56 protein-coding genes, 1 tRNA gene, 1 pseudogene and 1 riboswitch (2 of these 59 running past the window's edge) are annotated in these 54779 nt (G+C 70.8%); of the genes and pseudogenes, 29 read left to right on the forward strand and 29 right to left on the reverse strand.

All coding sequences use genetic code 11. The features are described 5' to 3' along the window. From ispD to AB0H86_RS34390, 5 genes are all read left to right on the forward strand, one after another. Nucleotides 1-790, forward strand: the 3' portion of a protein-coding gene (gene ispD, locus AB0H86_RS34370) for a 2-C-methyl-D-erythritol 4-phosphate cytidylyltransferase (protein ID WP_362447944.1). The gene continues 23 nt to the left of window position 1, outside the view; only the last 790 of its 813 coding nucleotides appear in the window; its start codon lies off the left edge, out of view; its stop codon occupies nucleotides 788-790. Further along, nucleotides 780-1283 (forward strand): 2-C-methyl-D-erythritol 2,4-cyclodiphosphate synthase, encoded by a 504-nt coding sequence (gene ispF, locus AB0H86_RS34375; RefSeq protein ID WP_362447947.1) that lies wholly within the window; start codon nucleotides 780-782, stop codon nucleotides 1281-1283. Before ispD ends, ispF begins: the two co-directional genes overlap by 11 nt. Nucleotides 1284-1473: 190 nt before the next feature. Next, nucleotides 1474-2886 (forward strand): cysteine--tRNA ligase, encoded by a 1413-nt coding sequence (gene cysS / locus AB0H86_RS34380; protein ID WP_362447950.1) that lies wholly within the window; start codon nucleotides 1474-1476, stop codon nucleotides 2884-2886. A gap of 110 nt (nucleotides 2887-2996) precedes the next feature. Next, nucleotides 2997-3938 (forward strand): 23S rRNA (guanosine(2251)-2'-O)-methyltransferase RlmB, encoded by a 942-nt coding sequence (gene rlmB, locus AB0H86_RS34385; RefSeq protein ID WP_362447953.1) that lies wholly within the window; start codon nucleotides 2997-2999, stop codon nucleotides 3936-3938. Between the two features lie 118 nt (nucleotides 3939-4056). Next, the gene (locus tag AB0H86_RS34390; RefSeq protein ID WP_362447956.1) at nucleotides 4057-5829 is read left to right on the forward strand and encodes a DoxX family membrane protein; all 1773 of its coding nucleotides are present in this window, start codon (nucleotides 4057-4059) and stop codon (nucleotides 5827-5829) included. 547 nt (nucleotides 5830-6376) lie between these two features. Here AB0H86_RS34390 and AB0H86_RS34395 read toward each other — a convergent pair. The 3 genes from AB0H86_RS34395 to ugpC all read right to left on the reverse strand — a co-directional run bounded on the left by AB0H86_RS34395 (nucleotide 6377) and on the right by ugpC (nucleotide 9023). Further along, nucleotides 6377-7108: a nucleotidyltransferase family protein gene (locus AB0H86_RS34395; protein ID WP_362447959.1), complete on the reverse strand. Its 732-nt coding sequence runs from the start codon at nucleotides 7106-7108 to the stop codon at nucleotides 6377-6379. A gap of 109 nt (nucleotides 7109-7217) precedes the next feature. Continuing rightward, on the reverse strand, nucleotides 7218-7670 hold the full coding sequence (locus AB0H86_RS34400) for a hypothetical protein (RefSeq protein WP_362447962.1): 453 nt from the start codon (nucleotides 7668-7670) through the stop codon (nucleotides 7218-7220). A 216-nt stretch (nucleotides 7671-7886) separates the two neighbouring features. Continuing rightward, nucleotides 7887-9023: a sn-glycerol-3-phosphate ABC transporter ATP-binding protein UgpC gene (gene ugpC / locus AB0H86_RS34405; RefSeq protein WP_362447964.1), complete on the reverse strand. Its 1137-nt coding sequence runs from the start codon at nucleotides 9021-9023 to the stop codon at nucleotides 7887-7889. A 241-nt stretch (nucleotides 9024-9264) separates the two neighbouring features. Here ugpC and AB0H86_RS34410 point away from each other — a divergent pair. Then, a tRNA-Thr gene (locus AB0H86_RS34410) sits at nucleotides 9265-9338 on the forward strand. A gap of 14 nt (nucleotides 9339-9352) precedes the next feature. On the opposite strand, the gene AB0H86_RS34415 is transcribed toward AB0H86_RS34410, so the two are convergent. The 3 genes from AB0H86_RS34415 to AB0H86_RS34425 are packed head-to-tail and all read right to left on the reverse strand — an operon-like array spanning nucleotide 9353 to nucleotide 11908. Continuing rightward, nucleotides 9353-10459 carry a DUF4037 domain-containing protein gene (locus AB0H86_RS34415; protein WP_362447967.1) on the reverse strand — a complete coding sequence of 369 codons (1107 nt, stop codon included), beginning with the start codon at nucleotides 10457-10459 and terminating at the stop codon, nucleotides 9353-9355. 49 nt (nucleotides 10460-10508) lie between these two features. Beyond that, nucleotides 10509-10994 carry a GNAT family N-acetyltransferase gene (locus AB0H86_RS34420; RefSeq protein ID WP_362447970.1) on the reverse strand — a complete coding sequence of 162 codons (486 nt, stop codon included), beginning with the start codon at nucleotides 10992-10994 and terminating at the stop codon, nucleotides 10509-10511. A gap of 23 nt (nucleotides 10995-11017) precedes the next feature. Continuing rightward, complete coding sequence (locus tag AB0H86_RS34425; protein WP_362447973.1) at nucleotides 11018-11908, reverse strand: aminoglycoside phosphotransferase family protein; 891 nt, start codon at nucleotides 11906-11908, stop codon at nucleotides 11018-11020. 34 nt (nucleotides 11909-11942) lie between these two features. On the opposite strand from AB0H86_RS34425, the gene AB0H86_RS34430 reads away from it, so the two are divergent. Beyond that, nucleotides 11943-12596 (forward strand): rhomboid-like protein, encoded by a 654-nt coding sequence (locus tag AB0H86_RS34430; RefSeq protein WP_362448156.1) that lies wholly within the window; start codon nucleotides 11943-11945, stop codon nucleotides 12594-12596. Between the two features lie 74 nt (nucleotides 12597-12670). Here the strand turns inward: AB0H86_RS34430 and AB0H86_RS34435 are convergent, their stop codons facing one another. The 3 genes from AB0H86_RS34435 to AB0H86_RS34445 form a co-directional block, all read right to left on the reverse strand. Continuing rightward, nucleotides 12671-14164: an MFS transporter gene (locus AB0H86_RS34435; protein ID WP_362447976.1), complete on the reverse strand. Its 1494-nt coding sequence runs from the start codon at nucleotides 14162-14164 to the stop codon at nucleotides 12671-12673. Nucleotides 14165-14208: 44 nt separating this feature from the next. Further along, nucleotides 14209-15225 (reverse strand): zinc-binding dehydrogenase, encoded by a 1017-nt coding sequence (locus AB0H86_RS34440; RefSeq protein ID WP_362447979.1) that lies wholly within the window; start codon nucleotides 15223-15225, stop codon nucleotides 14209-14211. 84 nt (nucleotides 15226-15309) lie between these two features. Continuing rightward, a complete protein-coding gene (locus tag AB0H86_RS34445; RefSeq protein ID WP_362447982.1) occupies nucleotides 15310-16470 on the reverse strand; it encodes an NAD(P)-binding protein in 1161 nt (386 codons plus the stop codon). 140 nt (nucleotides 16471-16610) lie between these two features. Between AB0H86_RS34445 and AB0H86_RS34450 the strand changes: the two genes are divergently transcribed. Further along, the gene (locus AB0H86_RS34450) at nucleotides 16611-17360 is read left to right on the forward strand and encodes a pentapeptide repeat-containing protein (RefSeq protein WP_362447985.1); all 750 of its coding nucleotides are present in this window, start codon (nucleotides 16611-16613) and stop codon (nucleotides 17358-17360) included. A 76-nt stretch (nucleotides 17361-17436) separates the two neighbouring features. On the opposite strand, the gene AB0H86_RS34455 is transcribed toward AB0H86_RS34450, so the two are convergent. Beyond that, nucleotides 17437-17937 (reverse strand): hypothetical protein, encoded by a 501-nt coding sequence (locus tag AB0H86_RS34455; protein ID WP_362447988.1) that lies wholly within the window; start codon nucleotides 17935-17937, stop codon nucleotides 17437-17439. A gap of 40 nt (nucleotides 17938-17977) precedes the next feature. On the opposite strand from AB0H86_RS34455, the gene AB0H86_RS34460 reads away from it, so the two are divergent. Further along, complete coding sequence (locus AB0H86_RS34460; protein ID WP_362447991.1) at nucleotides 17978-19375, forward strand: M1 family metallopeptidase; 1398 nt, start codon at nucleotides 17978-17980, stop codon at nucleotides 19373-19375. A 19-nt stretch (nucleotides 19376-19394) separates the two neighbouring features. On the opposite strand, the gene AB0H86_RS34465 is transcribed toward AB0H86_RS34460, so the two are convergent. Next, complete coding sequence (locus tag AB0H86_RS34465) at nucleotides 19395-19910, reverse strand: GNAT family N-acetyltransferase (protein WP_362447994.1); 516 nt, start codon at nucleotides 19908-19910, stop codon at nucleotides 19395-19397. A 77-nt stretch (nucleotides 19911-19987) separates the two neighbouring features. After that, the gene (locus tag AB0H86_RS34470) at nucleotides 19988-20563 is read right to left on the reverse strand and encodes a TerD family protein (protein ID WP_086762889.1); all 576 of its coding nucleotides are present in this window, start codon (nucleotides 20561-20563) and stop codon (nucleotides 19988-19990) included. Between the two features lie 178 nt (nucleotides 20564-20741). On the opposite strand from AB0H86_RS34470, the gene arfB reads away from it, so the two are divergent. Further along, nucleotides 20742-21179: an alternative ribosome rescue aminoacyl-tRNA hydrolase ArfB gene (gene arfB / locus AB0H86_RS34475; RefSeq protein WP_362447998.1), complete on the forward strand. Its 438-nt coding sequence runs from the start codon at nucleotides 20742-20744 to the stop codon at nucleotides 21177-21179. Between the two features lie 262 nt (nucleotides 21180-21441). Here arfB and AB0H86_RS34480 read toward each other — a convergent pair whose 3' ends face one another. Both AB0H86_RS34480 and AB0H86_RS34485 read right to left on the reverse strand, forming a co-directional pair. Further along, nucleotides 21442-21915, reverse strand: a complete 474-nt coding sequence (locus tag AB0H86_RS34480; RefSeq protein WP_362448001.1) for a GNAT family N-acetyltransferase — start codon at nucleotides 21913-21915, stop codon at nucleotides 21442-21444. A 48-nt stretch (nucleotides 21916-21963) separates the two neighbouring features. Next, the gene (locus AB0H86_RS34485) at nucleotides 21964-22548 is read right to left on the reverse strand and encodes a flavin reductase family protein (RefSeq protein ID WP_362448004.1); all 585 of its coding nucleotides are present in this window, start codon (nucleotides 22546-22548) and stop codon (nucleotides 21964-21966) included. Nucleotides 22549-22874: 326 nt separating this feature from the next. Here AB0H86_RS34485 and cdgB point away from each other — a divergent pair, with 326 nt between their 5' ends. After that, the gene (cdgB, locus tag AB0H86_RS34490) at nucleotides 22875-24527 is read left to right on the forward strand and encodes a diguanylate cyclase CdgB (RefSeq protein WP_362448007.1); all 1653 of its coding nucleotides are present in this window, start codon (nucleotides 22875-22877) and stop codon (nucleotides 24525-24527) included. A 119-nt stretch (nucleotides 24528-24646) separates the two neighbouring features. After that, the gene (locus tag AB0H86_RS34495; RefSeq protein WP_362448010.1) at nucleotides 24647-25612 is read left to right on the forward strand and encodes a CBM35 domain-containing protein; all 966 of its coding nucleotides are present in this window, start codon (nucleotides 24647-24649) and stop codon (nucleotides 25610-25612) included. A 12-nt stretch (nucleotides 25613-25624) separates the two neighbouring features. Here the strand turns inward: AB0H86_RS34495 and AB0H86_RS34500 are convergent, their stop codons facing one another. The 3 genes from AB0H86_RS34500 to AB0H86_RS34510 all read right to left on the reverse strand — a co-directional run bounded on the left by AB0H86_RS34500 (nucleotide 25625) and on the right by AB0H86_RS34510 (nucleotide 28817). Next, the gene (locus tag AB0H86_RS34500; RefSeq protein WP_362448013.1) at nucleotides 25625-26554 is read right to left on the reverse strand and encodes a 1-phosphofructokinase family hexose kinase; all 930 of its coding nucleotides are present in this window, start codon (nucleotides 26552-26554) and stop codon (nucleotides 25625-25627) included. Between the two features lie 107 nt (nucleotides 26555-26661). Beyond that, a complete protein-coding gene (gene nagA, locus AB0H86_RS34505; protein ID WP_362448016.1) occupies nucleotides 26662-27768 on the reverse strand; it encodes an N-acetylglucosamine-6-phosphate deacetylase in 1107 nt (368 codons plus the stop codon). Nucleotides 27769-27872: 104 nt separating this feature from the next. Next, nucleotides 27873-28817, reverse strand: coding sequence for an ROK family protein (locus AB0H86_RS34510; protein WP_362448019.1), 945 nt, complete (start codon nucleotides 28815-28817; stop codon nucleotides 27873-27875). Between the two features lie 105 nt (nucleotides 28818-28922). Here AB0H86_RS34510 and AB0H86_RS34515 point away from each other — a divergent pair, with 105 nt between their 5' ends. The 3 genes from AB0H86_RS34515 to AB0H86_RS34525 all read left to right on the forward strand — a co-directional run bounded on the left by AB0H86_RS34515 (nucleotide 28923) and on the right by AB0H86_RS34525 (nucleotide 31658). After that, nucleotides 28923-30209, forward strand: coding sequence for a sugar ABC transporter substrate-binding protein (locus AB0H86_RS34515; RefSeq protein WP_362448022.1), 1287 nt, complete (start codon nucleotides 28923-28925; stop codon nucleotides 30207-30209). Between the two features lie 57 nt (nucleotides 30210-30266). After that, entirely contained in the window at nucleotides 30267-30506 is a 240-nt protein-coding gene (locus AB0H86_RS34520; protein ID WP_362448025.1) for a DUF3263 domain-containing protein, read from the forward strand. A 306-nt stretch (nucleotides 30507-30812) separates the two neighbouring features. Then, complete coding sequence (locus AB0H86_RS34525) at nucleotides 30813-31658, forward strand: SDR family oxidoreductase (protein ID WP_362448028.1); 846 nt, start codon at nucleotides 30813-30815, stop codon at nucleotides 31656-31658. Between the two features lie 108 nt (nucleotides 31659-31766). Here the strand turns inward: AB0H86_RS34525 and AB0H86_RS34530 are convergent. Continuing rightward, nucleotides 31767-31940 (reverse strand): annotated as a pseudogene (locus AB0H86_RS34530) (sterol carrier protein domain-containing protein); the annotation flags it as partial. Nucleotides 31941-32059: 119 nt separating this feature from the next. Between AB0H86_RS34530 and otsB the strand changes: the two are divergent. Further along, a complete protein-coding gene (gene otsB, locus AB0H86_RS34535) occupies nucleotides 32060-32929 on the forward strand; it encodes a trehalose-phosphatase (protein ID WP_362448030.1) in 870 nt (289 codons plus the stop codon). On the opposite strand, the gene AB0H86_RS34540 is transcribed toward otsB, so the two are convergent. Further along, complete coding sequence (locus tag AB0H86_RS34540; protein ID WP_362448033.1) at nucleotides 32930-34318, reverse strand: trehalose-6-phosphate synthase; 1389 nt, start codon at nucleotides 34316-34318, stop codon at nucleotides 32930-32932. Nucleotides 34319-34413: 95 nt separating this feature from the next. Next, nucleotides 34414-35358 carry a glucosyl-3-phosphoglycerate synthase gene (locus AB0H86_RS34545; RefSeq protein ID WP_362448036.1) on the reverse strand — a complete coding sequence of 315 codons (945 nt, stop codon included), beginning with the start codon at nucleotides 35356-35358 and terminating at the stop codon, nucleotides 34414-34416. Between the two features lie 187 nt (nucleotides 35359-35545). Then, a riboswitch (SAM riboswitch) is annotated at nucleotides 35546-35686 on the forward strand. Nucleotides 35687-35703: 17 nt separating this feature from the next. Here AB0H86_RS34545 and thrC point away from each other — a divergent pair. From thrC to AB0H86_RS34575, 6 genes are all read left to right on the forward strand, one after another. Then, a complete protein-coding gene (thrC, locus tag AB0H86_RS34550) occupies nucleotides 35704-36987 on the forward strand; it encodes a threonine synthase (RefSeq protein WP_362448039.1) in 1284 nt (427 codons plus the stop codon). An 88-nt stretch (nucleotides 36988-37075) separates the two neighbouring features. Then, nucleotides 37076-37351 (forward strand): MoaD/ThiS family protein, encoded by a 276-nt coding sequence (locus tag AB0H86_RS34555; RefSeq protein WP_362448042.1) that lies wholly within the window; start codon nucleotides 37076-37078, stop codon nucleotides 37349-37351. A 430-nt stretch (nucleotides 37352-37781) separates the two neighbouring features. Continuing rightward, a complete protein-coding gene (locus AB0H86_RS34560; protein ID WP_007493268.1) occupies nucleotides 37782-37988 on the forward strand; it encodes a cold-shock protein in 207 nt (68 codons plus the stop codon). A gap of 397 nt (nucleotides 37989-38385) precedes the next feature. Continuing rightward, entirely contained in the window at nucleotides 38386-40011 is a 1626-nt protein-coding gene (gene groL / locus AB0H86_RS34565) for a chaperonin GroEL (RefSeq protein ID WP_362448046.1), read from the forward strand. A gap of 185 nt (nucleotides 40012-40196) precedes the next feature. Continuing rightward, a complete protein-coding gene (locus AB0H86_RS34570; RefSeq protein WP_362448049.1) occupies nucleotides 40197-41321 on the forward strand; it encodes an NADH:flavin oxidoreductase in 1125 nt (374 codons plus the stop codon). A gap of 106 nt (nucleotides 41322-41427) precedes the next feature. After that, nucleotides 41428-43023: a carboxylesterase family protein gene (locus AB0H86_RS34575; RefSeq protein ID WP_362448052.1), complete on the forward strand. Its 1596-nt coding sequence runs from the start codon at nucleotides 41428-41430 to the stop codon at nucleotides 43021-43023. Between the two features lie 7 nt (nucleotides 43024-43030). On the opposite strand, the gene AB0H86_RS34580 is transcribed toward AB0H86_RS34575, so the two are convergent. The 5 genes from AB0H86_RS34580 to AB0H86_RS34600 form a co-directional block, all read right to left on the reverse strand. Continuing rightward, nucleotides 43031-43597, reverse strand: coding sequence for a hypothetical protein (locus AB0H86_RS34580; protein ID WP_362448055.1), 567 nt, complete (start codon nucleotides 43595-43597; stop codon nucleotides 43031-43033). Continuing rightward, nucleotides 43597-44277, reverse strand: a complete 681-nt coding sequence (locus tag AB0H86_RS34585; RefSeq protein WP_362448058.1) for a Uma2 family endonuclease — start codon at nucleotides 44275-44277, stop codon at nucleotides 43597-43599. Before AB0H86_RS34585 ends, AB0H86_RS34580 begins: the two co-directional genes overlap by 1 nt. Before the next feature lie 59 nt (nucleotides 44278-44336). Beyond that, a complete protein-coding gene (locus tag AB0H86_RS34590) occupies nucleotides 44337-45215 on the reverse strand; it encodes a hypothetical protein (protein WP_362448061.1) in 879 nt (292 codons plus the stop codon). A 239-nt stretch (nucleotides 45216-45454) separates the two neighbouring features. Continuing rightward, nucleotides 45455-45709: a DUF397 domain-containing protein gene (locus tag AB0H86_RS34595; protein ID WP_362448063.1), complete on the reverse strand. Its 255-nt coding sequence runs from the start codon at nucleotides 45707-45709 to the stop codon at nucleotides 45455-45457. Beyond that, nucleotides 45693-46532: a helix-turn-helix transcriptional regulator gene (locus tag AB0H86_RS34600; RefSeq protein WP_362448066.1), complete on the reverse strand. Its 840-nt coding sequence runs from the start codon at nucleotides 46530-46532 to the stop codon at nucleotides 45693-45695. The genes AB0H86_RS34595 and AB0H86_RS34600 overlap by 17 nt, the downstream gene beginning before the upstream one ends. 118 nt (nucleotides 46533-46650) lie before the next feature. Between AB0H86_RS34600 and AB0H86_RS34605 the strand changes: the two genes are divergently transcribed. Beyond that, nucleotides 46651-47043 (forward strand): hypothetical protein, encoded by a 393-nt coding sequence (locus AB0H86_RS34605; protein ID WP_362448159.1) that lies wholly within the window; start codon nucleotides 46651-46653, stop codon nucleotides 47041-47043. 7 nt (nucleotides 47044-47050) lie between these two features. Here AB0H86_RS34605 and murQ read toward each other — a convergent pair whose 3' ends face one another. Next, nucleotides 47051-47986, reverse strand: a complete 936-nt coding sequence (gene murQ / locus AB0H86_RS34610) for an N-acetylmuramic acid 6-phosphate etherase (protein ID WP_362448069.1) — start codon at nucleotides 47984-47986, stop codon at nucleotides 47051-47053. Between the two features lie 120 nt (nucleotides 47987-48106). Continuing rightward, nucleotides 48107-49024, reverse strand: coding sequence for a MurR/RpiR family transcriptional regulator (locus tag AB0H86_RS34615; RefSeq protein WP_362448072.1), 918 nt, complete (start codon nucleotides 49022-49024; stop codon nucleotides 48107-48109). Between the two features lie 55 nt (nucleotides 49025-49079). Between AB0H86_RS34615 and AB0H86_RS34620 the strand changes: the two genes are divergently transcribed. Together AB0H86_RS34620 and AB0H86_RS34625 are read left to right on the forward strand one after the other, a co-directional pair. Continuing rightward, complete coding sequence (locus tag AB0H86_RS34620) at nucleotides 49080-49514, forward strand: hypothetical protein (RefSeq protein ID WP_362448075.1); 435 nt, start codon at nucleotides 49080-49082, stop codon at nucleotides 49512-49514. Next, nucleotides 49511-49789 (forward strand): DUF4031 domain-containing protein, encoded by a 279-nt coding sequence (locus AB0H86_RS34625; RefSeq protein WP_362448078.1) that lies wholly within the window; start codon nucleotides 49511-49513, stop codon nucleotides 49787-49789. The genes AB0H86_RS34620 and AB0H86_RS34625 overlap by 4 nt, the downstream gene beginning before the upstream one ends. A 39-nt stretch (nucleotides 49790-49828) precedes the next feature. Here the strand turns inward: AB0H86_RS34625 and AB0H86_RS34630 are convergent, their stop codons facing one another. Together AB0H86_RS34630 and AB0H86_RS34635 are read right to left on the reverse strand one after the other, a co-directional pair. Then, complete coding sequence (locus tag AB0H86_RS34630) at nucleotides 49829-50905, reverse strand: GNAT family N-acetyltransferase (RefSeq protein ID WP_362448081.1); 1077 nt, start codon at nucleotides 50903-50905, stop codon at nucleotides 49829-49831. Between the two features lie 27 nt (nucleotides 50906-50932). Beyond that, a complete protein-coding gene (locus tag AB0H86_RS34635; protein WP_362448084.1) occupies nucleotides 50933-51598 on the reverse strand; it encodes a hypothetical protein in 666 nt (221 codons plus the stop codon). A gap of 100 nt (nucleotides 51599-51698) precedes the next feature. Here AB0H86_RS34635 and AB0H86_RS34640 point away from each other — a divergent pair, with 100 nt between their 5' ends. From AB0H86_RS34640 to AB0H86_RS34655, 4 genes are all read left to right on the forward strand, one after another. Beyond that, nucleotides 51699-52400, forward strand: a complete 702-nt coding sequence (locus AB0H86_RS34640; RefSeq protein ID WP_362448087.1) for a copper homeostasis protein CutC — start codon at nucleotides 51699-51701, stop codon at nucleotides 52398-52400. A 475-nt stretch (nucleotides 52401-52875) separates the two neighbouring features. Continuing rightward, nucleotides 52876-53394 (forward strand): hypothetical protein, encoded by a 519-nt coding sequence (locus AB0H86_RS34645; RefSeq protein ID WP_362448090.1) that lies wholly within the window; start codon nucleotides 52876-52878, stop codon nucleotides 53392-53394. A gap of 94 nt (nucleotides 53395-53488) precedes the next feature. Then, entirely contained in the window at nucleotides 53489-54331 is an 843-nt protein-coding gene (locus AB0H86_RS34650; protein WP_362448093.1) for a DUF4097 family beta strand repeat-containing protein, read from the forward strand. A gap of 75 nt (nucleotides 54332-54406) precedes the next feature. Beyond that, nucleotides 54407-54779, forward strand: partial view of an ATP-binding cassette domain-containing protein gene (locus AB0H86_RS34655; RefSeq protein ID WP_362448162.1) — the 5' portion only. It continues 614 nt past the right edge of the window; only the first 373 of its 987 coding nucleotides appear in the window; its start codon is at nucleotides 54407-54409; the stop codon falls past the right edge of the window.

Here is a 54779-nt window from a genome sequence, read left to right on the forward strand (position 1 = left end):
GCCTGCCGGAGCCCAGCCGACTGCCCAGCCGACTGCCCAACCGGCGGCCCAGCCGACTGCCCGGACCACCGCCCGGACCGCCGCCGTGATCCCGGCCGCCGGCCGCGGTGTGCGCCTCGGCCCGGGGGCACCCAAGGCGCTTCGCGCGCTGAACGGCACGCCCATGCTCATCCACGCGGTCCGCGCGCTCGCCGCGTCCCGAGCGGTCTCCCTGGTCGTCGTCGTGGCACCGCCCGAGGGCGCGCCCGAGGTCAAGTCACTGCTCGACGCGCACGCGCTGCCCGAGCGGACCGACTTCCTGGTCGTCCCGGGCGGCGAGAGCCGGCAGGAGTCCGTGCAGCTCGGCCTGGACGCGCTGCCGCCCGAGTACGACATCGTCCTCGTCCACGACGCCGCCCGGCCCCTCGTCCCGGTCGACACGGTGGACGCGGTCATCGAGACCGTACGAGGGGGAGCCGTGGCCGTAGTCCCCGCGCTGCCCCTCACGGACACCGTCAAGGAAGTCGAACCCGCCGCGACCCCGGGCGAGCCGGAGCCCGTCGTCGCCACTCCGGAGCGAGCCCGCCTCCGTGCCGTCCAGACCCCGCAGGGCTTCGACCGCGTGACCCTGGTCCGCGCCCACGAGACGGTCACCGGCGACGTCACCGACGACGCGAGCATGGTCGAGCAGCTCGGCGAGACGGTCGTGACCGTGCCCGGCCACGAGGAGGCCTTCAAGGTGACGCGCCCGCTGGACCTGGTCCTCGCCGAGGCGGTCCTGGCCCGCAGGAGGCTCAACGATGGCTTCTGAGGTTCCCCCGTACGTGCTGCCCCAGGTCGGCATCGGCACCGACATCCACGCCTTCGAGGAGGGCCGCGAGCTGTGGTGCGCCGGCCTGAAGTGGGAGGGCGAGGGCACCGGCCTGGCCGGGCACTCCGACGCGGACGTCGTCGCGCACGCCGCCTGCAACGCGCTGTTCTCGGCGGCCGGCCTCGGTGACCTCGGCCTGCACTTCGGCACCGGGCGCCCCGAATGGTCGGGTGCCTCCGGCGTCACGCTGTTGGCGGAGGCCGCCCGGATCGTCCGCGAGGCGGGCTTCACCGTCGGCAACATCGCCGTACAGGTCGTCGGGCCGCGCCCGAAGATCGGCAAGCGGCGGGACGAGGCCCAGAAGATCCTGTCGGAGGCGGCCGGCGCCCCGGTCTCGGTCTCCGGCGCGACCACGGACGGCCTCGGCTTCCCCGGACGCGACGAGGGCCTGATGGCGGTGGCGACGGCCCTGGTGGTGCGGACCGGGGTCTGAGGCGACGGCCCTGGTGGTGCGGACCGGAGTCTGAGGCGACGGCCCTCGTGCCGCGGACCGGCGTCTGGAGGGGGCCACCGCACCCCTCCCGTGGCTCGAACCCGCCCCCGGCCGGGGCCGAACGTCACGAATACGCCCTGCTTGAGCCGAAGGTCACAAGGCACTCCCCGGCGCCTACTACCCTGGAGTCGTGACTATTCGCCTGTACGACACCAGTGCCCGGCAGATTCGTGACTTCGCCCCGCTCCAGCCGGGTTGTGTCTCGATCTACCTGTGTGGTGCCACCGTGCAGGCCGCACCGCATATCGGGCACATCCGTTCGGGCCTGAACTTCGACATCATGCGCCGCTGGTTCGACTACCGCGGCTACGAGGTCACGTTCATCCGCAACGTCACCGACATCGACGACAAGATCATCACCAAGTCGGCCGACCAGGGCCGCCCCTGGTGGTCGATCGGGTACGAGAACGAGCGCGCGTTCAACGACGGCTACACCGTCCTCGGTTGCCTGCCGCCGACGTACGAACCGCGCGCCACCGGCCATGTCACCGAGATGGTCGAGATGATGCGCGGCCTCATCGAGCGCGGCCACGCCTACGAGTCCGACGGCAACGTCTACTTCGACGTGAAGTCGTTCCCGGAGTACCTGCGGCTGTCCAACCAGGAGCTGGACAACCTGCTCCAGCCCTCCGGCGACGGCGAGACCGGCAAGCGGGACCCCCGCGACTTCGCCATGTGGAAGGCGGCCAAGCCCGGCGAGCCCAGCTGGGAGACCCCGTGGGGCCGCGGCCGCCCCGGCTGGCACCTGGAGTGCTCGGCGATGGCGCACAAATACCTCGGCACCGTCTTCGACATCCACGGCGGCGGCCTGGACCTGATCTTCCCGCACCACGAGAACGAGATCGCCCAGGCCAAGGCCTACGGCGACGAGTTCGCCCGGTACTGGGTGCACAACGCCTGGGTCACCATGAGCGGCGAGAAGATGTCGAAGTCGCTCGGCAACTCGGTGCTCGTCTCCGAGATGGTCAAGGCGTGGCGCCCCATCGTGCTGCGCTACTACCTCGGCACCCCGCACTACCGCTCGATGATCGAGTACAGCGAGGAGGCCCTGCGCGAGGCCGAGTCCGCGTTCGCGCGGATCGAGGGCTTCGTGCAGCGCGTGGTGGAGAAGGCCGGGGCCGTCGAGCCCGCCGCCGAGGTGCCGCCCGCCTTCGCCGAGGCGATGGACGACGACCTGGGCGTCCCGCAGGCCCTCGCCATCGTGCACACCACCGTCCGGCAGGGCAACTCCGCACTGGCCGCCGACGACAAGGAAGCCGCGGTGGCCCGCCTTGCCGAGGTCCGCGCCATGCTCGGCGTCCTCGGCCTGGACCCGCTCGACCCGCACTGGGTCGGCGAGGCCGACCGCGGCGACACTGTGCTCAATAAAAGCGTGCACGGGGTCGTCGACAGCCTCGTACGCCTGGTCCTCGACCAGCGCGAGGCGGCGCGTGTCCGCAAGGACTGGACCACCGCGGACGCCATACGCGACCAGCTCAACCAGTCCGGGCTCGTCATCGAGGACGGACCGCAGGGACCCCGCTGGAGCCTCGGCCCGCGCTGAGCTCTTTCTTGATCGATTGTGCCGCCCGGCCGTCCGGGCGGCACACTGCATATACGTACACACGCACGCTTCGCCTCGCCGAGGCTTTTCCGAGAACAGACAGGTAGGTCATGGCAGCCAACAACCGCCGCATGTCCGGCAAGAAGGGCGCGCAGGTCGGCAGTGGCGGCCAGCGGCGCAAGGGCCTGGAGGGCAAGGGACCGACCCCGCCCGCCGAGGCGCGCAAGGGACACAAGAAGAACCGCATCTCCAACGCCAAGGCGAAGCAGGCGGTGCGCCGTCCCACAGCGCGCGGCCGGGGCGGCAAGGGCACGTCCGAGATGGTCGTGGGCCGCAACCCCGTCGTCGAGGCGCTGCGCGAGGGCGTGCCCGCGGTGACGCTCTACGTCCAGCAGTTCATCGACAACGACGAGCGCGTGCGCGAGGCGCTCCAGCTCGTCGCCGAGCGCGGCGGCATCCACCTCATGGAGGCCCCCCGCCCCGAGCTCGACCGCATGACCAACGGGCTCAACCACCAGGGCCTCGTCCTCCAGGTGCCGCCGTACGAGTACGCGCACCCCGAGGACCTCGCGAACGCCGCCTACGACAACGGCGAGGACCCGCTCATCGTCGTCCTCGACGGCGTCACCGACCCGCGCAACCTCGGCGCCGTCGTCCGGTCCGCCTCCGCCTTCGGCGGCCATGGCGTCGTCGTGCCGGAGCGGCGCGCGGCCGGCATGACCGCCGGTGCCTGGAAGACGTCCGCCGGTGCGGCCGCCCGTACGCCCGTCGCCCGCGCCACCAACTTGACGCGCACGCTGGAGGCGTACAAGAAGGCCGGCATCGCGGTCGTCGGCCTGGCCGCCGACGGTGAGGCCGAAATCGGCGACCTGCCGGCACTGGACGGCCCGGTCGTCATCGTCATCGGCAGCGAGGGCAAGGGCCTGTCCCGACTCGTCGGGGAGACCTGCGACGTCCGGGTACGGATCCCGATGCCGGGCGGGGCCGAGTCGCTCAACGCCGGTGTCGCGGCGGGCATCGTGCTGTACGAGGCCGCACGCCGACGCGCCTGAGCGACTGTTCGACATAGTCACCCACACGAGGCATTCCTGGTGTCCAGGAATGCCTTGACGGGGTCCGGACACATCCGCCCGGTCAAAGCAGTGTCCTAAACACACGTCACTCGGTTAGATGAGTGTGGACACCAGAACACCCCGCACACCCTCGGGGGACGGCCCGTCGGGATACGACGACGCTCCCGCGCTGAGCATGGTGAAGGTGCCGAGCGATCCGGCGCAGATCATCGTCAACCATGCGAGCTTCCGCGTGCAGTTGGGCGCGTCCTCCCGGCGTACCCAATCGCCGCGGGTCGCACGGCACTTGAGCGCCACCGCGGACGCCGCGCGCATGCCCGCCGTCGGCGCGGTCGGCAGACCGGGCGCGAGCGCGGGCGCCCGCCGCCGCCCCGTCGTGTGGAGCGGCAAGTCCGCCCCCGACGACACCGGCGCCCACCGCCTGCTCCAGGCCGTGCGGGGCGGCAGCATCCGCTACGGCGAGGAACCGGCCCCGTCCGCCGACACCGGAGCCACCCAGGTCATCCCCCGCGTCGACATCAACGGCGGCTACGGCGGCCAGGGTTACGCCGACGGCCCCGGCGCCCTCGACCAGACCGTCGAGACCCCGGTCGTGGGCGCCCAGCGCACCCCCGCCTCCGAAGGCACCCGACTTCTGCCGAACATGCGGACCGTGGGCAGCGCCTACGACGAACCCGCCTTCCAAGCCCCCGCCTACGACGAACCCGACTACCACGAACCCGCCTACACGGACGAGGAGTTCGAGGAGTACGAGGACACCGGCGCGGACCGCGACCACCGCGCCAAGCGCCACAGCGACGACCCCGCCCGGCACGCCTACTACCCGGGCCGCCGCATGAACCTCGGCGTCGTCCTCCTCCCGCTGCGTGTCTTCCTCGGCTTCATCTCCGTCTACACCGGCATGGGCAAGCTCTGCGACCCCGTCTACTTCGACGGCGGCGAGCGCGGCTCCATGGTCAAGTGGCTCAACACCCTGCATCCCTGGGAAGCGGCCGAACCGCTCAGGCAGTTCGCCCTCCAGCACCCCGTCGGCGCCGGGCTCGTCATCGCCTTCCTCCAGGTCATCGTGGGCGTCCTCACGATCCTGGGCTGCTGGCAGCGGGTCGCCGCGGTGGTCGGCGCCGGCCTGTCCGCCGCACTCCTGGTCACCGTCAGCTGGAAAAGCACCCCCGCCTACGACACCCCCGACATCATCTTCCTCGCCGCCTGGTCCCCGCTGATCATCGCCGGCGCCCCCGTCTACTCCATCGACGGCCGCCTCGCCGGCAGCGCCTGGCGCCGCCTCGGACCCCGCGCCGACATCTGGGAACTGCGCCGCTACGTCCTGCGCCGCGGCGCCCTCATCTCCGCCATCGCCGCCGGGATCACCCTCCTCACCGGCTCGCTGCTCGGCGGTGCCGTCCGCGACGCCGACCGCGTGGTCGTCCCCGGACCCGGCGAGGCCCCGCGCAACGAACTCCCCGGCTCCCCGCTCCCGCAGGACCCCGCCAAGCGCCACAAGGCGACCCCGTCCGCCTCCGGCTCGCCCACCCAGGGCGCCACCGCCGGAGCGGCCAGCACCCCGACCGCCGACGCCACCACCCCGGGCGCCACCCGGGACGCCGGCACCGCGACCGGCGGAGCGCCCAGCCAGACCCAGGGCACCGTGGGCCAGGCCCCGCCTCAGCAGTCCGCCCCGGACCAGCAGGCCCCCAGCACCAGCTCCGGCCCCACCTCCGGCGGCAGCGCCACCGGCGGCGACAGCTCGACCGGCGGCGCGGGCAGCACCGGCGGGACCGGTGGCAGCGGCAGCACCGGTGGCACCGGCGGCTCAGGCGGATCAGGCTCATCCTCCGGCCAACAGGGCCTTGTGGGCGGCCTGTTGGGGTAACCCAGCCGGTGGGCGGAGTTCTGGGCACGCCCGCCGGCTGAACAACACCTCGCCCATACGCCGAAGGGGCCCCGCACGATGGACGCGCGGGGCCCCTTCGGCATGTACGTCATACGGAACCGAAACGCCCTCAGGGGCGCGGGCCGTATGGAGGTGCGGCTCCACCACGTGGGCACAACCAGCCACCACCGGGCCGCGGCCGGGACGGGTCCCGCGGCCGGGACAGGGCCCGTAGTGGGGACGCGGTACGCAGCCGGGACGCTGTCCGCGGCCGCGACAACGGCTCGCGGCCGGGACGGGTCCCGCGGCCGGGACAGGGCCCGTAGCGAGGACGTGGTAGGCAGCCGGGATGCTGTCCGCAGCCGGGACAGGGCCTGCGGCCGGGACAGGGGCCGTAGTGGGGACGCGGTACGCAGCCGGGATGCTGTCCGCAGCCGCGACAACGGCTCGCGGTCGGGACAGGGCCCTCAGCCGGGACAGAGCCCGTAGCGGGGACGCGGCTCGTGGCCGGGACAGGGCGGCCCTCAGCCGCCCAACGGCGGCGGCCTCAACGTCCCATCGCGGCCAGCTCCTTCGCGGCCTCCGTCAGGTCCTTCGCGGTGTCGATGGCGCGCCAGTACGCCCCCTGCGGAATCGGGAACCCGGCCAGCCGGCGCTCCCGCGCGAGGTGGGGGAAAGTCGTCCGCTCGTGGTCACCACGCTCGGGCAGCAGATCGACGAACTCCGGGGAGAGCACATAGACACCCGCGTTGATCTCGAACGTCGACGGCGGGGCCTCGATGAAGTCGGTGATGTGCCCGAAGCCATCCGTCTGCACCGCCCCCCACGGAATCCGCGGACGCGCCAGCGCGAGGGTCGCGACCGCGTCACGCTCGGTGTGGAAGTCCGCCATGTCGCGCAGCGAGAAACGGGTCCAGATGTCGCCGTTCGTGGCGTACCAGGGGCGATCCGGATGGGGGAGACGCGCGGCGGCGTACTTGAGGCCGCCGCCACGGCCCAGCGGCTCGGACTCGACGACCGTCTGCACGTTCAGCGGCAGATCCGCGGAGTCCAGCCACTGCCGCAGAACGTCCGCGAGATGACCGCAACTGACCACCACGTCCGTCACGCCCTCTTCCGCGAGCCAGACAAGCTGATGGCCGATGATCGGAGTCCCCGTGCCGGGGATCTCGACCATCGGCTTGGGCCGGTCGTCGGTGTAGGGACGCAGCCGGGAACCCTGGCCACCGGCCAGGATCACGGCTTGAACGGGGCGGGACGCGGCGTTCGGATCGGTCATGATCCGAACTGTACGTGGCGCCCCGCCCCCGGCCGGGCCCGGAAACCGTTCCTTGTTCAGCCGTTACCGCCCTCCCCCGGCCGGGCGGGCGGTAACGGACTCCGGGCGCTCAGCTGTGCGCCGCCGCGACGCCCGTGGCGAAGGACGTGTCGCAGACCGGGCGGGCGTACGACTGCGCGCGCGTGGGCCCGTACACACGGACCGCGGCACGGCCCAGGGCCCTGGCGATGGACACGCAGTGCTTCGCCAGCGACGGGCGGCCGTTGACGGCCTCCTGGAGGTGCGTGAGGGCGATGCCGGGGTCCTTCTCCTGGAGTTCGGTCAGGAGCCGGCCCCGCAGTACGTCCTGCGGGGCCCGGGGGGCGTGCGGCTTGGCGTCGGACAGGGTGGCGTCCGATGCCGTGAGCACCGAGTTCGAGGGGTTCCCCGACCAGTTGACTCGGGTGACCGCGAGGGTCCCGGAGAGCACCAGGACGACGGGCAGGACGAGGGCGAGGGAGCGGCCGATCCGGCGGGCGGGGCCCTGGCCGCGTCGCGTCGGTTGGTTAGTGGAGTGCTTCACGCGAGTGAGGGTAGCGCGGGGTGATGATTTGGCGACATTTAGTCACCGGTTCGGGGGATGAACTGGTGCCTTTTTCTGGGTAGGGGGTTGACGCACACTGCTCGAAATGACCGGTCTGCCGGGGTATTTGTCGACAACGAAGAGGGCCCCGCAGCAGGCTGCGGGGCCCTCTTCGTCAACAAGGGTGAATTACCCCGGTTGGTCGCTCTGTTCGCCTCAGTCGGTGAGGCGCTCGCCCGTGGAGGTCGAGAACACGTGGGTCTCGCCCGGACGCGGCACGACGTGCAGCGTGGCGCCCTTCTCCGGAACCGCGCGGCCGCTGACGCGGACGACCAGGTCCTTGAGCTCGTCGTCGACCTTGGCGCTGCCGTAGACGTAACCGTCGGCGCCGAGCTCCTCGACGACGTTCACGGAGACCGCGAGGCCCGCCGGGGCGTCCTCGGAGTCCTTCGTCAGGGCCGCGGCGGCGGCACCGTTGTGCTCGACGATGTCGAAGTGCTCGGGGCGGACGCCGACGGTGACCGTGGTGTCACCCTTGTCGGAGGCGGCCTTGAGGGCCTCGCGGTTGACCGGCACCACGGAGTTGCCGAACTTCACACCGCCGTCGGTGATCGGGACCTCGACGAGGTTCATCGCCGGGGAGCCGATGAAGCCGGCGACGAAGAGGTTGTTCGGGCGGTCGTACATGTTGCGCGGCGAGTCGACCTGCTGGAGCAGACCGTCCTTGAGGACGGCGACCCGGTCGCCCATCGTCATGGCCTCGACCTGGTCGTGGGTCACGTAGACGGTGGTGATGCCGAGACGGCGCTGCAGCGACGCGATCTGCGTACGCGTCGACACACGGAGCTTGGCGTCCAGGTTGGACAGCGGCTCGTCCATGAGGAACACCTGCGGCTCACGCACGATGGCGCGACCCATGGCGACACGCTGACGCTGACCACCGGAGAGCGCCTTCGGCTTGCGGTCCAGGTAGTCCGTGAGGTCGAGGATCTTCGCGGCCTCCTCGACCTTCTGCCTGATCTCCGCCTTGTTCACGCCGGCGATCTTGAGCGCGAAGCCCATGTTGTCGGCGACGCTCATGTGCGGGTACAGGGCGTAGTTCTGGAACACCATGGCGATGTCCCGGTCCTTCGGCGGCAGGTGCGTGACGTCACGGTCACCGATGCGGATGGCGCCGGCGTTCACGTCCTCGAGCCCCGCGAGCATGCGGAGCGAGGTGGACTTGCCGCAACCGGACGGACCGACCAGTACGAGGAACTCCCCGTCCTCGATGTCGATCTCAAGGGCGTCGACGGCGGGCTTGGTGGAACCCGGGTACACCCGGGTCGCCTTGTCGAACGAGACAGTGGCCATGGTTACAGGGCCCCCTTCTACCGGCAGGAACGTGCCGGACGATCCGTTGTAGGAAGGTGGTGAGCCGCCCCGGGCCATGCCCAGGGTGGTGTAGTCCACACAGTGAACTGGGTCAGGACGGTACCCGGCGTTTGCCCGGCTGTCAGTACCTCGGGGACGGTGAACTTCGGGGAAACTCTCGACAGGGCGGGTCCGCGGGGTGGGTACACTGCGTGGGCACGTAGGCGCGAGGCGCGTACGGGCCTCCTTAGCTCAGTTGGCCAGAGCAACGCACTTGTAATGCGTAGGTCGTCGGTTCGAATCCGACAGGGGGCTCTGAAAAGCCCAGGTCAGGGTCCCTCTGGCCTGGGCTTTCGCATGCTCTGGGCGGCATCTCGGGCCGTCTGCGCCTGGCTCAGTACCTCCGTGCTGTCGATGAACTGGTCGACGGCGCCGGTCAGGGGGAGGGCGCGGATGGCGGGGTCGGTGATGCGGGCGCGGAGGGCCTGGGTGAAGCGTTCCGCTCGTAGGACCTGGAAAGGGCGGGCGTGGTACGGGCGGGTGTGGGGGTCCACGCGGTCTGTGAGGCCGAGCTGGTTGTGGAGGCCCGCGACCGTCTCGTAGGCCGTCGCGAGGTGGGACTCGCGGGTGCGCCAGTGGGTGGCGGCGAGGGCCGCGGTGAGGGACGGGGTGAGGCGGTCGGCCGCGGAGGTGCGGGCGAAGGCGCTGCCGAGCCATTTGCTGTACGGCGGGTAGCGGCGGTCCATGAGGAGGCACAGCCGCATCAGGTCCCGGGCCAGGCGGGCGGTGACGACGGCGGAGCCGAGTTCGTCGCCGACCTCGCCGCAGCGGCCGACGAAGGCTTCTTCCTGGGAGATGCGCTGCCACTGGCAGGCCAGGATGTGGAGCCAGAGGTCGCGGGGGTACCAGCGCAGGGCGGCTCGGGCGGGGGCGAGGACATGGAGGCCGTCGTGGAAGACGGCGCCGGCGGTGACCTCGGCGAGGAGCTGGGTGGGGGTGGCGAGCCAGTCGGCCGGGGTGAGGGGGGAGGTCGGGTCGAGTCCGAGGGTGGCGGTGAACCAGGAGGAGACGTGGGTGACTTCGACGCGGTGGTGGACGGGGCCGTCGGTGGCCCGCATGACGCGGATGTCGCGGGTCTCGTCGGTGGCGGCGAAGTGGGTGGGGTAGCCGTGGAAGGTCTTCGGGAGGTGTTCGGCGAGCATGTGTCTGATGCGGCCGGAGTGCCGGGAGACGTCCCGGGGGCGGAGGAACAGCTGGAGGCGTGGGCCCCATTCGTGGTCCGCCGAGCGGGCGGTGTCGAAGCCGAGGACTTCGGAGCCGCCGCCGATGCGCGCGGCGGAGTGGGGGATGCCGGCGGCGGCCTCCTCCAGTAAGGGGCGTACGGCTTCTGTGTAGAACCGGCGAGAGAGTTCGAGGCCGGGTAAGAAGGCGGGCATGTTCGTGGGGCTCGTTCCAGTGATGCTCACGCCGGTGAGCCGTGCCCATTCAGTGCGGCGTCATGCGCGATACCTTCACAAGCGCCTGATCTGTGAGCCGGTACACACTCCACTCGTCCTGGCGGCGGGCGCCGAGGGCCTCGTAGAAGGCGATGGAGGGGGCGTTCCAGTTGAGGACGGCCCACTCCAGGCGGGCGTAGCCGCGGTCGACGCAGAGGCGGGCCAGTTCGGTGAGGAGGGCCTTGCCGTGGCCGGCGCCTCGGGCGGTGGGGCGGACGTAGAGGTCCTCCAGGTAGATGCCATGGACGCCGCGCCAGGTGGAGAAGTTGAGGAACCAGATGGCGTAGCCGATCGGTTCGCCTGTGGTGTCGTCGGTGGCGATGAGGGCGTGGGTCGTGGGGTGGTCGGTGAAGAGGGCGTCGTGGAGTTGCTGCTCGGTGGCCTTGACTTCTTCCAGGGCCTTCTCGTAGTCGGCGAGTTCGCGGATGAGGGTGTGCAGGGCGGGGACGTCGGCGGGGGTGGCGGGTCGGATCATGGGCGCAGGTTAGTGGGCGCAGGCTAGTGGGCGGGGCTTCTGAGGCGGCGGGCGATTTCCAGTTGTTCCGCCTGTAGGGGGCGGCCGTCCTCGATGTCCCACAGGCAGTTCTGCAGGACGCGTCCGAGGGACCAGGCGCGGGCGCGGGAGCGGTCCAGGCCGAGGACGTCGGTCATGGCGTCGAAGCGCCAGGGGATCTCGTCGGCGTCGAAGCGGTTCCAGAGGGCGGGGAGCAGTTCGAAGCCGGGGTCGCCGGCGAGGGGTTTGGGGTCGATGGCGAGCCAGGGGGCGCGGTCGGCGGCGAGGACGTTGTCGTAGTGGAGGTCCCAGTGCAGAAGCCGGTCGCCGGGGTCGGCGGCGACCTCGCGTACGGCGGCCGCGCAGTCGGCGACGAGGTGGCGGTCCTCGGGGTCCGGGATGTGTTCGAGGGCGGCGGGGGTGCTGTCGAGCATGGCCCGGGTGATGTCGCCGAGCCGGCGCATGCCGTGGGGTGCGGGGGTGGTGGTGAGGTGGGCCAGCAGGCGGGCGATGACGAGGGCCGCTTCGCGGGAGTCGGGCAGGTGCGACAGCATGCGGGCCGGGTCGAGGCGTTCCAGGAGCATGGTGCCGGTGGTGGGGTCGTGGTCGAGCAGTCGTACGGCTCCGTCGCCGTGCCAGGCCCGTAGGGCGACGGGTTCGCCTTCGCTCTCCGCGTCGAGGAGTTGGAGTTTCAGGACGGCCGGGGTGGTGTCGGTGCGGCGGACCACCGGGAGGATCAGGGCGGAGACGCCGTGCATGGGCGGGCCGTCGAGCCGTAGCTCCCAGCGGTCGAGGAAGTCCGCGGCCAGGTCCGGCAGTCGGGCGATGAAGGCGTGTCCCGCGGCGCCGTTGTACTTCCGCTGTGCGGTGGCCAGTCCCTCCGGAATGTCGATCACGGGTCCGACGATACTTGCGTGCGTGAATCGCCTCATGCGAATTGAGCGGCGCCCGGGCCGGGTGGTGGCTTACGTCCGTAGCGCGCCCGGTACGTGTGTCTGGTTGGTGTTGCTGTTCGCCAGTACCGTCGCCGTTCATCACATGTCCCCGGAGTTCGAGCGGGAGTTCCTGCTGGAGCGGTCGACGAACATCCAGCGGTTGTCGGAGAACCCGGTGCGGGTGTTGTTCGCGAGCGCGTTCCTGATCGACGGTGGGATCTGGCTGCCGTATGTGGCGCTGTACGGCTTCATCCACGCGCCCGCGGAACGTTGGCTGGGTACCGTGCGCTGGCTGGTGGTGTGTGTGACCGCGCATGTGCTGGCGACGTTGATCAGTGAGGGCGCGGTGCTGGTGGCGATGTGGGACGGGCGGGCGCCGTCGTCGACGGCGGACACGGTGGACATCGGGGTGAGTTACGCGCTGGCGGGGGTGGTCGGGGTGCTGGTGTACCGGATCGCGCGGCCGTGGCGGTTCGGGTATCTGGCGGTGGTGTCGCTGGTGTACGGGGTTCCGCTGCTGGTGGGGCGGACGTTCACCGATTTCGGGCATTTCGTTGCGTTGTTGATCGGGTTCGCCTGTCATCCGGTGACGCGGGGGCGGGGAGGGGTGTGGGATCCGCGGGGGGTGTTGGCTTCGTGGCGGGGGTGACGGCGAGGTGATGTCGCCGGGTGGTGTCCCGTCCCCAGGTCAACGGTTGAAGGCCACCGGCCGACGTCCCGTCCTCAGGCCACCGATTCCGGCACCGGCGTGCCCGTCGGGGCGCCTTGTTTCGGGGGTTTCGCGGTCACCATGAGGCCCGCGATCAGGCCGGCAAGCAGCATGATGCCGACGGCCCACCAGATGGCGACGGTGTAGCCGTGGACGACGCCCTCGTTCACCACCAGGGCCCGCTGGGCGGGGTCGGTGAGGTGGGCGGTGACGTAGGCGGTGCTGCTGGTGGTGGCGATCGTGTTGAGCAGGGCCGTGCCGATGGAACCGCCGACCTGTTGTGAGGTGTTGACGGTTGCCGAGGTGACGCCGGAGTCCTGGGGGGCGACGCCCGCGGTGGCGGTGGAGAACACCGGCATGAAGGTGAGGCCCATGCCGAGGCCCATGAGGAGGAGGGCGGGCAGGATCTCGGTGGTGTAGGCGGAGTGGATGGTCATCTGCGTGAGGATCGCCATGCCGCCGGCGGCGAGGACCATGCCGGGAACCATCAGCATGCGGGGGCCGACGTGGTTGAGGAGGCGGGCGGAGATCTGTGTGGAGCCGATGATGATCGCGGCGGTCAGGGGCAGGAATGCCAGGCCTGTCCGCACCGGTGAGTAGCCGAGGATGACCTGGAGGTAGTAGGTCATGAAGAGGAACAGGCCGAACATGCCGATGACGGCGAGGCCCATGGTGAGGAAGCAGCCGGCGCGGTTGCGGTCCTTGATGATGTGCAGCGGCAGCAGCGGCATGGGTGCCCTGGCCTGCCACCACACGAACGTCACGAGGAGTGCGACGCCGCCCGCGAACAGGGTCAGCACCAGGGGGTCGGTCCAGCCGCGGGGTTCGGCCTCGCTGAAGCCGTAGACGATCGCGACGAGGCCGCCGCAGCCCAGCAGTACGCCGGGTACGTCGAGGCGGGCGCCGGTGTGGGCGGGGTAGTCGCGCAGCAGGGCGAGCGCGCCGAAGACGGCGATGACCGCGATCGGTACGTTGACGTAGAGGCACCAGCGCCAGTTCAGGTACTCGGTGAGCAGGCCGCCGACGATGAAGCCGATCGCCGAGCCGCTGCCGGCGAGGGCGCCGTAGATACCGAAGGCTTTTCCACGTTCCTTGGGGTCGGTGAACGTCGTCGTCAGGAGGGACAGCGCGGACGGGGCGAGGACGGCGGCGAAGACGCCCTGGAGGGCGCGGGCGCCGAAGAGCATGCCCTCGGTGGTGGCCGCGCCGCCGAGGGCGGAGGCGGCGGCGAAGCCGATCAGGCCGATGACGAAGGTGCGTTTGCGGCCCACCAGGTCGGCGATGCGGCCTCCGAGCAGGAGGAGGCCGCCGAAGGCCAGGGTGTAGGCGGTGATGACCCACTGGCGGTTGCCGTCGGACATGCCCAGGTCGTGCTGTGCGGAGGGGAGTGCGATGTTCACGATCGTCGCGTCGAGGACGACCATGAGCTGCGCGAGCGCGATGATCACCAGGCCCCACCAGCGGCGGGGGTCGGTTCCCGCGGAGTCACCTGGGCGGGTGTCACTCACCCCGTCAGAAGACCACGGATCGGGTTGTGTCGCATCCTTGGAGGTCATGGCTCCAGTACCACCTTTCCGGTTGTGCGGCGGGTCTCCAGGGCGTGGTGCGCGGCGGCTGCCTCGGCGAGGGGGAGGCGCTGTACGGCGGGGGTGAGGCGGCCCGTGGCGGCCTCGGTGAGGGCGCGTAGTTCCAGGGTGCGGACGGGGCTGGGGCCGCCGGCCTTCCGCATCATCACGGGCCCGAGGACCTGCTGGGAGACGCCGTCGACGAGATACGGCTCGCCGTCGTGCAGGCCGGCTCCGGACCAGCCGAACACGAGGTGTCTGCCGCCGGGTCCGAGCAGGTCGACGGCCGCGCGGGCGATGTCGCCGCCCACGCCGTCGAAGACGACGGTGGCGGTGCGGGGGCTGTCGGTCGAGTCTGCCCGGGACGGGGTGAGGCCGTCCAGGTGTGCGCGTACTTTGTCGGGCCAGCCCGGGTCCGTGTAGTCGACGGCGAGATCGGCGCCGTTGGCGCGGACGCGGGCCGTCTTCTCCGGTCCGCCCGCGAGGCCGATGACGGTGGCGCCCGCGTTCTTGGCGTACTGCACGAGAAGGGTGCCGATTCCGCCGGCGGCGGCCGGGATCACGGCCACCGAGTCGGGGCCGAGTTCGGCGAACTGCAGGATGCCCATCGTCGTACGGCCCGTTCCGATCATGGCGACGGCCTGCGCGGCGTCGAGGTTGTGCGGGATCTCGTGGACGCGGTCGACGTCGGTGACGGCGAGTTCGGCGTAGCCGCCCGGGGCGAAGCCGAGGTGGGCGACCACGCGTCGGCCGAGCCACAGGTCGGCGACGCCCTCGCCGAGGGACTCGACGGTGCCGGCGACCTCCCGGCCGGGGATCGTGGGCAGGGCCGGCGGCTCGGGCAGGGGGCCCTGGATGCCCTCGCGCAGGGCGGTGTCCAGCAGGTGGACACCGGCTGCCGCTACGGCGATTCGGACCTGGCCGGGGCCGGGTACGGGGTCGGCGACCTGTTCGAGTGTGAGGTTGTCGGCCGGGCCGAAGGTGTGCAGGCGGATGGCGTGCATGGGGTCCCCCATCGGTGGGCGGTGTCCATCGGTGAGGGGTGTTCTCGCACCGCGGTCCCGCTTGTGATGGCCCACTCTTCGACCTCAAGCATGCTTGAGGTCAAGGGTCTGGTGGCCGAGGGTGAGCGAGACGGCGGTGAGGGCGCTGTTGAAGGACACCTCGGACAGCACGCCCGGGGCTGCGACCTGGTCGCCGGCGAGGAAGACGCCGTCGCCGCGGTCGATCGCCGGTCGGTCGCGCCAGCTGGTGCCGGGCAGGTCGACGGCCCCGGTGCGGCCGTTCGCGACGGCCTCGCGTCGCCAGGTGACGCGCTCGCGCCAGCCCTCGAAGGCGAGGTCGAGCAGCTGCTCCGCGCGCGCGACGCCGTCGGCCTTCGTCTCGTGCGGGGCGAGGGGGATCTGCCCCTGGAGGAGCTGCTCGCTGGCGGGGGCGAGGGACCGGTCCTGGGCTGTGAACCGTTCGATCCAGCCGGGGGAGTCGAGGTCGGACACGGCGAACGCGTCCCCGCGCCGGGTGCGCACCGCGAGGTCGAGGAGAGTCGTACGGCCGCTCGTCCAGGTCAGCGATTCGTCGCCGAGGAGGTGCCTGGCGGCGTCGAGGGAGGTGGCGACGATGACGGGTGTGTCGGTGGGGAGGGTGTCGACGCGGGAGAGCGTCTCCATGCGTACTCCCAGGTTCCAGGCCCGCGCGGCCATCCGGTCGATGAGACCGCCCCAGCCGCCGCGCGGATAGTGGGCCTCCGGCGGGAGCTTGGTCGCGCGGCGCAGGCGTTCCTGTACGAACGCGGCGGACAGGGCGCCCGGGTCGTGGTGGAAGAGGGCGACGGCGGAGTAGTTGGCGGCGGCCCGCGCGCCCTCCTCGCCGGCCTGTTCGGTCGCCCAGGTCAGGAAGTCGACATCGACGGGCGCCTGCCGGGCACCGGGGCGCAGCAGTTTGAGCATGGCGAAGGGCGGGGTGCGGCGCAGTGCGCCCTTGTGGCGCAGCCGCAGTCGGGCCGCTTCCAGCGGGGGTATGGGGGCGAGCGGCCCGATCAGGTCGCGCTGCCTGAGCCAGGCCCAGTGCGGGCCGCCGCTGTAGAGGGCGTGTGGCCCTTCGTTCGTCCGGTACGGCCCCTCGGCGGTCCGGGCCCGTCCGCCGAGGGTGTGATGGGCCTCGTGGACGGTGACCTTGGCGCCCGCCTCGGCTGCGGTGATGGCCGCGGTCAGTCCGGCGAAGCCGCCGCCGATGACGGTGATGCGGTGCATGTCTGTGGTCTCCCTCGGGTTGGGGTCGCCTTTCTGACGTCTGTTCTGTGGATAGGACCGATCTGAGGCCGGGAATGTGACATGGGCGGTGTCTTCGCAGGTCAGGGCGGGTTGTCAGTGCTGGGGTGCAGGATGGGGGCATGGCGAGGAGAGCGGCGGGTGGGCGTGGTGGAAGCGGCGGGGGCGGTGGGTCGGGTGGTGTCGGCGGTTCCGGTGGTGCCGTTGGTGTCGGTGGCTCCGGGGTGAAGGCGGCGCGGCGGCCGGAGGTGCGGCTGCCGCCGCTGGATCCGTTCGACGGCGGGGAGTTGGAGCCGGACGGGGACTATGACGGGCTGGAGTTCCGGGAGGCGGACTTCGCCGGGCAGGACGGCGGGGGCGCCCGCTTCATGGACTGCGCGCTGACGGGGTGCGCGCTGGACGAGACCCGCCTGACCCGGGCCCGGATCCTGGACTCGGTTCTCACCGGCCCGCGGGGCGTGGGCACCGACCTCGCGGAGGCGACCCTGCGGGACGTGGAGGTGGTCGACGCCCGCATGGGCGGGGTCCAGTTGCACGGAGCGGTCCTGGAGCGTGTCGTGATCCGCGGCGGCAAGATCGACTATCTGAACCTGCGTACCGCCCGGCTCAGAGACGTCGTCTTCGAGAGCTGCGTCCTGGTCGAGCCGGACTTCGGGAGTGCCCGGCTGGAGCGGGTGGAGTTCGTGGACTGCGCGCTGAAGGGAGCGGACCTCACCGGGGCGACCCTCACGGACGTCGACCTGCGCGGGGCCGCGTCACTGGAGATCGCGCGAGGGGTGGACCGGCTGGCGGGGGCGGTCATCAGTCCGGCTCAACTGCTGGATCTGGCACCGGTGTTGGCGGGGGCGCTGGGGATCCGTGTGGAGGGGTGACGGGGCGACGGGGGTCGCGGGGCCCTTCGGTACGGGCCCCCGGTGCGTCCTTCGAACTCACCGCACTCCGGCGAACTCACCGCACTCTGGGAAACCGGGCCTGCAGTGTCCAGATCGCCGGGTTCTCGCCCAGGTCGTCGTGGAGGTCGACCAGGTCGGCGATCAGGTCGTGCAGGAAGTCGCGGGCCTCGCGGCGGAGCGCGGTGTGGGAGAAGTTCAGCGGGGGCTCCTCCGCCTGCATCCAGTCCGCCTCGACGTCCACCCAGCCGAAGCGGCGCTCGAAGAGCATCCGGTCGGTCGACTCGGTGAAGTCCAGTTCCGCGCGCTGGGGGCGGGCGGCGCGGGAGCCCGCCGGGTCGCGGTCGATCTGTTCCACGATGTCGCACAGCGCCCACGCGAAGTCGAGCACCGGCACCCATCCCCAGGCTGTGGACAGTTCCCGGTCCGCCTTGGTGTCGGCGAGGTAGACGTCACCGCAGAACAGGTCGTGCCGCAGGGCCCGGACGTCCGCGCGGCGGTAGTCGGTCTGCGGGGGGTCGGGGAAACGGTTGGAGAGGGCGTAGCCGATGTCGAGCACGTACGTGATGGTGCCACGCGGTCCTCATAGGATCACTGGCGTGCCCCGATCCGTACCGGTTGCCCCGACCTGTGCCGCCGCCCTCCTCGCCGTGGCGCTGACCGCGTGCGGGGCGGGCGTCCAGGGCACGACCGGCGGCTCCGGTGTGCGCGACCCGTACTTCCCGAAGGCGGGCAACGGCGGCTACGACGTCACGCACTACGGCCTGACCCTTGCCTACGACCCGGACACGGATCGTCTCTCCGGTACGGCGGCGGTCACCGCACGCGCCACCCAGGACCTCTCCGCGTTCGACCTGGACCTCAAGGGCCTGGACGTCGAGAGCGTCACCGTCGGGGACCGGAGCGCCCGCTGGAACCGCGCCGGGCAGGAGCTGACCGTCCGGCCGTCCGACGACCTCGACGACGGCGAGAGGTTCCGGGTGACCGTCCGCTACTCCGGCGTCCCGGAGACGATCACCGACCCGGACGGCTCGCGGGAGGGCTGGCTGCGCACGGAGGACGGGGCGCTGGCCCTCGGTGAGCCCACCGGCTCCATGGCGTGGTTCCCCGGCAACCACCACCCCTCCGACAAGGCGTCGTACGACCTCGCCGTGACCGTCCCCGAGGGCCTGAAGGCCGTCTCCAACGGGGAGTTGACGGGCGAGCGGACCAAGGGGGGCCGTACGACATACACCTGGCACACCGCGGAGCCCATGGCGAGCTACGTCGCCACGCTCGCCGTCGGCCACTACGACATCACCCGCTCCACCACCCCCTCCGGCCTGCCCGTGTACGTCGCCGTGGACCCGGCCAAGGCCGAGAAGAGCCGGAAGGTGCTCGCCGGGATTCCCGACATCATGGAGTGGGCCGAGTACAACTTCGGCCCCTACCCCTTCTCCTCCACGGGAGCGATCGTCGACCGCGACGCCGACGCCGGTTACGCCCTGGAGACCCAGAACCGGCCGGTCTTCCCCGGCGTGCCCGACACCGGGACCCTCGTCCACGAACTCGCCCACCAGTGGTACGGCAACTCCGTCACCCCGAGGACCTGGCGGGACATGTGGCTCAACGAGGGATTCGCGACGTACGCGGAATGGCTGTGGGACGAGGACCACGGCGGCGACAGCGCCCAGAAGACCTTCGACGCCCTCTACGACCACGGCGAGGAGATCCACGAGGACCTCTGGGCCTTTCCGCCCGCACGGCCGACGAGCGCCGCGCACATCTCCGACAGCCCGGTCTACCAGCGCGGCGCGATGGTCCTGCACCGGATCCGGCAGACGGTCGGCGACGACACCTTCTACGAAATCGTCCAGGGCTGGGCCGCCGCCCACCGCCACGGGAACGCGGACACCGCCGACTTCACCGCGTACGTCGAGAAGAAGGCACCCGGTGAGGACTTCAGCGGGATCTGGGAGGAGTGGCTCTACGGGGACGGGAAGCCGGCGAAGGACTGAGGGAGTCCAGGGAGTCGAGCTAGCGCAGCGGCTTGCGCAGGACCGTGCAGGGGCGGGCCTTCTGACGGTCCGCGCGGTGGGCGATCGGCTCGTAACCGAGGGACGTCCAGAAGGCGAGGGCCTTCGGGTTGGCGTCGAGGACGGCCAGGCGGACGGCGGTGCGGCCCGCTTCGCGGAAGCGGTCCTCGACGAGGGTCGCCAGCCGGCGGCCGTAGCCCTGGCGGTGGACGTCCGCGGCCACCATCAGCAGGCCGATCCACGGGTCCGGGTCGGCCGGGTCGGGATGGTGGGCGAGGGTGATCGCGATGCCGACCAGTCGGCCCGAGCCGCGTGCGAGCAGTACCTCCACGTCCGGCTGGGCCAGTTCCTCCGCCAGGGCCGCCGCGACCTGCTCCGGGCGGATGTCGTCCGGGTCCGGGAAGTCACCGCTGAGCGCCTGGAACTCGCGGTTGGCGGCGTAGAGCGCGGCGAGTTCGGTCAGGAGCGGGGCCGGGATGTCGTGGTCGAGGGAGAGTGTGAGCGGGGTCAGGATCACGGGGGCAACCTAGCCAGGGCCGCAGAAATGCGGGAGCCCCCGGCCGAAGCCAGGGGTCCCGCACAGCGAGGCGCTCGTCAGACGCTGACGCCGAAGTCCTGGGCGATGCCGACCAGGCCCGAGGCGTAGCCCTGGCCGACCGCGCGGAACTTCCACTCGGCGCCGTTGCGGTAGAGCTCGCCGAAGACCATCGCCGTCTCCGTCGCCGCGTCCTCAGACAGGTCGTAGCGGGCGATCTCGGCGCCGCCGGCCTGGTTGACGATGCGGATGTAGGCGTTGCGGACCTGGCCGAAGTTCTGCGAGCGGTTCTCCGCGTCGTAGATCGAGACCGGGAAGACGATCTTGTCGACGTCGGCCGGGAGACCGGCGAGGTTGACGTTGATCGCCTCGTCGTCGCCCGCGCCCTCGCCGGTGCGGTTGTCACCGGTGTGGACGATGGTCTGGTCCGGCGTCTGCTTGTTGTTGAAGAAGACGAAGTGGCCGTCCGAGTAGACCTTGCCCTGCGGGTTGACCGCGATCGCGGAGGCGTCGAGGTCGAAGTCCGTGCCGGTGGTGGTGCGGACGTCCCAGCCGAGGCCCACGGTGACGGCGGTCAGGCCCGGAGCCTCCTTGGTGAGCGAGACGTTGCCACCCTTGGACAGGCTTACAGCCATTGTTGGGAGTCCCTTCCCTCGTTATCTAACGGGCACGAAGCTACAGCTACCCCTATGAACGCCGCGCGGGGTGTCCAAGGTTCCCCGTGTCTTTACTTTCTTTACCCGCCGCACTTTTCCACCCTTCCGGCCCCTCCGGTCGTTATTGGGGTGACGTGGACCGGTCAGACGGGGGAACATGTACGTCATGTCCGGGCCCTATCTCATCCGCGGCTCCGTCTCACTCCCCGAGGCCGAGCTCATGTGGCGTTTCTCGCGGTCGTCGGGGCCGGGCGGGCAGCACGTCAACACCAGCGACACACAGGTCGAGCTCCGTTTCGACCTGGCCCGCACCGAGGCCCTGCCCGAGGTGTGGAAGCAGCGGGCCGTGGCCAAGCTGGCCGGGCGGCTCGTGGACGGCGTGGTGACCGTCCGCGCCTCCGAGCACCGCTCCCAGTGGCGCAACCGCGAGACCGCCGCCGTACGTCTGGCAACCCTTCTCGCCGAGGCGACGGCCCCGCCGCCCAAGCCGCGCCGGGCCACCCGCATCCCTCGGGGGATCAACGAACGCCGTCTGCGGGAGAAGAAGCAGCGCTCGGACACCAAACGGGGGCGCACCGGCCGCGACTGGGGGTGAGCTTCCCCGTCACACCTCTGGCGGTGAGCGCCCCCGTCCGCTTCCCGGCTGCCGTACGTCCTTAGGGGTCCTTGCACTATGCCCGCCCGGGTCGCGCGCCCTGGCACCGCACCTCGCCGCGTTGCCGAAAAGCCCTAGTAGCTCCTCCCCCACGCTCGACTTCGCTCGCGCGGGGGGACCCCCATCGAGGGCTCTCCGGCGCCTTGCGATGCACGGCACCAGACCACGCGACCTGATCGGGCGCTCATAGTGCAAGGACCCCTTAGACCAGCTCCAGCACCCCGACCGTCTGGTCTCCGCTCGTCTCGCCCGTCTTCCGGAATCCCAGCCCCAGGTAGAAGTCCCTGGGGCCGGTCGGGCCGGGGTGCCAGGTGACGTACATCTCCTTGCCGCCCCGGTGGCGGATCTCGGCCGCGACGGACTCCACGGCGAACCGGCCGTAGCCCCGGCCCTGTTCCCCGGCCGCGATGTTCAGGCGCCACAGGCCGGAGCGGAAGAGGGTGCCGTCCTCCTTCCAGTCGATCTCGAAGAAGGCCATGAGGAAACCGACGGGACGTTCGCCGTCGACGATCAGGCGGGGCCACGCGACGTCTGCGGGGTGGACGTACGCCTCGGCGAGGGACTTCATCACCGGGGCGACCGCGAATTCCTGATCCGGGCGGACCTTAATGCCGGTCGCGGCCTCGAAGTTACGGGGTGTGATCTCTTCGAGACGGGGCGTGGAAGTCGTCGTCATGCGGGCACCCTATGGAGGCGGATCGCACAAGGGCGAGTGAATTCCCGGTCAGCCCAACTGCCGGTAACGGCCCCGGAAATACGTCAGCGGGCCGCCGTCCGCGTTCGGTACGGCCGCCGCAAGGACCCGCCCGACGACCAGGGTGTGGTCGCCGGCCGTCATGCGCTGTTCCGTTCGGCACTCCAGGGTGGCCAGGGCGTCGCCCACCAGGGGAGCGCCGCTGATCTCGCCGCGGACGTAGGGGATGTCCTCGAAGAGCAGGCGGTCGCTGATGCGGCCCTTCATGGCGAAACGGCCGGCGATGTGCCGCTGGCTCTCGGACAGCACCGACACCGCCCACAGGGGCTGCTCGTCGAACAGGTCGTCCATGCGGGAGCCCTCGCGCACGCTGACCAGCACCAGGGGCGGGTCGAGGGAGACCGACATGAACGCCGTCGCCGTCATGCCGACGTCCTCGCCGGCCGGCGCCCCGGGATCGTCCGGGTCGAGTGACGCCTCCTGCGCGGTCACCAGGACCACTCCGGCGGCCAGCCGGGACATGGCGGCGCGGAACTCGTCGTTACTCACCCCCACAGCATGCCCGGAGGCGGGCGAGGGGACGGTGGCGGAGGGGGCGAGAGGAGTGTTCGGCACACCCGAAACGCTAGTCTCCGCCCCACGCGGACCGCATCGGGCCCAGGGCGGAGCGCGGTCCTAGGACTCAGGGCCGAGTTTCCGTGGGCAGGGACGCCGAGTTACACAGTTTGCGTTCAGTAAACGCACAGGGAAAGCGCAGAAACTCTACTCAATTGTTCATCTTCAGCTGTGACTTGAGTCACAAGAGGGACTAATTGTTGACCCTGTGTACCGAGTGGGCAGCGCGCTGTGATTCAGTGGCTGGGAAGATGCGAGACCACGACTGATAAGAAGCGCCGAAGAGAACCCTTGATTCACTGCGAGGTCTCGGGGGGAGGGCGAACATGGAGACCGAGTCGGAACCCTACGTCCGTCTTGCGTCCCTGCGACAGCTGCACCAGGTCATGGGCGACATGAACACGGCCCGCAGCCTCGCGGACACCTTGCAGACCGTGGCCGACGGAGTGGTCCAGGCCCTCGGGTACGAACTGGCGTGCGTCAACCTCGTACGCCCCGACGGCGACCTCGTCGTCGCCGCCTTCGCGGGCAACCCCGCCGCCGAGGCGCTGATCACCGGCCGGGTCGGCTCCCGCGAGTCCTGGGAGCGCCGCCTGGGCATGGGCGAGCACTGGGGTGACCTGGTGTTCATCCCGCACACCGAGGGCTGGGTCCTCGACGACGACGACGTACCGCAGTGGTACACCGACGGCCCCGCGCCCCGCTTCGAGGACGAGTGGCACCCCTCCGACCGGCTCTTCGCCCCGATGTACACGCCCGCCTCGCCGGGCGGCGGCGGCTCGTGTGGCGAGCTGATCGGCGTGCTGTCCGTGGACCGGCCGCGCAACGGTCGCCATCCGGGCGCATGGGGTCGCGAAGCGCTCCAGATGTATGCGTTCCAGGCCGCCATCGCGATCAGCAACGCGCGTCTACGTGCCAATATGCAGCGCGCACTGGTCAGGCTCGAAAGGGAGCAGCAGGCCCTGCGCGCCAGTGAGGAAAGCTTCCGGCAGGCCTTCGAGTACGCCCCCTCCGGCATGGCCATCGCCGAGATGGGCGGCGACCAGCACGGCCGGATCCTGCGCACCAACGACGCCCTGTGCCGGCTGCTGGGCCGCCCCGCGTCCGCGATGCGCCGCTACTCGTTCTCCGACCTCGTCCACCCCGAGGACATCAGCACCCTCCTGAGGACCTCCGCCGAGGGCGGTCGCGCGGAACTCCGGCTCGGCCGCCGCGACGGCACCTACCTGTGGGTGTCCCTGCGCAACTCCGTCGTCGCCGACGCCGCCGACGGGCCCCGCTTCCTCCTCACCCACGTCGAGGACATAGAGGAGCGCAAGCGCCGCGAGCTGCAGCTCGCCCACCGCGCCTCCCACGACTCCCTCACCGGCCTGCCGAACTCCGCCGAGCTGCGCGCCCGGCTCTCCTCGCGGCTGTGTCAGCGCCCCACGGGCGAGCTGGAGTCCGTCGGCACGGGCTTCGGCCACCCCGCCTTCGACGCGAGCGGCGACGGTTTCGACTTCCGGCCGGTCCCGCAGACGTTCGACGGCTACGACCACCATGTGCACACCGTCACTCCCGAGAGTGAGCCTGACGACGGGACCAAGGGTCTCGCGGTCCTCTTCTGCGACCTCGACGGCTTCAAGTCGATCAACGACCGGTTCGGGCACAACGCGGGTGACGAGGTCCTCATCGAGGTCGCCCGACGACTGTCCCGGGCCGTCCGCGACGGCGACACCGTGGCCCGGCTCGGCGGCGACGAGTTCGTCGTGCTGGCCGACGGGCTCGGCCGGGCCGACGCCCAGGACCTGGCCGTACGCCTGCGCAACGAGATCATCCAGCCCATCCGGGTCGACGGACGGGCCATGCGGGTCGGCGGCAGTTTCGGCATCGGCTGGGCCCACTGCGGAATGACGGCGGACGAGGTGTTGAAATCCGCTGACGAGCGGATGTACGTCGAGAAACGATCTCGTCCCAAACAACACAGACGCGCCGGCTGACCCCAGGCAGGCGAGCTGATGCGATCCGAGTCACCCGTTTGGGCCATCAGGAGCGGGTAGGCTCGCCCTTCTCACCACACGAATCGCATCCGCACCGCACCTGCTGAGGAGACCAAGGGATGACGGCCGGCAACAACGGCGCGAGCACGCCCGAGGACGAGGACCCGTTCGGCTATCTGTACGAGGACGGGCAGGCCAACGGAGCCCAGCCCCCGTCCAGTGTCGGCTACGGCTACCCGAACTCCGTCAACCGGACGCGGGCGGTCGGACAGCGACAGTACGGCCAGCAGCAGGCCCCGGCCGCCGCGACCGCACCCTACGGACAGGTCCCGCAGCAGGGCCAGGCCCCCTACGGCCAGTCGAACAGCGCCTACGCGGCCCCCGAGACCCACCCGGGCGGTGCCCCGACCACCCAGTCGTCGTACGGCGGCGGCGGTGGTGGTGGTGGCCGTCGCGGTCCCAACACCAAGGGCCTGCTGATCGGTGCGATCGCGGTGGTCGCCGCGGTCGTCATCGGCATCGGCGTGGCCATGATGAATGGCGACAGCGACGGCGACGGCGAAAAGACGGCCGGCAACGAGGCGTCCACGACGCCGACCACGTCGCAGAGCTCCGCGCCGACCCCGTCGAACAGCAACAGCGCGGCGAGCAAGGACGACCTGCCGACGACCGACGCGAAGGCACTCAGGCTCTCGCCCGGCATGACGACCGCCACGGACGTCAAGGGAGCCAAGGCCGACGGTGGCGCCTACGTCACCGGGTTCAACCAGGTCGGCGCCTCGGTCACCTGGTCGGCCAACAGCATCCCCAAGGACGGCAAGTACACCCTGTACGTCGGCTACAGCGTCCCGGGCAAGGACGCAAACGCCACCCTCTCGGTCAACGGCACGACCTCCAGCGCGCCGGTCAAATTGAAGAACTACGCGAATGCCCCCGAGGGCGACTACGCGAAGGGCTGGACGCAGACCTACAACTACGTCCAGCTCAACAAGGGCACCAACACCTTCAAGGTGTCCTGCGAACAGGGCGACCAGTGCGATGCCCTCGTGGACCAGCTGTGGCTCGTGAAGGGCTGGGTCGAATAGCCCCGGAGCCGCTCACGCCGCGCTGACCTCCGCCGTCACCGCGACCCGCCCCACCAGCTCCTCGTACGCCGCCCGGTCGAACTCGCCCGCCACCGGTGCCAGGACCGTCGCCGCCGACAGCGCGACCGCTCGGGCCAGCCGGTCCGGCCAGGGCAGTCCCTCCACGAGTCCCGACAGCAGGCCCGCGACCGCCGAGTCGCCGGCGCCCGTGGGGTTGCCGTGGACGCGGGCGGGCGGGGTGGCGCGCCAATGGCCCTCGGGCGTCACCGCGAGCAGGCCCTCCGCGCCGAGAGACGCGACCACGGCCCGGGCGCCGCGTCGCCGCGCGTTCTGGGCGGCGCGCAACGGCTCGTGGGATCCGGTGAGTTCGGCCAGTTCGCCGGCGTTCGGCTTCACCAGGTCGGGACGGGCGGCCACTCCCCGGCGCAGTGCCTCGCCGCTGGTGTCGAGGAGGACGGGAACAGCGGCCGCCTTCGCGGTCCGTACGAGTCCCGCGTACGCCCCCACCGGCACGCCCGGCGGCAGACTGCCGCACAGGGCCACCGCGTGCACGGACGGGACGAGGACCTCGTACGCCTCCTGGAAGGCCTGCCATTGAGTGGGCGTGACCGTGGGGCCGGGCTCGTTGAGCTGGGTGGTGTCGCCGCTCAGCTCGTCCACGACGGCGATCGTGCGCCGGGTCGGGTCGCCGACCGGGACCAGGGCGTCCACCAGCCCCGGCACGACGGCGAGCTTCTCCTGTACGGAACGCCCGGTGGCGCCGCCGACGAAGCCGGTGACCGTCACCTCGTGTCCGAGGGCGGCGAGCACCCGGGCCACGTTCACACCCTTGCCGCCCGGCCGTTCGGTCACCTCGGTGACCCGGTGGGAGGTGTGCGGGCGCAGGGAACGTACGCGATAGGTGATGTCGAGAGCCGTGTTCAGCGTGACTGTGAGGATCACTGGACCGACCTCCCTCCCGTCTGGCTGTGCGGAGAGTCGATCATGCCAAACGGACGACGGTCGTCCCAGTTTCGCAGGACCACCGTCGTCCTCAACAGCGGGACACATCACCCCAGTTGGGGATCGACCACCCATTCACCCCGGCGCATGACGCCCTTGAGACCGAAGTCGGCGTCGAGCAGGACCAGGTCGGCGTCCTTGCCCGGTTCCAGGGAGCCGATGCGGTCGTCCATGCCGAGCAGCCGGGCCGGGTTGGCGGAGAGGGCCGCGACCACGGCCTCCACCGGCAGCCGGTCGACCGTCACCGCCCGCTGGAAGGCGCGGTCCTGGGTGAGGGTGGAGCCCGCGATCGAGCCGCCCTCCACCAGTCGGGCCACACCGTCGGCGACCTCGACCTCCAGGGGGCCGAGCCGGTAGCGGCCGTCGCCGAAGCCGGCCGCGTCCATCGCGTCCGTGATGAACGCGACCCGGTCCGCGCCCGCGCGGTGGAACGCCAGTTCAAGGGCGGCGGGGTGGAGATGCGTGCCGTCGTTGATCAGCTCGACGGTGACGCGCTCGTCCTCCAGCAGGGCCGCGACGGGGCCGGGGTCGCGGTGGCCGAGCGTCGGCATCGCGTTGAAGAGGTGGGTCGCCACCGTCGCGCCCGCGTCGATCGCCGCCAGCGTCTGCTCGTACGTCGCGTCCGTGTGCCCGATCGCCGCGATCACGCCGTGCTCCGCGAGCAGCCGTACGGAGTCGATGCCGCCGGGCAGTTCGGTGGCGAGGGTGACCATCTTCGCCCGGCCCCGCGCCGCGTCGACCAGCTTGCGCACCGCCGCCGGGTCCGGGTCCCGCAGCAGCGCCTCGGAGTGCGCGCCCTTGCGGCACGGGGAGATGAACGGTCCCTCGAAGTGGATCCCGGCGATCTCGCCCTGCTCGGCCAGCTCGGACAGCAGGCCGGCCCGCTGGGCCAGGAAGTCCATGTCGACGGTGACCGTCGAGGCGACGAGGGTGGTGGTGCCGTGCAGCCGGTGGGTGTGGATGCCCTTGAGGACCTCGTCGACGGTCCCGGAGGTGAACGAGGCTCCGCCGCCGCCGTGGTTGTGGATGTCCACGAAGCCGGGCACCAGCCAGTGGGTGCTTACGTCGATGACGTGGGCGTTTTTTGGGGTGTTGCTGGTGATGCGGGCGCCCGCGACGACCAGTCGACCGTTTTCGACGGTTCCGGACGGCATGACCACGTTGGCGCCGACGAGGATCGTGGGTGCTTCGGCCGTTGCGGGCTGCGGGTGCGTTGTGGCTGGTCGCGCAGTTCCCCGCGCCCCTAGGGGGGTGGCCGTCACGTGGGCTCCTCCGGCGTCGTAGGTGTGGTGTCGAGCAGGTCCCAGGCCAGTAGGCCCGCGCCGAGGCAGCCGGCGCTGTCTCCCAGGGCCGCCGGGACGATCGTCGGCAGTTTCTGGAAGGTGACCCGCCGCCGGACGGCGTCGCGTAGTGGTGTGAACAAGGTTTCCCCCGCCTCGGCCAGCCCGCCACCGATGATCAGGGTGCGTGGGTCCAGCAGGGTGAGGGCGGTGACCAGGCCGTCGGCGAGCGCGTCGACGGCGTCCTGCCAGACTCGTACGGCGTTCGGGTCACCGGACACGACGGACTTCGCGCAGTCGGCCGCGTCCGCCTCCGGGTCTCCCGAGGCCGCCGCCCACGCCTCGCTGACGGCCGCCGCGGACGCGTACCGCTCCAGACAGCCGCGCTGCCCGCACGGACAGGCCGTCCCGCCGGGCCGTACGACGATGTGGCCGATCTCGCCCGCGAAGCCGTGCGCGCCCGCCTCGACCCGGCCGCCGATGCCGATGGCACCCGCGATGCCGGTGCCCAGCGGCACGAACAGGAAGCGATCGGCGCCCCGGCCCGCACCGATCCGGCCCTCCGCCAGGCCGCCGGTGCGCACGTCGTGGCCGAGGGCGACCGGGACACCCAGCCGGCGGGCGAGCAGCTCGCGCAGCGGTACGTCCCGCCAGCCCAGGTTGGCCGAGTAGGCGGCCAGGCCCCGCTCCTCGTCGACGATCCCGGGGACGGCGACGCCGGCCGCGGCCGCGGGCTCGCCGAGGTGCCGGGCGCCGTGCGCGCGCAGCTCGGCGGCGAAGTCGAGGATCCCCTCGACGACCGCGTCCGGCCCGCGCTCGCGCCCGGTGGTACGGCGGGCGCGGTGCAGCAGCTCGCCCGCCGGCCCGACCAGGGCGGCCTTCATTCCGGTGCCGCCCACGTCGAGGGCGATGGCATGTCTCACGGGGACCAGTGTGGCCCGCGGACCCGCGAGAGGTCTAGTCCACTTACGTGGTGTAGACCTATCCAGTTAATATGTAGGACCTTTCGAAAGTTTCGATCAGTGATCATGGGGCGGTTGGCAGTGCAGCGGCGGCGGGGTAGGACGGGAACGATCGCGGTGGTGTCCGCGCTGGGTATGACGGCGGTCCTGGGTGGCTGCGGCCTCACCGGGGGCTCCGACGAGGTGACCCTGAAGCTGGTGGCGGCCGACTACGGCGACGCCTCGGCGAACAGCTCCCAGAAGTACTGGGACGCGCTCGTCAAGGAGTACGAAGCGAAGCACGAGGGCGTGAAGGTCGACGTCACCGTGTACTCCTGGAACGACATCGACAGCAAGGTCAAGAAGATGGTCGCCGCCGGTGACCCGCCGGACATGGCGCAGATCGGCTCGTACGCCGACTACGCGGCCAGGAACCTCCTCTACTCGGCCGACGACCTGCTCTCCATCTCCACCCAGGCCGACTTCGTCTCCCAGCTCGGCCGGGCCGGCCAGGTCAACGGCGTGCAGTACGGCATCCCGTTCGCCGCCTCCACCCGCGTGCTCTTCTACAACAAGACCCTCTTCTCCAAGGCGGGCCTCAGCGCGCCCACCACCTGGGACGAGCTCGCCGCCGACGCCGAGGCACTGAAGGCGCGGGGCGTGAAGTACCCGTACGCGCTGCCCCTCGGCCCGGAGGAGGCGCAGGCCGAGACCATGCAGTGGCTGCTCAGCGGCGGGGGCGGGTACACCGCCGAGAGCGGCGGCTACGCCCTCGACTCCCGGGAGAACGTCAAGACCTTCACCTGGCTCAAGAACGACCTCGTCGACAAGGGCCTGACCGGGCCGGTCGCCCCCGCCGAGCTCAACCGCGCCGCCGCGTTCACCGCGTTCACCAACGGCAAGGTCGGCATGCTCAACGGACATCCCTCGCTGATGAAGATGGCCGACAAAAAGGGCGTGAAGTTCGGCATGGTGCCCATGCCCGGCGCGGACGGGCCCAGCGAGGTGTCGATGGGCGTCTCCGACTGGATGACCGCGTTCAAGAAGAACGGCCACGCCGAGCAGATCGGCGACTTCCTCGACTTCGTGTACGACGAGAAGAACGTCCTCGACTTCTCGCGGGAGTACGACCTGCTGCCCGTGACCTCGTCCGCGTCCCAGGTCATGAGCGGGGCGAAGCAGGACGCCGCCCTCAAGCCCTTCCTGGACGAGCTGCCCGTCTCCGAGCTGTACCCCGCCGGTCAGACCTCCTGGGCACAGGTCAGCGCGGACATCAAGCGGCGGATCGGCCGGGCCGTCGCCCCGAACGGCAACCCGTCGACGGTCCTGAACCAGCTCCAGGCGGCGGCGACCACCGCACAGAGCGCGGAATAGCCGACCGGACACGGTGCACGCTGGTCGCTGTCGGTGGCGGCGGCTAGCGTGCCGGGCATGGACCAGGAGCAGCAGCGGCTCGACCGCCGGGAGCGGGACATCCTCGCGCTGGAACGGCGGGGCTTCAGCGGGCCCGGAGCGAAGGAGCGGGCGATACGGGAGGAGCTGGGGCTGGCGCCCGTGCGGTACTTCCAGTTGCTCAACGCCCTGCTGGACGACGAGCGGGCGCTGGCGTACGACCCGGTGACGGTGAACCGGCTGCGGAGGGTACGGGACGCTCGGCGCGCTGAGCGGTGAGCGGTGGGCCGGCGAAGGTCGGTCTCATGGAGGACCAACTCGGGGCCCTCGACCTGGCCCTCAATGCCGCAAAGCCGCAAAGCCGCAATGCCGCAATGCCGTAATGCCGCAATGCCTGTACCGCGCGGTACATCGACGCCGCCGTCGACCAGCTCCGCGCCGAGGGCCTCGAGATCCGCGACGAGGACGTCGCCCCGCGCTCCCCGCAACCACAGCCTGGTAGGAGGGCCCGCGTCGGGTACGCGTAGGCCAAAGGCATCCGTGGTCCGGGAAGGCCGGACACCAGCAGGGGAAAGGTGCGACGACATGGCGGGACCGATTCTCATCACCGGTGCGGGCAGCGGCTTCGGCAAGGAGGTCGCGCTGCGGCTCGCCGCAGCCGGGCACGAGGTGATCGCGGGCGTGGAGATCATCGCCCAGCTCAGCGTCCTGCGCGCCGAAGCCCGCGAGCGAGGCGTCGAACTGCGGGTCGAGAAGCTGGACGTGACCGACCCCGGCGACCGGGAGAACGCCTGGACGTGGGACGTCGAGGTCCTCCTCAACAACGCCGGCGTCTCCGAAGGCGGCGCCACCGCCGACATCCCCGAGGAGCGGCTGCGCCGCCAGTTCGAGGTGAACGTCTTCGGCCCCGTCCTGCTCACCCAGGGCATCGCCCGGCAGATGGCGGCCCGCCGCAGCGGGCGCATCGTGTTCATGTCCTCGGTCGCCGGCCTCACCGTCGACCCGTTCACCGGCGCCTACGCGGGCTCCAAGCACGCGGTGGAGGCGTTCGCCGACGCTCTGGACCAAGAACTCGCGGAGTTCGGTGTCACGGTGGCCACGATCAACCCGGGCCCCTTCCTCACCGGGTTCAACGACACGATGTTCGAGACGTGGAAGGAATGGCGTGACAACCCCGCCGACCGCCTCTACGACTACACGGAACTCGCCTTCCCGCACGAGCAGTACGACCCCGAACCGGTCTACCGGCAGACCGTCAAGGTCCTGCTGGGCGAGGACCGCCGCTACCGGCACCTGCTCCCTGCCGAGCTGGAGCCGCAGGCCCGCGAACAGGTCGACGCTCAGTGGGACCGGCAGCTCAACGACGGACACCGTCCCGACCTGCTGCAGAAGGCGTACGACATGACCCCCGGCACCCCGGTCGAGTCCTGACCTCCCTCACCACCGCACGGTGACGAGGTCCGACGCGGCCTTCCCCACCAGCCCGGGCCGCCGTCGCCGCACGCCGCTCGTCCAGGGCTGCACCCTGCGCGAACGAGGTCAGAACCAGTGCAGGCAGTGCGGGGAGCGCTCGGCACGGAAGAGTGCGTCAGCGAGGGCGGCCGCGCCTGGGCGGTGGGCCCGGATGTGTCCGGCACGCACGAGCGTGCTCGGGGTGGTGCCGCCGAGGTAGACGGAGCCCAGGTCGCTGATGTCCAGGGACGTCTGGGGGCGCCCCGCCCCCAGCCCCCCGGCCCGTGCCCCCACCGCCCGACCCGGTGGGTCGAGATTCTGGACGAAAAAGCCTGAGGTGTGCCGAGAGTGCGCGCGCCGTTCGCGGATAAGGTCGGTTCATGGGCAGCCACACGGAATCCACGGACCCGCACGCCACTGACCCTCTGCCGACGCCGGCGACTCCCGCCGGCCGCGACGGGCTCGACGCCATTCTCGCGCGCCCCGCCCGCGCGGTGATCGCGCTCGACTTCGACGGGACACTCGCACCGATCGTGGCGGACCCCGAGCAGGCCCGGGCGCACCCCGACGCGGTGCCCGCGCTCGCCGCCCTCGCGCCGAAGGTCGCCGCCGTCGCCGTGGTCACCGGCCGCCCGGCCGGCGTCGCGGTGCGCCACGGCGGCTTCGCGGGCGTCCCCGGTCTGGAACACCTCGTCGTCCTCGGCCACTACGGCGCCGAACGCTGGGACGCCGTCACCGGCACCGTCAACGCCCCCGCCGCGCACCCCGGCGTCGCCGCCGCCCGCGCCGAACTGCCCGGCTTCCTCGACCGGATCGACGCCTGGCAGGGCACCTGGATAGAGGAGAAGGGCCGCGCGCTCGCCGTCCACACCCGCCGGGCCCTTGACCCCCAGGCCGCCTTCGAGGCCCTGCGCGCGCCGCTCACCGAGCTGGCCACCCGGCACGGACTGATCGTCGAACCCGGCCGGATGGTCCTGGAACTCCGCCCGCCCGGCATGGACAAGGGCGTCGCCCTCCTCGAATACGCCCGCGAGATCTCCGCCGAGTCCGTCCTCTACGCCGGCGACGACCTGGGCGACCTCCCCGCCTTCGCCGCGGTCGACAAACTCCGCTCCGACGGCACCCCCGGCCTGCTGGTGTGCAGCGGCAGCGACGAGGTGACCGAGCTGAGGGAGCGGGCGGACCTGGTGGTGGACGGGCCGGCGGGTGTCGTGCGGCTGCTGAAGGGGCTGGCGGCTCAGCTGGACTAGCTAGGCTTCGAGCGCGTGCAACTGGTCCAGGAACCACTGGGCCGGGGGCAGCGCGGTGGCCGCCGCGGCGAGCCGCTTCGTGCGCTCGGCCCGTTCGCCGGGCGACACGGTGAGCGCCTCGTGCAGGGCCCGCGCCGTCGCCACCACGTCGTACGGGTTCACCGCGATCGCGTCGTCCCCCAACTCCTCGTACGCCCCCGCCTCCCGCGACAGCACCAGCACGCAGCCCTCGTCGGAGACGACCGGAATCTCCTTGGCGACGAGGTTCATGCCGTCCCGGATGGGGTTCACCAGGGCCACGTCGGCCAGCCGGTAGGCCGCGAGCGAGCGGGCGAAGTCGTCCTTGACGTGCAGCACGACAGGGGTCCAACCCGGCGTCCCGTATCGGGAGTTGATCTCATCGGCCAGACGCTGCACGGCGGCCGTGTAGTCCCGGTACACCGCGAGGTCCTGCCGCGAGGGGTACGCGAACGCCACGTGCGCCACCCGCTCGCGCCACTCCGGGTGGTCGTCAAGCAGCTGCCGGTACGCCAGCAGCCCCCGCACGATGTTCTTCGACAGCTCGGTGCGGTCGACCCGGACGATGGTCCTGCGGCCCTCGCCGATCTCGGCCCGCAGCGCCGTCATCCGTTCGTCGACGTCCGCCTCGTGCGCCCGCTTCCGCAGGAAGTCCGCGTCCGCGCCGAGACCGTGCACACCGATTCGCGTACTCCCGAGCCCCCCGGCGAACTCCTCGGCGCACGCGGTGAACGCGTCCGCCCAGCGGTGGGTCAAGAAGCCCAGCCGGTCGGCGCCCAGCATGCCCCGCAGGACCTGCTGCCCGATGTCGTCCGGCAGCATCCGGAAGTACTCCGGCGGCGCCCACGGCGTGTGCGAGAAGTGGCCGATCCGAAGATCCGGGCGCAGTTCCCGGAGCAGCCCCGGGACCAGGGTCAGGTGGTAGTCCTGGACCACGACCGACGCCCCCTGCGCCGCCTCCTCGGCCAGCGCCTCGGCGAAGGCCCGGTTGTACGTCTCGTACGACGCCCACTGCCGCCGGAACTCCGCGTCGAAGACCGGCTCCAGCGGGGTCTGGTACAGCATGTGGTGGACGAACCACAGCACCGAGTTGGCGATGCCGTTGTACGCGTCGGCGTGCACGTCCGCCGGGATGTCCAGCATCCGCACGCCGTCCTCGCCGACCCCGCGCCGCACGGCCTCCCGGTCGCCGTCACCCAGCGCCGAGCACACCCACAGGGACCCCGCGTCCGACCCGATCGCGGACAGCCCCGAGACCAGCCCGCCGCCACCCCGTTTGGCGTGCAGCGAGCCGTCCTCGCGCACCTCGTACGAAACCGGGCCGCGGTTGGACGCGACCAGGACCTGAGCAGCACCGTGGGTGGAGGACATACGCCTCAACCTAGCCCGCCCCGGAAACGCTCAAACGTACGGATGACGTTCGCCACGGACCCGCGTCACACGACATACACCGGCGTACACCCGCATCAGGCGACCTTCCGTGCCGCGTACTCCGCGATCTCCGCCATCGGCGGACGCTCCTCCGTGTCCACCGAGTAGGTGCGTGGCTCGAAGCCGTTCCCGCTCCGTTCGAACTGGGTGAGGGCGGGCCGGATGAGGTGGCCGCGGGCCAGCCGGAGCTGGGCCGTGCGGTAGATCGCGGCGGACATCCGGCCCAGCGCCTGTCCGTCCTGGTGACGGTGCAGGCGCACGCCGACGTCGACCTGGGCGAGGGCGTCGAGGCCCACCAGGTGCAGGGCGTCGACCAGCATCCCCAGCTCGACGCCGTACCCGACGGGGAACGGCAGCTGTTCGAGGAGGGAGCGCCGGGCCGCGTACTCGCCGCCCAGCGGCTGTACGAATCCGGCCAGCTGCGGCCAGTGCATGTTCAGCAGCGGGCGGGCCATCAGTTCGGTGACCCGGCCACCCTGGCCGGCCGCGCCGCCCAGCGGACGGTCGTACATGCCCTTGACCAGGTCGACCCCGGGGTCGGTGAGCAGCGGGCCCACGATCCCGGAGACGAAGTCGGAGGAGAACTCCTTCAGGTCCGCGTCGATGAAGCACACGATGTCGCCGCCGGTGACCAGGAGCGAGCGCCACAGCACCTCGCCCTTGCCGGGGACGGTCGGGACGCGGGGCAGTATGTCGTCGCGGTGGACGACCCTCGCCCCGGCCGCGGCGGCCACCTCGGACGTGCGGTCGGTCGATCCCGAGTCCACGACGACGATCTCGTCGACGAGCGGGACCTGCCGCATGAGGTCATGACGGATCACGGCGACGATGTCACCGACCGTCTCCTCCTCGTTCAGTGCCGGCAGCACCACGCTCACCGACTGGCCCGTGGCGCGTTTCGCTGCCATGATCTTGTGGAGCGGGCGATCGGTCTTCGACCAGGAGCGGGTGCTCAGCCAGCGCTCGACTTCGTTCAGCACAGTGCGCGGCTCCTCTGCGTTCTCTCGGCGAGCTGCGATCCATAATCCCGTACGGGACAAGGGATCCGTCTCGCGGTTCGGACGGCTGTCTCAACTGTCCTGGCCTTCGGTTACAGTCTTGGACAAGGCTGATGACCATCGCATGTCGCGGGTCGTCGACTCGTTTCACCGATCAACAACTTCATACCGCTCATCCAGAGGGGCAGAGGGATACGGCCCGTTGAAGCCCCGGCAACCCTCCAGTCGGTTCTCGTCACCAGCGAGGCTCCCGACTAGGGAAGGTGCCAAATCCGTCTCACGGCGAAGTGCGTCGTGGGGAAGATGAGGAGAAAGGGCCTCGCCTCCATGGCTGTGCAGACTGCTGCAAGCACCACGAACACCGTAGACCTCGGCCCCGCCGCCGCGCTGAGCTGCCGCGAATGCGGTCACCGCGTGCCCCTCGGCCCGGTCTTCGCGTGCGAGGAGTGTTTCGGCCCGCTCGAGATCGCTTACGACTTCTCCGCCTACGACGCCGAGGAGCTCCGCAAGCAGATCGAGGCGGGACCCGCGAACATCTGGCGTTACGCCCCGCTGCTGCCCGTCCCGGCGGACGTGGCGGACAAGCCCAACATCAACCCCGGCTGGACCAAGCTCGTCAAGGCCGACAATCTGGCCCGTGAGCTGGGCGTCGACGCCGGCAAGCTCTTCGTCAAGGACGACTCCGGCAACCCGACACACTCCTTCAAGGACCGGGTCGTCGCCCAGGCCATCGAGGCCGCCCGCGTCTTCGGCTTCACCACCCTCTCCTGCTCCTCCACCGGCAACCTCGCCGGTGCGGTGGGCGCCGCCGCGGCCCGGGCCGGCTTCCGTTCCTGCGTGTTCATCCCGCACGACCTGGAGCAGGGCAAGGTCGTCATGGCCGCGGTCTACGGCGGTGAGCTCGTCGGCATCGAGGGCAACTACGACGACGTGAATCGTTTCTGCTCCGAGCTGATCGGCGACCCTGCCGGCGAGGGCTGGGGCTTCGTCAACGTCAACCTGCGGCCGTACTACGCCGAGGGCTCCAAGACGCTGGCGTACGAGATCTGCGAGCAGCTCGGCTGGCAGCTCCCGGACCAGCTGGTCGTACCGATCGCCTCCGGCTCGCAGCTCACGAAGATCGACAAGGGTCTGCAGGAGCTGATCAAGCTCGGGCTCGTCGAGGACAAGCCGTACAAGATCTTCGGTGCGCAGGCCGAGGGCTGCTCGCCGGTGTCCGTCGCCTACAAGGCCGGGCAGGACGTGGTCCGGCCGCAGAAGCCGAACACCATCGCCAAGTCGCTGGCGATCGGCAACCCGGCCGACGGCCCCTACGTGCTCGACATCGCCCGTCGCACCGGCGGCGCGGTGGAGGACGTGGACGACGAGCAGATCGTCGACGCGATCAAGCTGCTGGCGCGGACCGAGGGGATCTTCGCGGAGACCGCCGGTGGGGTGACCGTTGGGGTGGCGAAGAAGCTGATCGAGAACGGTCTTCTCGACCCGACGAAGACCACGGTGGTTCTGAACACTGGTGATGGTCTCAAGACGTTGGATGCGGTGGCCGGCACGGGGCTGACTGCGACGATTCGTCCCAACCTTGAGTCGTTCCGTGAGGCTGGACTCGTCTAATTCGTTTCGTCTGCGGGCCCGTGGGGGCTGGTCGCGCAGTTCCCCGCGCCCCTGTCGGGGGCGCCGAACCTGACCGGAGGTCATCAGCATGAGCGTCAACGTCCGCATCCCCACCATCCTGCGCACCTACACCGGCGGCAAGGCCGAGGTCGCCGCCGAGGGGGGCACCCTCGGCGAGGTCATCGCCGACCTGGAGAAGAACCACACCGGCATCGCCGCGCGCGTTCTCGACGACCAGGGCAAGCTGCGCCGGTTCGTCAACGTGTACGTGAACGACGACGACGTCCGCTTCGAGCAGGGTCTGGAGACGGCGACCCCGGACGGCGCCGGTGTCTCCATCATTCCGGCCGTCGCCGGCGGCTGATCATTACCTTCGGTAACATCAGTTACCGAGCGTTCATCGAATTGCCCCCTCCGTGAGAGAAGCGGAGGGGGCAATTCAATGTGGTTGAGCGCGGTACAGTTGGGGAACGCGCTGCCCCATCACAGGTCGGCAGCCCTTGTTTCTGCCTTACGCCCGACAAGATGTAGCCAAAGTGTGCGCCTCTTTCGTGGCTTTTGTGCTCTTTGTGTGGCCCGACTTGCCCTGAATTCGGGCGAATTCTCACCACATTCCGGATCGCGTGCGTCCTGAATTCTCGTCCGATTGACCTGTTGCAGACGGCAGTTGGGCAGATACATTCGGCCGCGGTCGACGCGTTCCGGCGCACGCCCCCAATCATGTGGGGGGTGAGGTCTGACCCGGATCCATGAAGTGTGGGTCTGTGCAAGGGCCAGTAATAGGGGAGTTAGGCATGGCTCAGGGCACCGTCAAGTGGTTCAACGCGGAGAAGGGGTACGGCTTCATCGCGGTCGACGGTGGTGCGGATGTTTTCGTCCACTACAGCGCCATCCAGATGGACGGGTACCGCACCCTGGAAGAGGGGCAGCGGGTCGATTTCGAGATCTCGCAGGGTCAGAAGGGGCCGCAGGCGGACATGGTTCGTCTGGCGACCGGCTGAATCGCGCCGGGTAAAGCAGCGACGTTCTTCTGTTCTTCTTCGAAGGGCTCGCACCTCTCACGGGGTGTGGGCCCTTCGGTGTGTCCGGGGTGCGAGGGGTGCGAGCGATGTGTCCGGGGCACGTGCCCCCGAGGTGTCCCGGGGGCACGGCGGCCGTGCCAGGGGCGCGGCGACGGGACGCTGTTCACCTGCGGATCCCTCCGAGGCGCTTGCACTCGGCATGGGCGAGTGCTAATCATTGGCGTTAGCACTCTGAAGGTGAGAGTGACAAGAAGGACCGAGTCGGTGAGGCCCGCAGGCCAGGTGGGGCAAGGAACCACGAGGCATGCGAGCCGTCCGTCGCGGGCGCGGGCGCGGTCCGAAGGAATCACCCCCAGTCCTGGAGGGACCACTTCACATGGCCAAGATCATCGCGTTCGACGAGGAGGCACGGCGCGGCCTCGAGCGCGGCATGAACCAGCTCGCGGACGCCGTCAAGGTGACGCTCGGCCCCAAGGGTCGCAACGTCGTCCTCGAGAAGAAGTGGGGCGCCCCCACGATCACCAACGATGGTGTTTCCATCGCCAAGGAGATCGAGCTCGAGGACCCGTACGAGAAGATCGGCGCCGAGCTGGTCAAGGAAGTCGCCAAGAAGACGGACGACGTCGCTGGTGACGGTACGACCACGGCGACCGTTCTCGCCCAGGCCCTCGTCAAGGAAGGCCTGCGCAACGTAGCCGCCGGCGCCAACCCGATGGCCCTCAAGCGCGGTATCGAGAAGGCCGTCGAGGCCGTCTCCGGTGCCCTGCTCGAGCAGGCCAAGGATGTCGAGACCAAGGAGCAGATCGCCTCCACGGCCTCCATCTCCGCCGCCGACACCCAGATCGGCGAGCTCATCGCCGAGGCCATGGACAAGGTCGGCAAGGAAGGCGTCATCACCGTCGAGGAGTCCCAGACCTTCGGTCTGGAGCTCGAGCTCACCGAGGGTATGCGCTTCGACAAGGGCTACATCTCGGCGTACTTCGCCACCGACATGGAGCGTATGGAGGCGTCGCTCGACGACCCGTACATCCTGATCGCCAACTCCAAGATCGGCTCGGTCAAGGACCTGCTGCCGCTCCTGGAGAAGGTCATGCAGTCGGGCAAGCCGCTGCTGATCATCGCCGAGGACGTCGAGGGCGAGGCCCTGTCGACCCTGGTCGTCAACAAGATCCGTGGCACCTTCAAGTCCGTCGCCGTCAAGGCCCCGGGCTTCGGCGACCGCCGCAAGGCGATGCTGAACGACATCGCCATCCTCACCGGCGGCGAGGTCATCTCCGAGGAGGTCGGTCTCAAGCTCGAGAACACCTCCATCGACCTCCTGGGCAAGGCCCGCAAGGTCGTCATCACCAAGGACGAGACCACCATCGTCGACGGTGCCGGCTCCTCCGACCAGGTCCAGGGCCGGGTCAACCAGATCCGCGCCGAGATCGAGAACAGCGACTCGGACTACGACCGCGAGAAGCTGCAGGAGCGCCTGGCGAAGCTCGCCGGCGGTGTCGCGGTCATCAAGGCCGGCGCCGCCACCGAGGTGGAGCTCAAGGAGCGCAAGCACCGCATCGAGGACGCCGTTCGCAACGCGAAGGCGGCCGTCGAAGAGGGCATCGTCGCCGGTGGTGGCGTGGCCCTGCTGCAGGCCTCCTCGGTCTTCGAGAAGCTGGACCTTGAGGGTGACGAGCTGACCGGCGCCAACGCCGTGAAGCTGGCCCTGGAGGCCCCGCTCAAGCAGATCGCCGTCAACGGTGGTCTCGAGGGTGGCGTCATCGTCGAGAAGGTGCGCAACCTGCCCGTCGGTCACGGCCTGAACGCCGCGACCGGTGAGTACGTCGACATGATCGCCGAAGGCATCATCGACCCGGCGAAGGTGACCCGTTCCGCGCTGCAGAACGCCGCCTCCATCGCCGCGCTCTTCCTCACCACCGAGGCCGTCATCGCCGACAAGCCGGAGAAGGCGGGCGCTGCCCCGGCCGGCGGCGGCATGCCGGGCGGTGACATGGACTTCTGATCGACCTGAGGGTTGATCAACCGTCCTTGACCGAGGGCGGCACTCCCTGGAGACAGGGGGTGCCGCCCTCGGGCGTGTTCGGGGTCACAACGCGGGCGGAATGCCGGGGCGGGTGTGGTGGTTGACGCCTACGCGCTGTATATGCGCATGCACATACCACCCGGTCCACCCCGAGGAGCCCCCACGTGACCGTCGCCGCCTCCGCCTCTCGCGCGGCCGAAGTCCTGTCCCGGCCTGTTTCCCTCAACGGCCTGACCGTCCCCAACCGCATCGCGATGGCTCCGATGACCCGGGCATTCTCCCCGGGCGGCATCCCGGGCGCGGACGTGGCGTCGTACTACGCGCGCCGGGCCGCCGCGGGCGTCGGCCTGATCGTCACCGAGGGCACGTACGTCGGTCACGCGTCGGCCGGATCGAGCGACAGCATCCCGCGCTTCCACGGCGAGGAGCAGCTCGCGGGCTGGGCGAAGGTCGCCGAGGCGGTGCACGCGGCGGGCGGCACGATCGTCCCGCAGCTGTGGCACATCGGCATGGTGCGCGAGCAGGGCCAGCCGCCCTACGCGGACGCCCCCGCCGTCGGCCCCTCCGGACTGCGCCTCGGCGCCGACGACGTCACCGGCAAGGCGATGACGCAGCGGGACCTCGACGATGTCATCGGCGCGTTCGCCGAGGCCGCGGCCGCCGCCGAGCGGATCGGCTTCGACGGCGTGGAACTGCACGGCGCCCACGGCTACCTCATCGACCAGTTCCTGTGGGCGGGCACCAACCGCCGTACGGACGCCTACGGCGGTGACCCGCTGGCCCGGGCGAAGTTCGCCGAGGAGATCGTGGCGGCGGTCCGCGAGACCGTCTCGCCCGAGTTCCCGATCATCTTCCGCTACTCCCAGTGGAAGCAGGACGTGTACCGGGCGCGCCTCGCCGAGACCCCCGAGGCGCTGGAGGCCATCCTCGCCCCGCTCGCCGCGGCCGGCGTCGACGCCTTCCACGCCTCCACCCGCCGCTACTGGCTCCCCGAGTTCGACGGCTCGGACCTCAACCTGGCCGGCTGGACCAAGAAGCTCACCGGCAAGCCCGCCATCACCGTCGGCTCGGTCGGCCTCGACGGCGACTTCCACAAGGGCTTCCAGGGCGAGGGCGCTCCGCTGAGGGGCATCGACGACCTCCTCGACCGCCTGGAGTCCGACGAGTTCGACCTGATCGCCGTGGGCCGCGCCCTGCTCCAGGACCCCGAGTGGGCCGCGAAGGTCCTCGCCGACCGCTTCGACGAGCTGAAGCCCTACGACGCGGCGGCGCTGGCGACGCTCAGCTGAGCCACCCCGACTCCGGCGCGGAGCCTGGGGCCTGGGTGACAAAGTCATGGGCGACGGCAATGATTCCGGTGAGCAACCATCGACCTGACGGCGAGGAGCGCCCACCGTGACGACAACCGAGGCCCGAAACCCAGAGGTCCGCACCGCGGGGGGTGCGGTGCGCGGGCGCCCGGAGGACGGGCTGACCGTCTTCCGCGGCATCCCGTTCGCCGCCCCGCCGGTCGGCGAGGCACGGTTCCAGGCGCCGCGCCCGGCCGAGGCGTGGGACGGCACCCGGGACGCGTACGCCTTCGGCCCGCCGCCCCCGCAGGACGCCGGGGGCCTCGGCGAAGGCGTCGGGCCGAAGGTGCCCCTGGGCGACGACTGGCTCACGGTCAACGTCTGGACGCCCGACCCGGATCCGGCCGCCCACCGCCCGGTCATGGTGTGGATCTACGGCGGCGCCTACAAGCTCGGCCACACCGGCAGCCCCGGCTACGACGCCCACCGCATCGCGCGGGACGGCGATGTCGTGGTCGTCACCCTCAACTACCGCGTCGGCATCGAGGGCTTCGCCCGCATCGAGGGGGCGCCCGCCAACCGAGGTCTGCTCGACCAGGTCGCCGCGCTGGAGTGGGTACGGGACAACATCACGGCGTTCGGCGGCGACCCCGGCCAGGTGACCGTCTTCGGCGAGTCGGCCGGTGCCGGATCGGTGGCGGCGCTGCTCGCGATGCCGGCCGCGTCCGGACTGTTCCGGCGGGCCATCGCCCAGAGCGTGCCGGGCACCTACTTCTCCGAGGAGCTGGCCCGTGACATCGCGACGGCGATCGCCGCCGAGGCGGGCCTGCGTCCGACGGCCGCCGACCTGTCCGCGGTCGACCCGCGCCGGCTGACCTCGGCGGGCGCGGCACTGGCCGAGAAGATGCTCCAGTACGTGGACAGGTGGGGCCAGGCCGCCCCCACGGTGACCCCGTTCTCCCCGGTGGTCGACGGCGAGGTCCTGCCGGTCACGCCCTGGGCGGCGCTGAAGGCCGGGGCGGCCCGGGACGTGGAACTGGTCGTCGGCCACAACAGGGACGAGTTCCGGCTGTTCCTGGCGATGGGCAGGCAGCTGGGGAAGATCACGGAGGAGCAGGAGCGGGGGGCGTTGCGGATGTTCGCGCCGGGCGCGGCAGGCTCGGCGGGTGCGGCGGGTGCGGCGGGTGCGGCGGGTGCGGCGGGTGCGGCAGGCTCGGCGGGTGAGTCGGGCGAGGACCGGTACCGTGCCGCGTTCCCCGACGCCTCGCCGGGTGAGCTCTACGAACGCGTCCTGACCGACTGGCTGTTCGGCATGCCGAGTCTCCATCTGGCCGAGGCGCAGGTCGCGGGCGGCGGCCGGGCCCATGTCTACGAACTGACCTGGTCGGCACCTGCCATCGGAGGCGCCATGGGTGCCTGCCACGGCCTCGACATCCCGTTGCTCTTCGGCACGTTCGGCGCCGATCTCGGCCTGCTGCTGTTCGCCGGGGAGGTCACGGCGGAGGCGGAGGCGCTGTCGGCCCGTTTCCGGCAGTCCTGGACGGCGTTCGCGAGGACCGGCGACCCGGGCTGGCCCGCGTACGACACCGAGGCGCGGCTGGTGCAGGTGCTGGACGCACAGCCGCAGGTCAGGGCGTACCCGGAGGAGTCGCGGCGGCTGTGGGAGGGGTACGAGTTCGCGGCGCTGCCGTTGGTGGGGTGAGCGTGACTCAGAGGTTGCCGAGCGGCTCGATGTCGACGCGTACCGGGGTGCCCCAGACGCGCAGTACCTCGTAGTCGGTGAACTCGTGCACCAGTCGGTAGGCCATGGCGGCGCGGGGTGCGCGTCGCTGGGCGGTGATGTACAGCTCGGCCTCGTGCCGGTCCCGGCGCGGGGTTCCGCACAGCTGCCACACCTGTCCGTTCCACAGCTCCGGCAGCCACCGCTGCTGGGGCTGCGGCCGGTCCTCCCGTACGCCGTAGCGGGAGGGCGTGGCATCGGGGGTCTGCGCGGGTGCGGGCCCGTTGATCTCGGAACGCCGAGCCGCCCGCCGCCGGGTCTCGCACAGCAGACACAGGTCGGGCGCGTTCTCGTCGACCGGCCCGTTGGGGTGCTCCAGGCACCGGGTGGAGGGCGCGGTGCCGCTGACGCTGTCGACCAGCAGATCCAGGGCGCGCTTGATGTCGGCCTTGACCTCGTGGAGCTTGGTGTCGGGGGTGTCGCCGGTCAGGGCGTCCCCGTGTTCTCCGAGGACCCTCAGGGCGCGGCCTAGGGCGGTGAGCTGGGCGTGGTTCATCAGTCGGCGTAGTCCTTGAGCTTCTCGGTGTGCAGGGTGATGCCTACGGGGTGCGGGATCGCCACGGTAGTCCCCCAGGGGGAGGACTGGGATTGCTGGTACCGGCCGTCCTTCGGCTCGCTGAACACGGTGACGGTGTTGTTGTCGCGGTCGACCAGGAGGTATACGGGGATGTCAGCCTCTGCATAGCCGATGGGCTTGTCGATGCGGTCGCGTTGGTCGGTGTCGCGGTCGTGCGAGGTGATCTCTACGGCCATGAGGGCGCCGTCCGTTTCGGACCACTCGCCGTCACCGCTGAAGTGGTCCACGGGTGCCAGGAAGCCGTCCGTGCGAGCGCGGCCCCTGCGGTAGGCCTCGGCCTTGACGCCGCGCTCCGGTGCGAGGTCAAGGTCAGGGCGTTGCTGCATGCACTGGCGGAGCAGCCACATGAAGATCGACGTGTGGTTGCCGTCCGGCATCGCCTTGACCTCTACTTTTCCGTTGATGTACTCCAGCCGCACGGTTTCGGGAGCCACGGCGGCAAGCTCCTCGAACTCGTCGACGTCGAGCGGGCCGTGCCGGACGCACAGCCTTCCGCCGAGGAACTCCAGCCTGTTCCGCAACTCCGTCGGAGCCCTACGGACGAGTTCGTCGAATTCCTCGACAGACATCTGGGGGCGTTGAGTGGTGTCAGGGGTCATGGCGTTGCCTCCTTTCCACAATGGTGCCCCGGAGGGATCTCGTCGGACCGTGGGAGCCGTCATACGGGCGTCCTTTCTTGTCGTCGCTGGGAGATCGCGGCGCGGATCCCGGCTGCGTGGGAGTGGACAGCAGGGGCGGGAAGGGGGGCGTGAGGGCGGGCGGTCTGCCCCCGGCATGAGCCGCATCTGCCACCCGGCAACGCCTCGGGGCGACCTGGCACGCCACATTCAGCGCACTCCAGGACGCGGAGCGGTGGGCGTGGTGGCGGGGCGGGCTCGGGTGGGAGTTTCGTGGTCAGGCGCGTGCGGATGAGGGCGGCCGGGTGGTGGACCGGGGTGGGCAGGCCGGAGGTCAGGGCGTGCACGACGGCGTCGTCCGTGACGCCCCGCGCGAACCACTCCGTCAGCAGCGGGGCGAGGGTCGCGCAGTCGGACTCGGAGAGGGAGAGCGCGGGGTTCGTACGGCCGAGGGCGGCGAGGAGGATGTGGGCGCGGGAGCGGGTGGCTCGGCGGGGTGAGTCGGGTGGCTGCTCCTGCGGTACGTCACCCCGCGTGAAGCCCGCCCACCAGTCGTCATCGCGTGCGGTACGGGACCACCACGATCGGGTGATCCAACGGGAGCCGCCCTCGGGCACGGCCAGGTGTTCCCGTCCTCGACGCAAGTGCCCTGCCCCTTGCAGACGGTTGAGGGCCGTGCGTAGCGCGCACTGTCCGTACGGGAGGTGCTTGGCCAGCGTCTTTACGGAGATGTCAGCGCCGTCGGAGAGGCGGTCGATGTACGCGGCGATGGCGGCTTCGCGGGGCGGAAGGTGCGCGAAGTCGTGCGCGGTGCGGGGGCGTTGGTCCGGGGCGGAGCGTTTGCCGTACCCCGGATTGGCCGAGGGATGGGAGAGGGCGTGCGCGGGCAGGAAGGCAGCACTAAGCTTGGCGTCAGCCATGGGATCGAACTTTTCCTTCGATCTTGTAGGTCAAGCCCCCGCAGGTGTTTGCCGCACCTGGCGGGGGCTGTTCTGTCTCGTTATCCGGGCACGCTAGACGATCGTGACTCTGCGTGGCAAGTCGAATGCGTCAAGTCAACACGCCGGGTGGGTGGGTGGGTTGAGGCCCTCCACCCATTCCTTGAAAAGAGGGCTCGGGGCTGGGGACTTGAGCTTCGGGGCGGTTCGACCAGCGCTTTTCAGAGGGCCGCGACGAACGCCGCCCAGGCCTCCGGCCGGAACGCGAGCTTCGGGCCGGAGGGGTTCTTGGAGTCGCGGACCGGGATGAGGGTGGGGAGGTGGTCGTGGGTGACTTCCAGGCAGTCGCCGCCTTGTCCGCCGCTGTACGTCGACTTGTGCCAGCGGGTGACTTCCAGGCAGTCACTGCCGCCTTGGCTGTAGCTCGACTTGTGCCAGGTGGCCGCGCTCAGGTCGTGGTCAGGGATGTTCCTCATGGGCGTAATCCTGCGCCAACGCCTCGATCAGGGCCAGGGACTTCTCCCGTGAGAGCGCGGAGGCGACGAGGAGGTCGAACCTGAACCTCTGTTGGACGACTGTGGCCGGGTCGTCCTCCAGTCTTCCGGTGCCGACTCCCTCGTAGTAGACCAGCGGAGGTGCGTCCTCGAACTCCATCAGCTTCAGGGCGCCCTGCATCGCCGGGTGCGCTCCCGCGCTGAGCGGCAGTACCTGCACGATGGCCCGGTTCCGGCGGGCCAGACCGGCGATGTGGTGCAGTGCCTCCGCCATGACCGCCCGGCCTCCGGTCTCGCGGCGCAGCGCTGCCTCGTCAAGTACCACCCACAACACCGGTTTTGTTGGATTGTCGAGCAGTCGGATCCGCTCCATCCGGCCGTCCGTCCACTCCTCGACAGTCTCCTCCGGCGCCGTCGGGTCGTACGCCCGGTTTACGGCCCGTGCGTACGCGGGGGTCTGGAGCAGTCCGGGGATCAGGAGCGGCGCGTACTGTCTGATCGCCGTGGCCTGCGCCTCGGCCTCCGCCGCCTCCGTGAAGTGGTTCTCATAGTTCGACTTGGCCGCCGCCCCGCAGTTCCGCAGGAAGAATCCCTCCGTCCCCAGCGCCTCATCCAACAACCGCGCGTACTCCGGCTGCATCCGCCGCGTCCCCGCCTCCAGTTGCCCGATGAACGAGCCGCTGCTGAACAGCCGTTGACCCAGGTCCTCCTGGCTCCACCCGGCCTTCTCGCGTGCGTGGCGCAACTCGGCCCCCAGTAAGGCGCGGGGAGACGATGACGGGTCCAGATCCTTCGGTCCGGGCATGGGCGGCTCCCTGTCCGACAGACGAGGTTGTTGGGTCGTCGTATCTGGCCAGGTTAGAGGCGTACCGGACACGCTGTGTCGTGAATCACCAACTCAGCGTGGAGGTAGGTAGATGGCCGTGCGGCCGACCGAAGAAGTCGTGGAAACCCTGCGGGAGGCCCTCGTGGGCGTCGGGCTCGTACTGCCGTCCCTGTGCGTCGATCCGGTGACCGGCGCGAGCGACGAGCCGTTCGCGCTGGTGGAGCTCGGGCGGTGCAACGTCCGTACCGCCGAGCGGCTGGCCTCCGTGTTGCGTGGGGAGCGGCCCGCGATCGGTACGCATGTCGTGGACGTACGCGACGGGCGGCTCGGGGAGGTGCGGGGGCACGTCGGTGGGCGGGTGCAGTTGCGGCCCGTGGCGGGCGGCCGGGAGTGGGACTGTCCGCCGGAGTCGACGGGGCCCGCGCCGCAGGCGGAGGTACTGCGGGCCCGGGTGCGGAGGATCAACGAGGACGGTCGGCTTCCCTCCTGATCCGTGGTCAGCGGCCCGCCGCCGCCAGCGCCGCGCGCAGATGGCCGCCGGAGTCCTCCAGGAGTCGGGTGGCCGTCGGGCCGTCGACGTCGGCGAGGATCGTCAGGATGGCGGGCTTCACCTCGCCGTCGGTGGCGGCGAGGGCCCGCTCGATCTCGTCGTCCGCCGCGCCCGTGGCGAGCGCGACGATACGGCGGGAGCGGGCGCGCAGCTTGTCGTTGGAGGCGCGGACGTCGACCATCAGGTTCCCGTACGTCTTGCCCAGCCGGATCATCGTGATCGTCGACAGCATGTTGAGGACCAGCTTCTGTGCCGTGCCGGCCTTCAGGCGGGTGGAGCCGGTGAGCAGCTCGGGCCCGACGACGATCTCGATGCCGTGCTCGGCCGCCGCCGCGAGCGCGCTGTCCGTGTTGCAGGCCAGCCCGATGGTCAACGCGCCCTGTGCGCGGGCGTGTTCCACCGCGCCGATGGCGTACGGGGTACGGCCGGAGGCGGAGACGCCGACCACCGTGTCGTCCGGCGTGAGCGCGAGCGCGTCGAGGTCGGCGCGGGCCAGCTCGGGCGAGTCCTCGGCGCCCTCGACCGAGGTGACCATGGCTTCCGGGCCGCCCGCGATCAGCCCGACGACCTGCGAGGGGTCCGTGTTGAAGGTGGGCGGGCACTCGGAGGCGTCCAGGACGCCCAGCCGCCCGGCGGTACCGGCGCCCGCGTAGACCAGCCGCCCGCCGCGCGCCATCCGCTCGGCGACGGCGTCGATCGCGGCGGCGATGGCTGGGAGCCGCTGCGCGACCGCGGTCGGTACGGCGACATCCTCGGAGTTCATCAGCCGGGCGATGTCGAGCGTGGCCAACTGGTCGATGTCCGCGAGCTCGGGGCGGAACGCCTCGGTGGTGAGGGCTTCCAACTGGGCCTGTAGATCACGGGGATCGGAGGTGGAGGTCATGGTGAGGGTCGGCTCTTTCCCATGTGCGGTGTGATGTCGTACGTGAAGGGGCGCGGGGAACTGCGCGACCAGGCACAGCGGCCCCGCAGATCAACACGAACGGTCGGACTTCCGGTCTGCCTACCGCCGATGCCGGTGCGCCAACGCCTCGTAGGACGCCGACAGGGCGGGCGCCGCCGTCTCGTAGGTCCGCTGCGCCACCCCGACGAACAAACAGTCCACCACCAGCAGCTGACTGGTCCGCGACGACATCGCCGCCGGGCGCAGTTCACTCTCGCGCGCGGTGGAGGTCGTCAGTACGTGATCGGCGTACTGCGTCACCGCACCGTCCGGACGTCCGGTGATCGCCACCGTCGTCGCCCCGTGCTCGAAGGCGACCCGGAGCGGTTCGATGACGTCGCCGGTCGAGCCGGAGTGCGTGATCGCGATGGCGACATCCCCCGCGCGCAGCTGCACCGCGTTGGTCACCGCCAGGTGGGGGTCGCTGTGGGCGTGGGCTATCAGCCCTATCCGCAGCAGCTTCTGGGTGAGGTCCTGGGCCACAAGACCGCTCGCCCCGACCCCGTACACATCGGTCCGCCGCGCGCCGACCAGCGCGGTCACGGCCGCCCCGAGCTGCACGGTGTCCAGTCCGGCGGCCGTGTCCGCGAGGGTCTGCTGCTCGTCGTAGGCGAGTTTCGCGACGACGTCGGCGATCGGGTCGTCGACCGCGATGTCCGTGGTGATCGCGGGCGCTCGGCCGGACTGCTGCTGGGCGGCGAGGCCGGCCAGCGCGAGGCGCAGGTCGCGGTAGCCGGGGTAGCCCAGCAGACGGGCCGTGCGGACGACCGTCGCCTCGCTGGTGCCGGTGAGTTCGGCGAGACCGGTGACGGTCAGGGCCGCGCAGCCGGCCGGGTCGCTCGCGACGGCCTCGGCGACCCGCTGCATGGAACGGGTCATCGACGGAGCCAGCGTGCGCACCTTGGCGGCGAGGGCGGCGGGTGCGGGCGGAGGGCCTGAGCTGCCCCGGCCGAAAATTTCCTTCACTTCTCGCGTCACGGGTGAAAGATATTTTCGGCTCGGTGTCGCGGTCAAGGGTGCGCACAATGGGTGCATGGACCCCACCAACGACCCCGCCGACGACCCCACCAGCGACGACCCCAGCGGCGATCCCATCAGTCCCCTTGAGCAGGCGTTGCACGCGGCACGCGCCCTGGTGCTCGCCGATCTGGCCTCGAACGAGGTCGCCGCCGCGGACGTGGTGTCCATGGTCGAGGACTCCGTGGTCCAGCGCCGCTGGTGGGTCGAGCAGTGGCCTCAGGGCGCGGAGTTCGTGGCCGGGCTGGTCGCGCAGGACGTACAGGACGCCCTGCTGGAGGCCTACGGCCGCTGGCCGCTGTGCCCGGTGTGCGGGGATGGCGATCCGCACGCGCTGGAGGTGGAGCCGGAACTGGGCGCCGACCCGTACTGGGTCTGCCACAAGGCGGGAGTGAGGGTCGCGGCGGTCGGATCGCTGGGGTCCGCCATCGGGGGACCGAACCCGTCGTGACGGTCTACATCGACCCGCCGACCTGGCCGGGCCATGGACGCATGTGGTCCCACCTGGTCAGCGATGTCTCGTACGACGAACTGCACGCGTTCGCGGAGGGGCTCGGGGTGCCCCGGCGGGCCTTCGAGCGCGACCACTACGACATTCCCTCGCATCGGTACGGGGACGTGGTGGCGGCGGGCGCGGTGGAGGTCAGCAGCCGCGAGGTGGTGCGGCTGCTGCACGGGGCGGGACTGAGGAGACCGAAGGGGCGGACTCAGCCAAGCGGTTCGTGAGCGAGCTGACTGGGCGGTGCCGCTGGTAGACCTGCGGCCTCAGCCGCGCAGCTGGTAGGCCAGCAGCCCCTCGTCGCCGACGTCCTCGCTCACCTGCCTGAACCCGACGCGGGAGAGCACCGCCTGGGACGGGGCGTTGTCCCGCTCGACGGTCGCGAACAGGGACCGTACGTCGGCACGGGCCAGCGCCCACTGCGACAGGGCGCGCAGGGCCTCCGTGACGTAGCCGTGGCCGCGGGCGCCGGGCACCAGGTCGTAGCCGATCTCCGCGCGGTCCTCCTCGTCGGGGGCGCTGTGGAAGCCCAGGCCGCCGACGGCGCGGCCGTCCGAGCGGCGGACCAGGGCGAACAGGCCGAACTCCGGGCGGTGTATCCCGGCTTCGTAGGCCTTCATCATCCACTCCGAGGCCTCCCGGGTGCCCTCGAACGGGCCGCCGTCGAGCCACTCGAAGCCGCCGTCGCCGCCCGCCCGCAGATCGGCGGCGGCCGCGGGAGTGATGCCCTGAAGGGTGAGCCGGTCGGTGGCGAGGACGAGGTTGTTGCTCCAGCGCCACTCGGTGAGCCGCGCGCGCCCCGGCAGCTCGCCGCGGCCGGTCGCCCACAGCAGCGTGCGCCAGTGGTCGGGGCCGGGGCGGACGTGCGGGAAGATCCCCGTCAGGACGTACTCGGCGAGTTCGGCGGGCGGCTCGTACGGCAGTCCGAGGCCCTCGGCGATGTCATGGGTGTGCAGCAGCACTTCGGCGACACCCATCGCGGCGAAGCCCTCGCGGTTCGCGCTGCGGAAGGGGTACGGGTGGAAGGCGCGCACCTCGCGGGGCGTGGTGCGGACGGCGGCGGCGAGCAGTGCGCCGGTCGCCTCGATCACGTCCAGGATCCCCGCGTTGTCCGTGCTGTCCTCGACGGTGATCTCGAACGGGACGTACGCGGTCTGCGCGCGGCCCGCCAACTGGCCGGCGTACGCGATGAGATCGCCCGCGATGTGCTCCGCCGTGAACCGGCAGCTCCACTCCAGCAGTCCCGCCCGGGGTCCGTCCCAGTCCTGATCCGTCGCCGTCCGCAGCAGTGCCACGGAGCCCGCGACGGCCTCTTTCACCTGGTCCTCGCCCATTGCGTGCATGGGGTGCAGGGTATGGCGGCCGGTGGCTCAGGTCGACAGCATTTCCAGCTCGGCGGACAGGTTGTAGCGGGCCGTCGCCTCCCACTGAGCCCGGCCGTACGGCGTCCTGAACAGCGCGGGCAGGTCGAGGAGCTGGCGCAGGATCGCGGCGCGGCCGTCGCGGAAGGCGGCCGGGGGCACGAAGCCGTACTCCTCGCGGACGGCGGCCGTGTACGCGGCGTACGCGGCGGGCGGGGCGGCGAGGATCGCCAGGTCGGCGTCGCACAGGACCTGGCCGTCGCGGTCGTCGTCGGCCGGGTCGTGGGTGACGGTGAGCCGGACCAGGCGGGCCACCTCGGCCGTCTTCTCGGCGGAGACCCCGGCCTCGGGGAGGGCGCGTTCGGCGAGGCGGGCCGAGCGTTCCTCGTTCTCGGAGCGGTCGGGGAAGTAGACCGCATCGTGGAACCAGGCGGCCAGGCGTACGACGTCCGGGTCGGCGGCGTGCTGTTCGAGGACGTCGATGTGGTCGAGGACCGCGGTGAGGTGCGTGAGCGTGTGGTAGCGGCGCTGCGGTTCCTGCCAGCGGGCGAGCAGGTTGTCGGCGTACGGCACCAGGTCGGGGTACGGCACCGGGTCGGGGCCGGTGGCCTCGGGGGCCCGGGCTCCTTCCAGGGCGCGGGTGAAGCGGGTGCGCAGGGCGTCGAGGTCGGCCATGGGGCCATTCTCCCCGTGGAGCGGGCGGGCGTGGATCGTAGGGGCGTAGTCTTGAATTGGACTAGACCTGTAGCCGTCGTCGAATGTCGAATGGGGTCCCATGAGCAACCGTTCAGTCCTGGAGGTGATCGCCCTCGATGTCGAGGACGCGGTCGCCGCTCAGGCCGGAGGCGCGAACCGCCTCGAACTCGTCACCGACATCGCGGCCGACGGGCTGACCCCGTCGCCCGGCACCGTCGCGGGGATCCGGGCGGCCGTCGACATCTCGCTTCGGGTGATGCTGCGGCTGACGGACGGGTTCGCGGCGGGGGGCGCCGCCGGGGTGGACCGGGTGGTCCGGATCGCCGGGGAGCTGCGGGAGGCCGGGGCCGAGGAGTTCGTGCTCGGGTTCCTCGACGGGGACGGCGGGGTGGACCTGACGGCCGTCGAGCGGGTGGTCGGCGTGCTGGACGGGTGCCGGTGGACCTTCCACCGGGCCATCGACCACGCCGCCGACCGGGACGCGCTGCGCAAGCAGCTGGACGGGCTGCCGGGCCTCGACACCTACCTGACGGCCGGATCGGCGTCGGGCGTGGACGCCGGCCTCCCCACGCTGCTCGCCGAGGCGGCGCGGCGCGGAGAGCCGGGGTACGAGCAGCGGCTGCTGGTCGGCGGAGGGCTGCGGCTCGATCACGTACCGCGGCTGCTGGCCGCCGGTATCGACGGCTTCCACATCGGCGGGGCCGCCCGGGCGGACGGCTGGGGGCGGCCGGTGTCGGTGGACGCGGTGGCGGAGTGGCGGCGGGTGGTGGACGGGGGGTGAGGGGGCGGTTGTCGGCGGGGGATTGACGGTCAGGGCGATTGTCGACCAGGGCGGCTGGTGGCCGGGGTGGTTGTCGGTCAGGGCGGCTGACGGCCGGTGTGCCGCCGGTGGGTCTGCGCTTGTATCTCCGGGGCCGTGAGGTGCGCTGGTTCCGGCAGTCGGTCAGCGGCGTGCTGCCGGAACGCCGACTCCCCCGACTGCCGCTGAAGGTCGCCGAGCTGACCGTGGCGGCGTCGGTGGGCCGTGCATGGCGCCACGCGACATCGGATGGCGCCACTTGGTGTCATCCGGTGCCAGCTGGTGCCACCGGGCGCCATTCCGTGCCCCCTTTAAGTGCAGGAGCGTGCACGGTGCCACGATGGCTCAAGTCGCCCTCGTCGTGTTTCCACAGTTCAGGGTGATTTCCTCAAGTCCGCTTCCTGTGCGGTGACGCTGAGGCTTGCATGTGGCGCCACTATGCTGCCATAGTGGCGTCATGGACCTCACCCCGTATGTCGACAACCTTCGCCGCGAACTCGCGGTGGCTGCCGAAGCCGGCGGCGACGAAGCCCGCGAGCTGGCCGAGAGGCTCACCGCTCCCCTGGAGTCGGCGACCCGGCTGATCATGCTCAACGTGCTCTCCGCCGCGATGGACGAGATCACCCGCGAACTCGCCCCCGGCTCGGTCGACGTACGGCTGCGCGGACTGGACCCCGACTTCGTGGTGACTCCGCCGCCCACCTACGGCGACGCCCCCGCGGAGTCGGCCGCGCCCGTCGAACCGCTCAGGACCCCGGCCCCGGCCGACGGTGACGAGGGCGGCACCGCGCGCGTCAACCTGCGCCTGCCGGCTCACCTCAAGGTGCGTGCGGAGGAGGCCGCGAGCCGCGAGGGCCTGTCGGTCAACGCGTGGCTGGTGCGGGCCGTGTCGGCCGCGGTCGACGGCGGCACCCAGCCGCGTACGACGGAGAAGACCCGCACCATCGGACAGAGCTTCACGGGCTGGGTGCGCTGACCGCGCCCCCTCGCACCACTTCACCCGCACCACTTCACCCACACCACGTCCCACCAGCGGGGACGGCCCAAGGACTCAAGAGGACGGGACAGCCATGCCTGCTTTCGACACCCCCGAACCGATCTCGGTCACCGCGCACGTGGGGGCCGGTTCCATCCAGTTCACCGCGGGGGACCGCCCCGACACCGTCGTCGAGGTGCGGCCCCGCGACCCGAAGCGGGACAAGGACGTGCGGGCGGCCGAGCAGACCGAGGTCACGTACGCGGGCGGCGTCCTGACAGTCAGGACCAAGGAGCGCCGCATGATCGGGCCCAGTGGCGCCGTCGACGTGACGGTAGATCTCCCCACGGACTCGCGCGTCGAGCTGACCGGCTCCTGGGTCCAGGTGCTCGGCGAGGGCCGGCTCGGCGAGGTCCGCGTGAAGACGTCCACCGGCGACGTCCGCCTCGACACCACCGGCCCGCTGCAGCTGACCGCGTCGCACGGCTCGATCACCGTGGACCGGGTCGAGGGCACGGCCGAGATCACCACCAGCTCCGGCAGTCTGCGCGTCGGCCTCCTCGACGGTCCCGCCGTCCTGAAGAACTCCCACGGCACCACGACCGTCGACGCAGCGATCGGCGAGCTGCGGGTGAACGGCGCCAACGGTGACATCGAGATCCGGCGCGCCGAGGACTCGGTCACCGCCACCACCGCCAACGGCACTTTGCGCGTGGGTGAAGTGGCCCGCGGCACCGTCCAGTTGGAGACCTCCTACGGCGCCATCGACGTCGGCATCCGCGAGGGCACGGCCGCCTGGCTCGACGTGCGCTCGAGCTCCGGCCAGGTGCGCAACACGCTCACCGCGTCCGAGACCCCGGAGAAGACCGAGGACACCGTCAAGATCCGCGCCCGCACCAAGTACGGCAACATCGACGTCCGCCGCGCCAAGGTCTGAGCGTCGCATCCTCGACCGGCCTCGTCCCCCACTCACTTCAGCCTTCGAATGGAGGGCCCCATGGCTTCTTCTGTCATGCCCACGCCAATGCGGAGCGACGCTCACCCGTCGCCGGCCGCCGTCTCCACCATCGGTCTTCGTAAGTCGTACGGCGACAAGACCGTCCTCGACGGCATCGATCTGCACATCCCGGCCGGGTCCGTGTTCGCGCTGCTCGGACCGAACGGCGCCGGCAAGACCACCGCCGTGAAGATCCTCTCCACGCTCATCACCGCCGACGGCGGGCAGGCCCAGGTAGCGGGCCACGACATCGCCACCTCACCGGACGGCGTGCGTGCCGCGATCGGTGTCACCGGGCAGTTCTCCGCCGTCGACGGGCTGATCACCGGCGAGGAGAACATGCTCCTCATGGCGGACCTGCACCACCTGTCCAAGCGCGAGGGGCGGC

It is taken from the genome of Streptomyces sp. NPDC050997, assembly GCF_040660135.1.
Classification (GTDB): Bacteria; Actinomycetota; Actinomycetes; order Streptomycetales; family Streptomycetaceae; genus Streptomyces.

Excerpts from the sequence above, each read along its gene's own strand:
- nagA (WP_362448016.1), bottom strand. The coding sequence starts at position 27,768 with ATGCCGTCCGGAACCGTCGAAAACGGTCGACTGGTCGTCGCGGGCGCC.
- AB0H86_RS34555 (WP_362448042.1), top strand. The coding sequence starts at position 37,076 with ATGAGCGTCAACGTCCGCATCCCCACCATCCTGCGCACCTACACCGGC.
- AB0H86_RS34415 (WP_362447967.1), bottom strand. The coding sequence starts at position 10,459 with ATGCCCGCCTTCTTACCCGGCCTCGAACTCTCTCGCCGGTTCTACACA.
- AB0H86_RS34580 (WP_362448055.1), bottom strand. The coding sequence starts at position 43,597 with ATGAACCACGCCCAGCTCACCGCCCTAGGCCGCGCCCTGAGGGTCCTC.
- AB0H86_RS34590 (WP_362448061.1), bottom strand. The coding sequence starts at position 45,215 with ATGGCTGACGCCAAGCTTAGTGCTGCCTTCCTGCCCGCGCACGCCCTC.
- AB0H86_RS34395 (WP_362447959.1), bottom strand. The coding sequence starts at position 7,108 with ATGACCGATCCGAACGCCGCGTCCCGCCCCGTTCAAGCCGTGATCCTG.
- AB0H86_RS34480 (WP_362448001.1), bottom strand. The coding sequence starts at position 21,915 with ATGACGACGACTTCCACGCCCCGTCTCGAAGAGATCACACCCCGTAAC.
- AB0H86_RS34540 (WP_362448033.1), bottom strand. The coding sequence starts at position 34,318 with ATGTCCTCCACCCACGGTGCTGCTCAGGTCCTGGTCGCGTCCAACCGC.
- groL (WP_362448046.1), top strand. The coding sequence starts at position 38,386 with ATGGCCAAGATCATCGCGTTCGACGAGGAGGCACGGCGCGGCCTCGAG.
- AB0H86_RS34630 (WP_362448081.1), bottom strand. The coding sequence starts at position 50,905 with ATGCACGCAATGGGCGAGGACCAGGTGAAAGAGGCCGTCGCGGGCTCC.
- murQ (WP_362448069.1), bottom strand. The coding sequence starts at position 47,986 with ATGACCTCCACCTCCGATCCCCGTGATCTACAGGCCCAGTTGGAAGCC.
- cdgB (WP_362448007.1), top strand. The coding sequence starts at position 22,875 with ATGGAGACCGAGTCGGAACCCTACGTCCGTCTTGCGTCCCTGCGACAG.
- AB0H86_RS34645 (WP_362448090.1), top strand. The coding sequence starts at position 52,876 with ATGGACCTCACCCCGTATGTCGACAACCTTCGCCGCGAACTCGCGGTG.
- AB0H86_RS34560 (WP_007493268.1), top strand. The coding sequence starts at position 37,782 with ATGGCTCAGGGCACCGTCAAGTGGTTCAACGCGGAGAAGGGGTACGGC.
- AB0H86_RS34640 (WP_362448087.1), top strand. The coding sequence starts at position 51,699 with ATGAGCAACCGTTCAGTCCTGGAGGTGATCGCCCTCGATGTCGAGGAC.
- AB0H86_RS34495 (WP_362448010.1), top strand. The coding sequence starts at position 24,647 with ATGACGGCCGGCAACAACGGCGCGAGCACGCCCGAGGACGAGGACCCG.
- AB0H86_RS34600 (WP_362448066.1), bottom strand. The coding sequence starts at position 46,532 with ATGCCCGGACCGAAGGATCTGGACCCGTCATCGTCTCCCCGCGCCTTA.
- AB0H86_RS34585 (WP_362448058.1), bottom strand. The coding sequence starts at position 44,277 with ATGACCCCTGACACCACTCAACGCCCCCAGATGTCTGTCGAGGAATTC.
- AB0H86_RS34635 (WP_362448084.1), bottom strand. The coding sequence starts at position 51,598 with ATGGCCGACCTCGACGCCCTGCGCACCCGCTTCACCCGCGCCCTGGAA.
- AB0H86_RS34525 (WP_362448028.1), top strand. The coding sequence starts at position 30,813 with ATGGCGGGACCGATTCTCATCACCGGTGCGGGCAGCGGCTTCGGCAAG.
- rlmB (WP_362447953.1), top strand. The coding sequence starts at position 2,997 with ATGGCAGCCAACAACCGCCGCATGTCCGGCAAGAAGGGCGCGCAGGTC.
- arfB (WP_362447998.1), top strand. The coding sequence starts at position 20,742 with ATGTACGTCATGTCCGGGCCCTATCTCATCCGCGGCTCCGTCTCACTC.
- AB0H86_RS34520 (WP_362448025.1), top strand. The coding sequence starts at position 30,267 with ATGGACCAGGAGCAGCAGCGGCTCGACCGCCGGGAGCGGGACATCCTC.
- otsB (WP_362448030.1), top strand. The coding sequence starts at position 32,060 with ATGGGCAGCCACACGGAATCCACGGACCCGCACGCCACTGACCCTCTG.
- thrC (WP_362448039.1), top strand. The coding sequence starts at position 35,704 with ATGGCTGTGCAGACTGCTGCAAGCACCACGAACACCGTAGACCTCGGC.
- ispF (WP_362447947.1), top strand. The coding sequence starts at position 780 with ATGGCTTCTGAGGTTCCCCCGTACGTGCTGCCCCAGGTCGGCATCGGC.
- AB0H86_RS34620 (WP_362448075.1), top strand. The coding sequence starts at position 49,080 with ATGGACCCCACCAACGACCCCGCCGACGACCCCACCAGCGACGACCCC.
- AB0H86_RS34420 (WP_362447970.1), bottom strand. The coding sequence starts at position 10,994 with ATGATCCGACCCGCCACCCCCGCCGACGTCCCCGCCCTGCACACCCTC.
- AB0H86_RS34445 (WP_362447982.1), bottom strand. The coding sequence starts at position 16,470 with ATGCACCGCATCACCGTCATCGGCGGCGGCTTCGCCGGACTGACCGCG.
- AB0H86_RS34450 (WP_362447985.1), top strand. The coding sequence starts at position 16,611 with ATGGCGAGGAGAGCGGCGGGTGGGCGTGGTGGAAGCGGCGGGGGCGGT.
- AB0H86_RS34595 (WP_362448063.1), bottom strand. The coding sequence starts at position 45,709 with ATGAGGAACATCCCTGACCACGACCTGAGCGCGGCCACCTGGCACAAG.
- AB0H86_RS34430 (WP_362448156.1), top strand. The coding sequence starts at position 11,943 with ATGCGAATTGAGCGGCGCCCGGGCCGGGTGGTGGCTTACGTCCGTAGC.
- AB0H86_RS34440 (WP_362447979.1), bottom strand. The coding sequence starts at position 15,225 with ATGCACGCCATCCGCCTGCACACCTTCGGCCCGGCCGACAACCTCACA.
- AB0H86_RS34650 (WP_362448093.1), top strand. The coding sequence starts at position 53,489 with ATGCCTGCTTTCGACACCCCCGAACCGATCTCGGTCACCGCGCACGTG.
- AB0H86_RS34470 (WP_086762889.1), bottom strand. The coding sequence starts at position 20,563 with ATGGCTGTAAGCCTGTCCAAGGGTGGCAACGTCTCGCTCACCAAGGAG.
- AB0H86_RS34515 (WP_362448022.1), top strand. The coding sequence starts at position 28,923 with ATGGGGCGGTTGGCAGTGCAGCGGCGGCGGGGTAGGACGGGAACGATC.
- AB0H86_RS34390 (WP_362447956.1), top strand. The coding sequence starts at position 4,057 with ATGAGTGTGGACACCAGAACACCCCGCACACCCTCGGGGGACGGCCCG.
- ugpC (WP_362447964.1), bottom strand. The coding sequence starts at position 9,023 with ATGGCCACTGTCTCGTTCGACAAGGCGACCCGGGTGTACCCGGGTTCC.